We start from the raw sequence: 53,821 nt of genomic DNA on the forward strand, positions 1-53,821 counted from the left end.
GCCGATACGATGGAAGCGCTCGGCATTCCCCGCGGCTCCTATGTGGTGAAGGTGAATAACCGCAAGGTGCTTGATGGTGTGCGCGATGCGCTAGGCATTGCCGATGACGGACAATGGCTGACGGTGATGCGCGCGATCGACAAGCTCGATCGTCTCGGCATTTCCGGCGTGCAGCAGTTGTTGGGCGAGGGCCGCAAGGATGAGTCGGGAGACTTTACCAAAGGCGCCGGCCTGAAGCCTGATGACATTGCATTGGTCGTTGGTGCGATCGAGCAGGGCGCACAGATCGATGCGCGGCTGCGCGACAGCAAGGTCGGACAGGAAGGTCGCGACGAACTCGATGCGATCAGCAAGCTGGTGACGGCGTCGGGCTATGGGGAGGACCGTATCGTGATCGATCCATCTGTCGTTCGCGGTCTCGAATATTACACCGGTCCGGTCTACGAGGTCGAACTCACCCTCGAAACCAAGGACGAGAAAGGCCGACCAGTGCGCTTCGGCTCGGTCGGCGGCGGTGGCCGCTATGACGGTCTCGTCTCGCGCTTCCGCGGCGAGCCGGTGCCGGCAACGGGCTTTTCGATCGGGGTGTCGCGCTTGCAGGCGGCGCTGACCATGCTCGGCAAGCTCGACACGCGGCCCGACTTCGGCCCCGTCGTGGTCACCGTGTTCGATCGCGATCGTGTCGCCGACTACCAGAAAATGGTCGCCGAGCTTCGCAACGCCAATATCCGCGCCGAGCTCTATCTCGGTAACCCGAAGAACATGGGCAACCAGCTCAAATATGCCGACCGCCGCAACTCGCCTTGCGTGATCATCCAGGGTTCGGACGAAAAGGCGCGCGGCGAAATTCAGATCAAGGATCTGATCGAAGGCGCCAAGGCGGCAGCCGCGATCGCCTCCAACCAGGAATGGCGTGAGACTCGCCCCGCTCAGTTTTCCTGCGCCGAAAGCGAGATCGTCACACGCGTGCGCGAGGTGCTCGCGCGCCATGACGTGAAGTGGGGCAACTGATTTTGTCATGCGCGGGCTTGACCCGCGTATCCATCTTCAAAATGATGGATTGCCGGGTAAGCAAAACAAAGGGAGCACTACCGATGCCTGAGATCACCATCAGCATGGCCGCCGGCCGGACCGAAGAACAGAAAGTCGGCATGATGCGCGACATCACCCAGGCGCTGGTGAAGAACCTCGGCGTCGATGCGGAAGCCGTCGTGATCCAGATCAACGAGGCGCCGCTCACCCACAAGATGAAGGGCGGCAAGACGTTCGTGGAACGCGCTGCAGCGGCGAAGAAGTAACTCCCGTCGTCCCTGCGAACGCAGGGACCCATAACCACCGGCGTTGTTGTTGGAGCAAGCTGGAGCCCCAGCTCGGCCGGGCCACGTAGATTTGTGGTTGTGGGTCCCGGCGTTCGCCGGGACGACAGCGGGAGTTGTTTGCAGCAGGAATCCCCATGGACGCACGCGACTTCATCAAGATCGGCATGAGCGCGGAACGGACGCTGGTCGTGCCGCCCGAGCGCACGGTCGGGCATTTCGTGCCTGATATGCCGATGGTCTATGCGACGCCGATGATGATTCTGGAAATGGAGATGGCCTCGAGCGACGCCATCAGAGGCCATCTTCAGCCGGGTTGGATCACGGTTGGCACCGAGGTCGATATCCGCCATCTCGGCGCCTCGCTGGTCGGCGCGACGGTACGCGTCACGGGAAAGGTCGTAACCGTCGAGCGCCGCGTGATCCGCTTCGAAGTCGAAGCCTTCGAAGGCGAGCGCAGAATAGGCGACGGCCGCCACGCCCGCGGTCTCGTCAATGTCGAGACGTTCACGAAGAGGCTTGCAGGGAAGTAGCGGCGACCGCCGAACCGTAGGGTGGGCAAAGGCGCGCTTGCGCCGTGCCCACCATCCGGCACCGTGCTCGCAATGGTGGGCACGCTTGCGCTTTGCCCACCCTACGATTCCGTCTACTTCGCCAATTCCTTCGAGCGCTTCGTTGCCGCCGCGATCGCGCGGATCATCAACGGCTGCAGGCCGTCGTTGGCCATCAGCACTTCCAGCGCGGCCGCGGTGGTGCCGCCGGGCGAGGTGACGTTCTGGCGCAGCGTGGCCGAGGCAAGTTCCGAGCGGTGCAGCAGTTCGCCGGAGCCGGCGACGGTTTCGCGCGCGAGCTTCGTTGCAAGCTCGGCCGGCAGGCCGGCCTCGACGCCGGCGCGCGCGAGCTCTTCGGCGAGCAGGAACACGTAGGCCGGGCCGGAGCCGGACACGGCGGTCACCGCATCCATCAGGCTTTCGTCCTCGACCCATTCGACCGAGCCGGTGGCGCGCAGCAGCGCATCGGCCGTGGCGCGTTGCGCGGCGCTGACATTTTTCGCCGCGACCGCAACCGTGATGCCGCGGCCGATCGCGGCCGGCGTGTTCGGCATCGCGCGAACCACCATGCCGCCGCAGACTTCTTCAAGTGCCGCAATGGTCGTGCCCGCCATGATCGAGACGACGAGCGTGTTCGCTCCGACGAATGACTTCAGCGCCGGCCCCGCTTCGCGGAACGTCTGCGGCTTCACCGCCATCACCAGCGTATCGACTGTACCCGCGTCCTTCGGATTGAGGCGGACGCCTTGCGCCGCCAGCGCGCCGATCTCAGCGGATGGCTGCGGCTCGATCACGATCACGCGGCTTGCGTCGAGCCCGCCGGCCAGCCAGCCGCTCAGCATCGCGCCGCCCATCTTGCCCGCGCCGGCCAGCGCAATGGTGCCGCGGAGATTTTGGAGTGTGTTGGTTTTCACGGTGTCACCATGAATTCTGCCGTCGTCCATGCGAACGCAGGGACCCATAACCACCGGCGGTTTTAGTAATGCTCAGAAGGGGCCACAAGCAGTTTGCTTGAGCCTGGCGGTCACGGAGTATGGGTCCCTGCTTTTCGCAGGGACGACACCGTGCGTGTGGAAGCGGCGGGGCCTACGCCTCGCCCTCGGTATCGAACATGGCCGCGCTCATGGCTTCCACGGCGCTCTTTCCCGCCCAGACCACGAACTGGAACGCGGGGTAGTAGCGCTCGCAGGCGTGGATGGCGCCGGCCAGCATGACCTCGCATTGCGCGGTCGAGGCGGTCAGCCCGCCCGGCAGCAGCAGCGCTTGCCGGTACATGATCATGCCGGTGTGGTTCCAGATGTCGAAGTGGCCGACCCATAATTGTTCGTTGATCGCCGCGATCAGCCGCTGCACTTCCGCGCGGCGTGCGGGGGGAATCTTCATGTCGAACGCGGAGGCCAGGTGCAGCGCCTCGATCTCCGCCATCCAGGTGAAGGAGAGCTGGTAGTCGGTCCAGTTCCCCTTGGAGACGATCGTGACTTCGTCTTCGCCGGAGCGCTCGAACGCCCAGTTGTTTTCGGCGGCGATGTCCTCGACGGCCGCGAGCGGGTTGTTCCGGGAATCAATAATGCCTTCGAGGAGGGACATGCCGTCTCGACCTTGTTTTTGAATTCTTCTGATACGCACCCAAGGGGACGGCACGCGTTGAACTGATGCGGTGCCGCCGACTGCAATCCCCCGTTCGCGGATCATCCCGGGGCCTGCCGAGATCAAGTGATGTGATTTGCGGAATCCGCGCAACTGACCCCTGAGTCCGTCCACAGGCCAAAGCGGCGTCGTCCACAGTTGAACGCGGTCATACCTATTAATTTGAGAACAAACCGGAATCGGATTCGAGCGCTACGGAGTCTAAGACGCCGGAGGAAATTGGGCAGGTCCGCCACAATGGTTAATTTGTGGTTAATTTTCCCGGCATCGTCTCGCTTTCTCGGCCTGGCGCGGAGACGGCACATACTGAAGCCGTGCAATTGACAGCCGCGCGGGCCGGGGCGCATATTTTCGTTCGGGTGGATACGACCCGCTGCTTGCGCCCTGTTGAGGGTACGGTGAATGTATCGAGCCGCTTCAGGCACCCTTTGCCCAAGCGAACGAGTCAGTAACGCAAGCGCCTGACATTTTCTCGTTCGCCAATGCAGAGGATCCCATGCGTGATTTCCGCGATGCAAAGGCTATGGCGCACACCCTGCGCGAGGCCCTGAAGGCCAAATCTGTTTCCTTAACCCACAGCGAGAGCCTCGAACTGGTCGCGAGGACGCTCGGCTTTCCGGACTGGAATTTTCTGGCTGCGAAGATTCAAGCGAGCCAGCCGGCTTCATCGGAGACGCCGCGGCCGGCCACGGGCTTGAAGGCGACGCCGGCGCGGCCGGTGGTTCCGATCGTGCCGATGCGGGACCTCGTTCTGTTTCCGCAAATGTTTGCGCCGATCTTTGTCGGGCGCGACAAGACGAAGCGCGCGATCGAGCGCGCTCTAGCGACCGATCGCCGAGTTCTCGTGCTTACGCAGCAGCGCTCCGGCGACGACGATCCGGCGCTGGATGCGCTTTACTCGGTGGGTACAACCGCAGACGTGATCCATTGCGTTGCGCTGCCGGACGGCACTCTCAAGGCCCTTGTATCCGGCCTCGAACGCGCTTTGGTCGTCAGGCGCAAGGAGGAAGAATTTTTGGCAGCGGAGATTGCGCCATGCGTGGAGAGCCGCGGCCGGACGGCGGATGCCACTGCGCTGTGCGGAGCCGTCATCGAAGCCTACAGGGTCTATGCGAATCTCGATCATACATCGCTGCCAAAGCCGCTTCAGGCGCGTCTGCGGCTGCCCAGCATCGAAGAGCCCGGGATGTTGGCCGATTCAGTTGCACCATTGCTGTCGGTCGGACTAGACCAGCGGCAGCAACTCCTGGAAACCAGCGATGTGGTTACGCGGCTTGAGAAGATTCTCGAGTTGCTGAAAGCCGGTCAACAGGCGGCTTGAAGAACCGGCGGGACCGCTTTCGGATTCGTGAATGTTTCGCCGTGCATCGGTATCTCCCGGACCGTTCGCAAATCGCCGCTTCACTCCGGCTTTAGCCCACCTGCGCGAACCACCTTGCCCCATTTCTCGGTCTCGTCTGCGATCAGTTTGCCGAAATCGGCAGGCGAGCCCGGCATCGGCGCGCCGCCGATGGCGGCAAGCCGGGCCTTCATGCCGGGATCGGCGATCGCCGCGTTGATCTCCTTGTTGAGTTTGTCGACGACCTCGGCCGGCGTGTTCTTCGGTGCCGCAAAGCCGTACCACTGGCTGGCTTCATAGCCTGCCACGACATCGCCTACGGTCGGAACCTCCGGCAGCTCCGCCATGCGCGTGGCCGTCGTCACCGCGAGCGCGCGCAGCTTGCCGGTCTTGATGTGATCGGCGGTGCCGGGCGCGGCGGCAAACAGGATCTGCACTTGGCCGCTGATCAAGTCCGTCATTGCCGGCCCCTGGCCGCGATAGGGGACGTGGATCATGTCGACGCCGGTCATCATCTTGAACAACTCGCCCGCCATGTGTGGCGCGCTGCCGCTGCCGGCGGAGGCCATGTTGACCTTTCCCGGGTTGGCTTTGGCGTAAGCGATGAATTCGGCCAAGGTCTGCGCCGGCACCGCGGGGTGCACCAGCACCACCATCGGCACACGAATGACGCCGGCCACCGGCGCAACGTCGCGGACGAAATTGAAATTGAGCTTTTCGTAGAGCGAGGCGTTGACCGCGTTTGGTACCGTCGCCAGCAACAGCGTGTAGCCATCGGGCGCCGCATTCACGACGGCCTCGGTGCCGATATTGCCGCCGGCGCCGGTGCGGTTCTCGACGACGAAGGGTTGCTTGAGATGGTCGGCCAGCCACTGGCCGATCAGCCGCGCCGTGATATCGACACCGCCTCCTGCAGCGAAGCCTGCGATGATCTTCGTCGGCCGCGTCGGATAGTCGAGCGCGGATGCCAGTCGCGGCAAGGCAGGCGCAGCGATCAGTGCGCCGGCGAGCTTGAGGAAATTCCGACGAAGAATTTTCATGTTGAGCGTCCCCCTGTTCTTGGCAAGCCTATCTCAATTGCCGCGGTTTGAGTAAAGGCAGCGATCCGGCAGGCCACATGCCCTGTTCCGGCGGCATGGGGACATGCCGATTCCCCATGCCAAAGAAGCTTGCTGACGGCCCGGCCTTGGTCATATCCTTCGACAGGTCGTCCATTCCGGGCGGCCGATGTTCTCAGGGCGGGGCGAAAATCCCCACCGGCGGTAAGGGTGACGTAGCCCAAGCCCGCGAGCGCCTTCTTCTCGCCTGAGCAGAAGGGTCAGCAGATTCGGTGTGATTCCGAAGCCGACGGTTACAGTCCGGATGAAAGAGAACGGTTTGCGGCGGCTCGCACCTTTGCGCGTGGGCTGGCGTCGTTCCGTATGCCCTGATTCTGGTCCTGAAAGAGGAAAGCCATGAATCAGATGTTGCAAGAGCCTGAAGTCCAATCCCAAGCAGCCGAAGCCCATCACGTTCCTGACGTGCCCGAGCGTCCGCCGGCGCCGGTGCATCCGCGTTTCGTCAAGCCGCAGCGCATCGCCTTCGTGCAGTCGTCGTGGCACCGCGACGTGGTCGAGGAATGCCGCATTGCCTTTCTTGAAGAGATCGAAGCGCGCCATATCACGCGCGCGCAGGTCGATCTGTTCGAGGTGCCGGGCTCGTTCGAAATACCGCTGCATGCGCAACTGCTCGCCAAGACGCGGCGCTACACCGCGATCGTGGCAGCAGGCCTCGTCGTCGACGGCGGCATCTATCGCCACGAATTCGTCGCCGACACCGTGATCAAGGCGCTGATGGACGTGCAGCTCAGGACCGAGGTGCCGGTATTCTCGGCGGTGCTGACGCCGCAGCAATTCCATGAAAGCGCCGTGCACCACGAATTCTTCCGCAAGCATTTCGTCATCAAGGGCATCGAGGTAGCCGAAGCCTGCGCCAACACGCTACACAGCCTGGAGCGGCTGCGCGGTCAGGTCGCGGCGGGGATTGGGGGGTAGCAAGTCCCCGTCATTGCGAGCGAAGCGAAGCAATCCATCTTGCCGCGAAAGAAGAATGGATTGCTTCGGTCGCTACGTTCCTCGCAATGACGAACGGAGCGCTTGATTGGAGGCCTCAATGATTGCAACTGAGCAAACATCTTCCGATTGGCTCGGCCTGTCAGGCCGCGTCTGCGTGGTGACGGGCGGGGGAGGTGGGATCGGCCGCGCCGTTGCTCTCAGTCTTGCCCAGGCCGGCGCCCGCGTGGCCGCGATCGATCTCGATGAACGTGGCCTTGAGATAACGCGCGCCGAGCTCGGCAAGCTCGGCGCCGATCATGTGATCGCGCGCTGCGATACGACGGATGTCGAGAGCGTCACCGCCGCGGCCGCGACGATCGAGAAATCGCTGGGGCCATGCAACGTGCTGGTCAACACCGCGGCGGTGCTGCGTCCGGGTGCGCTCGACGTCTTGACGCTTGCCGAATGGAACGCCGTTCTCTCCGTCAACCTGACCGGCTATTTTCTTTGCGCGCAGGTGTTCGGCCGGCAGATGCGCGCGCTTGGCCACGGCAGTCTGGTTCACGTCGCGTCGATCGCGGGCAGCAACGCGCAGGGGCAGAGCGGCGCCTACAGCGTCAGCAAGGCCGGCGTGATCATGCTGTCGCGGCAGCTCGCCAATGAATGGGGGCCGCACGGCATCCGCAGCAATGTCGTCAGTCCAGGCATGGTGATCACGCCGATGAGCCAGGCGTTCTACGATACGCCCGGCGTCACCGAGCGTCGCGCCGCAGTCGTGCCGTTGCGGCGGGTCGGCATGCCGCAGGACATGGCCGATGCGATCCTGTTTCTCGCCAGCGATCGCGCGTCCTACGTCAATGGCGAGGAGATCATGGTCGATGGCGGCTATGCCAATATGCTGATGAATTTGGTGCCGCGACCGGGATTTTGAGGAAAGGTTCGACTCCCTATCGTCGTCCCTGCGAAAGCAGGGACCCATAACCACAGGCGTGAGTTGTTAGGGGATTGCCGTCCCAGCGCAGCGCAAAACGATCATCGTGATTATGGGTCCCGGCTCAAGGCCGGGACGACGAAGAGTTTGCGATCAGTCGAACAGGCTCGATACCGATTCTTCCGAAGCGGTGCGGCTGATCGCCTCGGCGATCAGGGGCGCGATCGACAGCGTGCGGATGTTGGTAGCCTTGTTGACCGCCTCCGTCGGCAGAATCGAGTCGGTGATCACGAGCTCTTTCAGCCTCGAGGAGGCGATGCGCGCGGCGGCGCCGCCGGAGAGCACGCCGTGGCTGATATAGGCGTAGACTTCCTTGGCGCCGTTGGCGATCAGGGCGTCGGCCGCGTTCACCAGCGTGCCGCCGGAATCGACGATGTCGTCGATCAGAATGCAGGTGTAACCGGCGCAATCGCCGATCACGTTCATGACTTCGGATTCACCGGCGCGCTCGCGCCGCTTGTCGATGATGGCGAGCGGGGTGTTGATGCGCTTGGCCAGTCCGCGGGCGCGCACGACGCCACCGACGTCCGGCGACACCACCATGAGGTTGCTAAGATCAAAGCGCTCCTTGATGTCGCGCACCATAACCGGCGAGGCGAAGAGGTTGTCGGTCGGGATGTCGAAGAAGCCCTGGATCTGGCCGGCGTGCAGGTCGAGTGTCATGACCCGGTCGATGCCGGCCTGGGTGATCATGTTGGCGACCAGCTTGGCCGAGATCGGCGCGCGCGAGCCGACCTTGCGGTCCTGCCTAGCATAGCCGAAATACGGGATCACCGCCGTGATGCGGCGCGCGGACGACCGGCGCAGCGCATCGGTGATGATCAACAGTTCCATCAGATGGTCGTTGGCCGGATACGAGGTCGATTGGATGATGAACGCGTCGGAGCCGCGGACGTTTTCCTGAATTTCGACGAAGATTTCCATGTCCGCAAACCGGCGGACCGTCGCCTTCGTCAGCGGCAGGTGCAGCCAGTTCGCGATTTCCTGGGCCAGCGCGGGGTTGGAATTGCCGGCGACCAGTTTGATCGAGCCGTTCTTGGCCGCCATCAACGCTTCTCCTCGCGCCTTGCTGGATACGACGTTCAGCATATCGAGAAAGTCCTCGGGAACCGGCGCTTTTTACGAGCGAGGAGATATCAGGCGGGTGGCTCGGCTGGCAACCCATTGATGTCGTTTTCCCGGTCAAAAATCGGCCGATACCGGACTTTACAGGGCTGTTTATTGGGCGCTGAAGCTGAGCGCCCTGACGCCGGCCGCATCCTGGGCGCGTACCGTTTCTTCGGCACTCGCGACCGCGGGACCGCGGCGCTCCGGGGCCGGCGCAGGCGCTGCATCCGGGCTTCCGCTGACCATGCCGGACAGACCGCTGAGGCCGGCCTGCGCGATTTTCCGCAACACGAGATCATCGGCCGCCGCCCAGGCGTCGCGGCCAGCCTTGCCGGCGGGTTCTTCGCCGGAAAGCCGCAGCGCACGCTGCTGGTTGTTGTCATAGACGTCCCAGACCCAGGCGATCACGGTCTTGCCGCGAACCACCTGCGCCGACAGATAGCTGCGCACGCGGTAGGATGCTCCGCCTTCGCGCGAGACGATCGACAGGTTTCGGAGCTTCGATTCGCTGTCGAGCACGCTGACCATCCGGTCGAACACCTGCGGCGGCGGACCGTCGATCGATTCGAACGCCACGGTGGGACCGCCGCCCGCGCTCGGTGCCATCGCATACGAGCCGCTGGCCGCGCCGCCGCCGGCACAGCCACCGAGCGCGCAAGAAGCGACAAGCAGCGCCGCGGCCATCAAGGCGCGCGGAGTTTGCAGGCACGAAGCAATCAAGGTGTTCCTCATTGCCCCTGCGATATCGTTAAAATGTGTTAAGGTCTAGGGCAGCGCGTGGATAAGCTCGCCAAAAAGATTGCGTCCGGCTCGCCCCGTCTCTCCTTCTTGTTGCCAGAATTCGTCAACTCCGCAGGATCATCCATGCGAGCCTTTGTCCTCGATCGCGAATTTGCCTTCGCGCAATTGCCGGCGGCGCTCACCTACCTGGAAGCCGGCCGGGTGCGGGGAAAGGTGGTGCTGCGGGTGAAGTAGGAATTACTGGCTCGCCAGCGCGATCGCGTGCACGTGGCGGCCGTAGTCCGGCTCCTTCCGGTGCACCGAGCGGCGGTAGCTGTAGAAGCGCTCGTCGGAATAGGTGTCGACGCCGAGGTCGTCGATCATCAGGATGCCGGCGTTTTCCAGCCGCATGCGGATGAAGCCGGCGAGGTCGAACATCGAATGTCCTGATCGAACCGAGGGAATGAAGAACATTGCATTCTCCGCGTCGGCATCCAGGAAACGTTCGACGAATTCGCTGCCGACCTCGTAGGAGTGCTGGCGGATCAACGGGCCGATGGCGGCAACGATACGGGTGCGGTCGGCGCCGAGTTTTTCCATTGCGTCGATGGTGGATTCCAGAACACCGGTCAGCGCGCCCTTCCAGCCGGCGTGTGCAGCGCCGATCACGCGGGCGGCCGGATCGGCGAACAGGATCGGCCCGCAATCCGCGGCAGTGACGCTGATGGCGATGCCTTCGGTGCGGGTGACGAGCGCGTCGGCGCGCGGCTTGTCGCCCTGCCATGGTCCGGTCGCGACCACGGCGTCGGGCGAGTGGATCTGGTGCACGCTGAGCAAGTGCTCGGGCATAACACCCATCTGCTCGGCCATCCGGCGGCGATTTTCCGCCACATTGGCCGGATCGTCATTGGAGCCGAGGCCGCCATTGAGTCCTTCGTAAATTCCACCTGATACTCCGCCCTCGCGGGTGAAGAACGCGTGGCGCAGCCCGGGAATGGCTGCGAGCAGCGACGATCCGAACGTCATGCTTTTTCGTCTCCTGCCGGCGGTTCGTCGCTGAGGCCTGCGACCGAGGTGAGATTTGGTTCGGTCACCGCAAGCACCTTGAACATCGATCCCATGCCGCCGCGGCCGCTGTCGGTCAGACGCTTGAGCGCGGCGGAAATATCGGCGGAAACTTCCGCCGTGGCTTTTCCCATCAGCGTGACCGCCCGGGTCTCGATGCCGAGCCGCTTGAGGAATTCGCCCTGCGTCACCGGGCCGTGAACGCGCGCGCCGACGTCTTCCGCGGCGCGCGCCAGCGCCTGGAAATCGACATGGGCGGTGACGTCGGTCTGGCCGGGATTTTTCAGGGGATCGGCAAAACTGTGCCGGGCGATAGCCTGGAAAGTGTCGCCGGCGTCGCTGCGCAGATGGCCGTAATCGATGATCAGCGCCGCGCCGTCCTGGTCGCGCACCCGCGCCGCGATCTTCATCATCTCGGTATCCGGCCGCCATTCGAACACGGCGCCGATCGGGGCCGCGCGCACCAGCCACGGCAGCAACACCTCGAAGCGCGGGATCGGGTCATCCGCGGCGGCGAACACCAGCTTGCCGTTGGCATCGAGCTCGACGACGCGCTCGTGCCAGCCGGTTTCGCGCTTGACCACCTGATGGATCGGCAGCACGTCGAAATATTCGTTGGCGAGGATGACCGCGGGGCCCTCGGGCACGTCGTCGATATTGTCATGCCAGGTGATGTTGCGCGCGCCGGATAGCGTTGCCTGCTGCTTCTCGCGCAGCACCGGATTGATCTCGACGAGATGGATCTGGATCGATTGATAGAGCGGCGGCAGCACGCGAACCGCGCGGAGCGCGTCCGCCATCATGGTGCCGCGGCCGGGGCCGAGCTCGACCAGCCGCAGCGTCGGCGGCGAGCCGATCGCCTTCCAGACCGACGCCGTCCATAGCCCGAGCAGTTCGCCGAACATCTGGCTGACCTCGGGCGCGGTGGTGAAATCGCCCTCGCGGCCCAATGGATCGCGCGACACGTAGTAGCCGTGCTCCGGATGCATCAGGCACAGCTCCATGTACCGCCAGACCGGCATCGGGCCTGACGATCTGATCAGCTTGTGGATCTCCGACTGTAGCGGCGAAAATTCGGTCACGGCCTGCCTTAAGTCGACTTCTCTATATGCTGCGGCGTCTCGCGGCGCCATGCCATCATGATCAGGATGGCTCCGGCAATGATCATCGGTACCGACAGCAGCATACCCATGGTCAGCCCGAGCTGGGGATCCCACAAAAATCCGAGCTGGGGATCGGGCTCGCGGAAGAATTCGCTGGTAATGCGCGCAAGACCATAGATCGCAATGAAGCTGCCGAGGATCAGGCCCGGCCGTTTCAACGCGCCCATCCGGATCATCGCCGCCAGGATGACGAACAGCAGGATGCCCTCCAATCCGGCTTCATAGAGCTGGCTCGGATGCCGCGGCAGCGGCCCGCCGTCGGGGAACACCATGGCCCAGGGCACGCTGGAATCCGCCGGCCGTCCCCACAATTCGCCCTTGATGAAATTGGCAAGGCGCCCGAGGAATATTCCGATCGGGGCGACGGCGGTCGTGATGTCGCCAAGCGACAGGATGGAGATATTGTTCGTGCGCGCAAACAGCATCACCGCGGCGACGCAGCCGAGAAAGCCGCCATGGAAGGACATGCCACCTTCCCAGAGTTTGAAAATGGCGATGGGGTTCTGGATGAAGATGGCCGGGTTGTAGAACAGCACGTAGCCGGTGCGGCCGCCGACGATGATGCCGATCGTAACCCAGAGAATGAAGTCGTCGAGCTGCACGGGTGCGATCGGCGCCGGCCCGCCCCATAATTTCTCTTTCCTGATCAGCGCGCGCGCATAGATCCATCCGAGCACGATGCCGCAGATATAGGCCAGCGCATACCATCGGATCGCGAACGGTCCGATCGAGATGGCGACGGGATCGATTGCCGGGAAGGTTATGGTGAGAAAGGGCATCGGGCGGGAGGTCTATTGCGCGAGGTTGCGGCGATAGAGCGCCAGCAGACGCTCCCAGTGCCGCTCGGCAGCATCGCGGTGATAGACCGGCCGCTTCGGGAAAGCGAAGCCGTGATGAGTCCCGGGATAGATCTCGACCTCGTTGTTCGTGCCTTCCATTGCCTGCTTCACTTTGTCGATGATCTCCTGCGGCGCGTAGATGTCGGTCTCGGCGCAGGCGAAATAGAGTTCGGCCTTGGTCTTCGATGCCGCCAGATGCGGGCTGTCGGGCTGGTCGGTCGCAAGATGGGTGCCGTAGATCGAAGCCGCCGCCTTCACCCGATCCGGAAAATGCGTTGCCGCATTGACCGCGTAGCGGCCGCTCATGCAGTAGCCGACGGTGCCGACGATCTTCGTATTTGCGGCAGGTTGCGTCTCTGCGTAGGCGAGCAGAGCCTTGGTGTCCTCCATCACCATCGCGATGTTGATGGAGTTCATGAAGCCGGACATCCGCTTGCGCTCGGGCGCTTCCGGATCAGGCGGTATCGGCCCCAGCTCCATGACGCCGGAGCGGTAATACAGGTTGGGCAGCATCACGTAATAGCCCGACGTGCCGAGCCGCCGCGCCATGTCGCGCAGTTCCTCGCGGATCGCCGGTGCGTCCATGTAGAAGATGATGACCGGGAAGGGGCCGCCGCGCTCAGGATGGGTGATGAAGGTCGTGGTCTTGCCGTCCTTGGTTGCAATATCGATCTGCTGGTCGATCATGGGCGTTGCTTTTGCGTTGTGATTCTGGTGTCTGGCTGGCTGTTCGATACGATTGCAAGGAAACTGCAGCATGACAAGGCAAACGGCCGTCACGTTGGCGTTGAACCGCGCTCTTGAACGTTTCCCTTGGGATTGCCATTGTCTTGTCGTGACGATCAATTTGCAGCGACCGGAGCGTTTCAGATGACCCAGACCAGCAATCGGTTTTTCGACGAGATCGGCCGTTTGATGAATGACGCCGCCGGCGCCGCCCAGGGGGTCAAGCGCGAGGTCGATACGGTCATGCGCAACCAAGCCGAGCGCATCCTGCGCGATCTTGATGTCGTCAAGCGCGAGGAGTTCGACGTGGTCAAGGACATGGCCCGCCTGGCGCGCGAGGAGAACGAGGCGCTGAAGAGCCGGATTGCTGTTCTGGAAGCCAAGCTCGGCATTGCGCCGGCCACGCCGGATGCCGGCAGCATGGCGGACGGGTAGGGTTGTTACCCTCCCCCCTCCGGGCCCCTCCAGGGGAGGGTGCCAGCCGCAGAAAAATCCCTTCATTTCCTTGTCATTTCGCCCCTTTGGGGCTAAAAGCCCGCCACGTCCGCAGCCCCCGCACCCCTGGAGGCTTGCTGTGGGACGCCAACGGGCCGCAATGCGGCCTTTAACTTTTTAGAAAACAAGGACTTAACACGATGGCGACCGTCAAGGAATTGAAGGCGACCGCGCGTCCGCAGAGCGGCAAGGGGGCCGCCCGGGCAGAGCGTCGCGCCGGGAGAGTGCCCGGAGTGATCTACGGCAACAACCAGCCCCCCGTGACCATCTCGGTCGACGACAAGGAACTGCGCCAGCGCATCCTGGCCGGCCGCTTCCTGACCACGCTGTTCGACATAGACCTCGAAGGTAAGAAGCACCGTGTGATTCCGCGCGACTTCCACCTCGATCCGGTGAAGGACTTCCCGCTCCATGTCGACTTCCTGCGTCTCGGCGAAGGCGCAACCATCCGCGTCAGCGTGCCCCTGCATGTCGTGAACGGCGAAACTTCGCCCGGCGTCAAGCGCGGCGGCACCATCAACGTCGTCACCCACACCATCGAGCTCGAATGCTCGGTCGACAACATCCCGCAGTATATCGAGGCCGATGCCGGCGCGCTGGAAATCAGCTACTCGCTGCATCTGTCCGACATCAAGCTCCCGACGGGCGTGAAGTCGCTGTCGCGCGAAGACGCAACGCTCGTGACCATCGTGCCGCCGTCCGGTTACGCCGAAGAGCAGAAGGCTGCAGCGGCTGCCGCGGCGGCAGGCACGGCTGCTCCGGCGGCGGGTGCCGCTCCGGCTGCTGCTGCCGCGCCTGCGGCGGGAGCTGCCGCTCCGGCGGCTGGCGCGAAGGCGCCGGCTGGTGGCGACAAGAAGAAGTAAGCAGCGGCAGGATGCCGCGTCATGCGCCTGTTTGTTGGCCTAGGTAACCCCGGTTCGAAATACGCGAACAACCGGCACAACATCGGGTTCATGGCCGTCGATGAAATTGCGCGGCGTCACGGTTTCGCACCGTGGCGCCGCCGCTTTCAGGGCGAGACATCCGAAGGCACGCTGGATCGCGAGAAGGTCGTTCTGCTTCGGCCGACCACCTACATGAACGAGTCCGGGCGCGCGGTTCAGGAAGCCGCGAACTTTTTCAAGCTCGGCGCCTCCGACATCACCGTGTTTCAGGACGAACTCGAACTGCCGCCGGCGAAAGTCCGCGTCAAGGTCGGCGGCGGTATCGCCGGCCACAACGGGCTGCGCTCGATCTCCTCGCATATCGGCAACGAATATCGCCGGGTGCGGCTAGGGATCGGCCATCCCGGCATCAAGGAGCTGGTGCACGGCCACGTGCTCTCGGATTTCGCCAAGAGCGACCGCGCCTGGGTGGAAGCCCTGTGCGCGGCGGTGGCCGAGAATGCCGGCTTGCTGGCGGCAGGGCACGACTCCTCGTTCCAGAACAAGGTGCATCTGGCGCTGCAAGCCAAGGGAATTTTCGACAAGGGTGATGATGGCGCGGCGTGACGCGTCGTCGACCGTCAGCAACGAACTTCAGGACAAGTTATGGGATTCAAATGCGGTATCGTTGGCCTGCCCAATGTCGGCAAGTCGACGCTGTTCAACGCGCTGACCGAGACGGCAGCGGCGCAGGCGGCGAATTATCCGTTCTGCACCATCGAGCCGAATGTCGGCGAAGTCGCCGTGCCTGATCCCAGGCTCGACAAGCTGTCGGCGATCGCAGGCTCGGCGCAAATCATCCCGACGCGGCTGACCTTCGTCGATATCGCAGGGCTCGTGCGCGGCGCCTCGAAGGGCGAGGGCCTCGGCAACCAGTTCCTCGCCACCATCCGCGAGGTCGACGCGGTCGCGCATGTGGTGCGGTGTTTTGAGGATTCCGACATCACCCATGTCGAAGGCAAGATCGCGCCGTTGGCCGACATCGAGACCATCGAGACCGAACTGATGCTCGCCGACCTCGACAGCCTGGAGAAGCGGGTCGACAATCTGACGAAAAAGGCCAAGGGCAACGACAAGGACGCCAAGGAAGCGCTCGACCTCGTTAACCGCGCCCTGGTGCTGCTGCGCGAGGGCAAACCGGCTCGGGCACTGGAGCGCAAGCCGGAGGAAGAGCGCGCCTTCGGCATGCTCGGCCTCTTGACGTCGAAGCCGGTGCTCTATGTCTGCAACGTCGAGGAAGGTTCGGCCAAGGAAGGCAACAGCTTCTCAAAACAGGTGTTCGAGCACGCCAAGAAGGAAGGCGCGGTCGCCGTAGTGATTTCGGCCAAGATCGAATCCGAGATCGCGACCCTGTCACGCGAGGAGCGCGCCGATTTCCTCGAGACGCTCGGCCTGGAAGAGGCCGGCCTCGACCGCCTGATCCGCGCCGGCTACCAGTTGCTCGATCTCATCACCTATTTCACCGTCGGTCCGAAGGAAGCCCGCGCCTGGACCATCCACCGCGGCACCAAGGCGCCGGCGGCGGCCGGCGTGATCCATACCGATTTCGAAAAGGGCTTTATCCGGGCCGAGACCATCGCCTATGCCGATTACGTCGCGCTGAACGGCGAAGCCGGTGCCCGCGACGCCGGCAAGCTCAGGCTGGAAGGCAAGGAATATGTCGTCGCCGACGGCGACGTGATGCATTTCAGGTTTAATACGTGAGAGGTGGGCGTGCCCCGGACGCAGCGCAGCGCCATAAGCGCGTTACGCGCGTCTTCGACACGCTATGGCGGTGCGCTGCTGAGCCGGGGCCTATGCCGGCGTGGGTCCCGGCTCTGCGGAGCAGCGTTACACGCTGCACCGCGTCCGGGACACGAACTTACCGCATCCCGCCCTGGTCGCGGATCGCGCCGAGATGCTCGTTGATGCGGAAGACGATCAGGATGAATTCCGCGGCGATGCGCGAAAACACCACGCCGACCACGACGCCGGCGATCGAGGACAACAGCAGGATGAATCCGCCGAACGGGCTGACCGCCATCGCGGCGAGTGCCGAAAAAATTCCGGATAGGCCGAACAGCACGATCAAGCCGATGACCAGCCAGTAGAAAGTCTTGATAATCGTGGGCGTTATGAACCTATCCCACTGGAAGAGGTCTTGAAAATCGAACATAGATGGTTCTCCGGCGAGTCATAAGCCTGATTCCAGACGGCACACCGCTAGCCCCGAAAATTGCTTCGGGCAAGTCAGGGGCGAGCGCCGCGGACGGTACTCGCCGCCGGCGAACGAGCCATGCGGGTGGGCGGGTTGAGATTGCCGTAAATAACGGCCACAATCGGGCTTCCCCACCACAATCCTCAATCCAAATCCTCAATCGATGACAACGCTGACCTTCGAAGACTTCACGCCCGGCCATTTCGGCACGTTCGGACCGCGCCACGTCACGCGCGAGGAGATTTTGGCGTTCGCCGCCGAATTCGACCCGCAGCCGATGCATCTGGACGAGGTCGCCGCCAACGCGTCGATGCTCAAGGGGCTGTCCGGTTCGGGCTGGCATCTCGGCTCTCTCGTGATGCGGATGCTGTTCGACGGGTTTATCGGCCGCACTGCCTCGCTCGGCTCGCCCGGTGTCAACGAAATGCGCTGGCTGTCGCCGCTGCGCCCGGGCGATGACCTGACGCTGGATGTCAGCGTCGCGGAGGCCAGGATTTCGAAAAGCCGACCCGAGACCGGTATCGTGACCCTCAACAGTACGATCCGCAACGCGGCCGGGGTCGTACTGTGCGAGATGGAGTCCCCGATGATCGTGCGCCGGCGCCTTGAAGCAGGAGCGGAGTAGCGATGCGTTTCTTCGAGGACATCGAGATCGGCGCGCGGCGCGAGTTTGGCTCGTTCACCTTCACGGCCGACGACATCAAGCGGTTTGCCGCGCAGTTCGATCCGCAGCGCTTTCACCTCGATGAGGAAGAGGGGCGCAAATCCTTGTTCGGGGGGCTGGCCGCATCGGGCTGGCACGTTGCGGCGGTGTGCATGAAGCTCTTGGTCGCCGACGGCAAGCGATTGACGGCCGAAGCCGCCGCACGCGGTGAGAAGGTCGCGATATGGGGGCCGTCGCCGGGATTTCGCGAACTGCGCTGGGTCAGGCCAGTGTTGGCGGGCGATACTGTCAGCTTTTCCAACCAGGTTGAAACCAAGCGGACCTCGGAGAAGCGTCCCGAATGGGGCATCCTGCAGGCCCGCAATACCGGCACCAACCAGCGCGACGAAGTCGTGTTCTCGTTCCTCGCCACCGCGTTCGTGCCGCGACGGAGTAGGGACTAATCGTAGCCCGTTGGCTCCATCCGGCTACGCGCGCCCGTCCGGCGAAACATGGTTAGCCGATTGTTTCGTTAGTGCTTCGTAATCCACGACTCCACGAAACCGTTTTTTTGCTAACGCATTTTGAACTTTCTGCCTGCCAAATGCGTCTCAGGGGAAGTACCGAGGGGATGAAAATGGCAGATCGCAACGGCCTGAAATTCGTCGGCTTTGTCTTCGCAACCGTCACGATGGCGGTGATGCTCACCGCCACGATGGTGGTGAAATCCTATGCCGACGGCGTTTACACGATCGAGGACACCGCGTTCGTCCGCCAGTAGTTGCGGATTGGGCAAGCATAGACGCCGAATCTCAAAAAAGATTCAGCGGCTCCAGATCAACGTCATTGCCACGACCGCAAGCGTCAGCAGTCCGACGAAGCGGATCACGAGCGTGCCCATGCTATGCGACGATTGCCGCAACGGCATGGAATCCATGTTGTCTGGCTGAACGTTTTGCATCGCCGGTGTGTCCCCAAAAAGGTGCCTGCCGCCAAGTGACGACATCCGTCCTTGGACGCGACCGTGCTTATAAAGTTCAGATCGAACACAGCCAAACAAAACCGCCGCGCTCCGGTACGGAACGCGGCGGAGTGTCAGATTTTTGCAACGATCAGATTAGGCGTTGCGCAGGCCGTCGGCGGCGCGCTTCCACTGCGTGACGTTGTCGGCAATCATGCGCGTCGACTTCATCGCCGCCTGGCTGAGCTGCGCATAGCCGGAGATCTCGCGCTGGACGCGCTGGCCTTCGGCATGGAGCAGGTCGCGGAGGCTTTCGAGTTCGGAAATCAGCTTCTCGATTTCCGCCAGCGAAGTGCCGGCGACGCGCTGGATCAGCGAGTTGACGTTGTTGACGGTCGCTTCGGCATTGGCGTCGATCGGCATGGTGTCCGGGCCCACCGCGGGTCGGCGCAGATAGGCGATATCGTTGCGAACGAAATCGCGGATGCCGGCCTCGACTTCGGATACGGCGGCGAGATCGCCGTCGACTTCCGGGTTCGGATCAGCTTGTTCGGAACGAATAGTGGCGTTCATCGGCTATTCCTCTGTTTCGCTTTCAGGCGAGCGCGGACGTCCCCCGCACGACGAAGTGGAGCGGGTCCCATCTGTCCCGCCGATTTTGTCCGCATCTTGGCCAATCTGCGGCAATGATGGTTCATTCTCTGGGGTGATGCCCTTGAGGCCGGAAAGCGCGTCAAACTGGGACGATTTCGGCCCTCACCAGCTACGCCTGAAGCCCGCGCTGAGGCTCTTGTTGGCGGCACCCGAGGGCGTTTCGCCGATGGAGCCGGAGATGGTGACGCCGTCGAACAGCTTCTGCTCGGCGCCGACCTTGCGCAGCCACTTGTCGTCGGATGTCGATAGCGTCTGGCCGGCGATCAGGCTGGTGCCGGTGTCGGCAATGCTGAGCTTTGCCGATTGGTCGGTCTCGTAGCTGCTGGCCGGATGGCCGACGATGCCGGGCACCGGCACGATGCCTTGCTGGATCAGGTTGTAGTCGTTCTTCAGGGTCAGCGAATATTGCTCGCTGATCGGCAGCGATTTGCGCAAGGAAGTGCCGAGCTTGCTCTGCTCGGATCCGGGATCGACCCGGGCCTCGACCGCGGTCGTGTCCCAAATCGAGCCAACGCCTGGGGCGGTAATCGCAGCCCACGCGGTGCCGGACGATTGCGGCAGGCTGCCGCCATTGGCAAGTTTTTCCGAGAGCAGTTCGGACGTCGTCACCGTGCCTTGCCGCGCGACCGTCATGTCGGCGCCGATCCGCGCATCCCAGAACGGCGAGATGGATTGCTTGACCGATACCGCGGAGGTGCCGTTCGGTCTTTCATTGGCGGACCATGAGGCATCCGCGCTGGCAGCGCCTTTCGACGAATTGCTTCCCTTCGGCGTCTGAAAGCTCAGGGTCGATGCATCGACGTTGAGCTGGCTCCAGTCGAGCTTTTCGACGTCGATGTCCTTCATGATGTCGGCATCGTTGACGCTGGGAGCGGCCTCGGCTTCTTCAGCCTGCTGCATCTCCGCCTCGTCGGTCGGCGGCGTTTGTGCCGCCACAGCCAATATCGAAGCCAAACTTACGCCGGCCACCAGCATTGGCAGCCGCGCCCAGCCAAATCGCATTTTCGGAATCATTGCCCGCCCGCATTCCAAGTCGCGCCAACAATGCGTTTGTTTTAGTGCGAAATTATGACCGCGCTTCGTCATTGCGAGCGAAGCGAAGCAATCCATAGCGCCGCAAGCCGAGGCATGGATTGCTTCGTCGCTTGCGCTCCTCGCAAGGACGGCATCTGTGAGTTACACCGCCATCCGCGGCAGGTGAATCGGGTAGCCCACGGTCTGCTCGACCAGATCGAAGGTGTCGACCAGCACGCGCAAGCTGGTCAGGCGGCCGGCCCTGAACTGGGCGAAATGGGCGATGCGCAGGCTGATCGGCTTGTTCGAATCCAGCGCGGTCAGCGAATAGCGCATCATCGAGGCGGCCGTATCCACTCCCAGCATGATCGATTCGCGGTCGAAGCGGTGGACGCGGAAATTGTCCGCAATCTGCCTGATCACCTCCATCACGGCTGGTTTGCCGCGGCGCTGGCCGAAGAACGGAAACATATCGATCGGTCCATAGATCGCCCAGTCGACCTCCTCGTCGAGCAGGGTTTCGAGATCGGCGGGCTGGCGTTCATTGATCGCACGATGCAACGCGCGCGAAAAACGCCAGAGACTATGCTCTGTCATTTTGATTTGGTCCTAAAAACTGGATTTCAAAACGGCAATCGCGCCCAACCGGGCGTCTTCATCGACGCCGGGGCCGAAATGCCGGACTTTCACTGTTGCAGCCAGAAATAGAGCAGTTTCGCCAGAACACAATTGCCGTTTTTGCAATGCACAAATGCGACTGTTTTGGCCGCATTATCGGTCGTGGCGGCGCACCGGCTCGCGCTGAATAATGACGAAGGCGCTAAATCAGCTCCGGCTTTCTACCGGTCAGGATCGCGGCGACGTCGCGTTCGAGCAGTTGCTGGACCAGATCGAAGGTGTCGATGATTTCCCTGATCTGGCTGATCTTGCCGTCGCGCAGTGTGTAGAAGCCGGCGATGTCGAACTGCACCATGCGCTGGTTGATGCTCTTGCGGAAGAACACGCGGATGAACGCGGCCGCCTTGTCGCCCTCGACCACCAGGATGGGCACCTCGCAGCGCAGTTCGGAATAGCGGGCGCGGACGGCGTTCCACATCTCGCGCATTTCGGCCTTGCCGCGGCGATGGCCCATATGCGGCAGGATGTCGATCGGGGCGTTCGCGAGCGACTCGATGTCGTCTGTGCAGCGCGCCAGCGCGCCTTCGACGTCACCGGAATACAGGACCTTGAGGAAATCCAGTACGCGCTGACGATGAGATTCCTCGGTCATTCGTCCACCCCGTCTGGGTTCGATCGGCTCTGCGGCCCAGTCCAAGGGAAGGGCGGAGGGATCAATCAGCAAAGCAACCTACAGTATGTGACGTGGTGGTTTCCAAAAGGTTCACTGCCGCGATGCGACGACGCAGCGAAGACGCGCGGCGCCTGTCATCGGGCCGCGCTGCGTGCGGACCCGTTGGCGCTCCTCACCATTGAGGGCTTATGACACGATAAGATTAGCGCCAGGCCAGGATACTGCTGCAGCTTCTGTCCTGCCGGCTAAGCGGCGTCTTTGGTTGCGATCATCGTCCGGATGTCGTCGGCCAGTTCGCGGTAATGCAAGCCGAGGCGCAGGTATAGCTCGCGCTTCGCCCCATCCGACGTCAACTTGCCGATCAAATCGCATTCGGCAGCGAGAGTCTCGAACCGCTCCAATTTGGCTTCAAGGTCGGTCATGACGCGTCTCCCCTAACGCCCACCAAGGGGATCAGCTTACGCCTTCATTTTACGTCACGGCTAACATCGTTATCGGATAGAACTAATTTTACAGCCTCGGCGATTGCGCGGACGCTTCGGCAATCGTTGCCCGGCAATTTGCCTCGGGAAACGTCATCATTCCCAAGGGGAGGCAAAGCCTCCTGGCCGGTTATCCGGATGAGTGGGCGTCGGAGAATGCCCAGCTCACGACCGATCGGTGGACGCTTTGAGTGCACCCGCGGACGGAGACGTTGGGCCACGCTTTCTGGTGGCGCGAGCAGACATTGGCCACCGGAAGAAACGCCGATGTGCTATCATGCAGGCGCCAACGTCGCACATGAGACGCGGTGCTCAGATGATCACAATCCCGGAACTGGTGGCGCAAGCCTTGGGGTCGTTTCTGGCGTCGGATACCAGGAGCAGGTTTGGCTCCTCCCAGGCCCGGCTGGCTGAATTTCTCCCTTATGCAGCCAGGCTCACATTGGAATGCATCGGAAACAGCGACGCCCTGTATCACAACATCGAACACACCATGCTCGTGACCCTGGCCGGCCACGACATCCTGATGGGTCGGGGGATGCTGCGGCCGACGACGCCAGACGACTACGCCAATTTCATCGTGGCGTGCCTCACCCACGACATCGGATTCGTTCGTGGAATTGTCCAGGGAGATGACGGAGATTCCTATGTCGCGGATCTCAGCGGCCGTACCGTTCGCCTGGCGCGAGGTTCATCCGATGCCGCGCTGGGAGCCTACCATGTGGACCGCTCGAAGCTGTTCGTCTTCGAGCGGCTCGACACCGCCGACGAGGTCGATGCGAGCCGGATCGCCAGGGCAATCGAGTATACGCGATTTCCCTATGTTGATTCATCGTCGAACGACGAGCTGATCGAAGAAGAGGGCCTGTTGCTGCGCGCGGCCGACCTCATCGGGCAGCTCGGCGATCCCAACTACCTGAAAAAAGCCAATGCCCTGTTCTACGAATTTGAAGAAGTCGGCATGAACAAGACGCTCGGCTACCAGACGCCGGCAGACGTCGTTTACAAATATCCGCAGTTCTATTGGAACAACGTCGCGCCGCAAATCCAGACGGCGATACGCTATCTCAATGTCACATCGAGTGGACGGCAATGGATAGCAAACCTGCACAGCAACGTTTTCCGGGCCGAGCGCGAAATGAACCTGTCCGGCCCGCAGCCGTGATCTTGGCCTGCTCGCTCCGCGTGGATCGAGCGCCGTCCGCCAGCGTTAGCCGTGATAGCTCGGCGATTTGCGCGCTAACCCATCGAACGCGTCGAGCAGCCGCTCGCGCCAGGCATGGACCGGATCGTCCTCCATCAGCAGCTTGAACGGGCTGACCACGCGCGCCCACTGGAACGCGCCGAACACGATATAGTCCGCATAGTTCGCTGCCGTGCCGCCGAGGTACGGCTGCGTCCGCAATGTCAGCCGCAGCGGATCGAGGCTTTTGCGAAAACCTTCGACCGCCTTGTCGCGGTCGGCCATGATGTCTTCCAGCTTCTTGCCAAAGCGCGCCTCGCGCGACGCGCGGAAAAAGGCGGCATCCTCCGGCTTCAGGTTGAGCGGGACGTCGGCGATGATGAGCGGAAATATACCGCCGATCACGCCATCGCCCCACCAGTTCAGCATCCGTCCCATGGCGCGGCCGCCCTCGCCACCGAACAGCGACGGCCGGTCCGGATACTTGTCTTCGAGATAGTTGGCGATGGTCCAGGAATCGACGACCGCGCTGTCGCCGTCGAGCAGCACCGGCACCTTCTCCGAGCCATGCGGCGCGATCGCGCTTTTCTCGGTGAAGCGCCAGGGAATCGTCTCCGCCGACAGCCCCTTATGCGCTAGCGCCATCCGCGTCCGCCAGCAGAATGGGCTGAACGGACGGGATGGATCGGTACCGACGAGTTCGTAGAGTTTGAGAGGCATGCGATATTGTGCGCGAAGTCAGCGTTTGAAACAACAACCGTCATTGCAATGACGACGGAGTGCGGTCTGCCCGTTCCCGTCATGCCCCGCCACCGGGTCGGCCGAACGGCCGCCCGATGACAGGCTCCGGCGGGGCATCCAGTACGCCGAGACGCTAGTGGAGTCACGGCCGCCCGTGGTTACTGGATCATCCGCCTTCGCCTTCGCGGATGATGACAGCGGGGTGCGGTGAGAACAACGGAACCCTACCGCACCACAGCCGCGGTCTGCCCGAACAGGATTCGGCGCTCCTCCTCGGTGCGGCTGACGGGCTGGCCAAAGTTCGGATTGACCTCTTTCGCCTTGGCATAGGCGCGCTCGGTCGCGGGGCGGGCGCGGATGGTCTCCAGCCAGCGCTTCAGATGCGGGAAGTCGTCAATGTTTTGGCTCTGGTTCTTGTAAGGCACGATCCAGGGATAGCTCGCCATGTCGGCGATCGAATAGTCGCCCGCGATGAACTCGCGATCGGTCAGACGCTTGTTGAGCACGCCGTAGAGCCGGTTGGTCTCGTTCACGTAGCGGTCGATCGCGTATTTGATCTTGTCCTGGGCGTAGTTGGAGAAGTGATGGTTCTGCCCGGCCATCGGCCCGAGATTGCCCATCTGCCAGAACGTCCACTGGATCGCGTCATAGCGGCCGTAGAGATCGGACGGCAGAAACTTTCCGGTCTTCTCGGCGAGATACAGCAGCATCGCGCCGGACTCGAAGATCGAAATCGGTTTTCCTCCGCCCTTGGGTTCATGATCGACCATCGCGGGGATGCGGTTATTCGGCGCGATCGCCAGAAACTCCGGCTTGAACTGGTCGCCTTTGCCGATGTTGACCGGAAATATTTTGTACTTCAGCCCGGTCTCTTCGAGGAACATCGTGATCTTGTGGCCGTTCGGCGTGGTCCAGTAGTGAAGGTCGATCATGGGGCGATCCTGCTGGTTGAAATCCGTGCATCGCAAGAAAGATGCGGATGCATGAAATTGATCGGACCGATGTCCCAAGTCAATGCGGGCTAAGGGCGTCGCGCGGAAATGTGATGACGGCCGGCGACGCGGGATTAGCGTTGCGGCACGTCGATGCGGCCGTGCTCGCGCAGCAGCTTTTCGCCTGATGCGGTGACGGTCACCATCAGTCCGGTTCCGGCGATGGTTTCGCGAGTGACGTAGCCGCGATCGGACGCGTCTTCCCAGATCGTCAGGCGCGGACAGGAGGTCCGCCAGGTCGCGACCACTTCTGCGTAATTCCGCGGCTCGCGGGCGACCCATTCGACGAAGTCGAGCACCAGTGGATCTGCAGCATCCGACATCAGCCCTCTCCCTTCAGAAGGAAGCAACCGAGCCGTGAACCAGCAACAGCCAGCTTCCATAGAGAATGTAATAGCCGGCCACCGTCGTGATCAGCCGGTTGGCCCAGGTACGAAACTGCGCGTCGCTCATCGCCTCAAGAATCCGCCGCGCCAGTGTGGTGCCGAGCATCGAGGCCACGATCGCAACCGCGGCCAGCACGGGATCGAGCGTCGCGGCCTGGTCGATGATGCCGCCGAAATAGATCAGTTTGGTGAGATGGCTGACGACCTGGCAGGTTGCCTTGGTGGCGACCACCTCGCGGCGGCCGAAATTGCCGCCGAGAAAGAACGTGTCCATCAGCGGGCCGGAGACGCCGGTCATCAGCATCAGGCCCATGCAGATGAAGCCGTAGAACGAGCCCTGCCAGATGCTGTCCGGGTTCGGCTTGAGGTTCTTCGGCATCAGCCGCGCCATGAACGGCGTGGCCCCGAGCAACAGCAAGGCAATGGGCTTGTCCGGCACGTAGCGGGTCAGCGACCAGACGCCGAGCGCCAGCGCGCAGCCGATCAGATAGACGAACACCGGCCGCCAGCGGATATGCGCCCGCCATAGAAATGCGCGCCAGCCATTCGACGCCATCTGCGTGATCGCGTGCAGCACCATGGCGGTGGGCAGCGGCATCAGCATCAACAGCACGCCGATCAGGATCATCCCGCCGGCCATGCCGAACAGGCCGGACAGGAAGGCGGTGGCCACCATCAGCACACCCAGGGCTGCGATCATCAGGGCCGTCATCGGCAATCTCCACAATGATATTTCTGCCGTGCTTGTCGCAGCTACGCAAACCGAGTTATCTTGCCCTGGCATCAGTTTTCCTGAGGGTCATGTGCGGCGGCTGCTCTTTCTCAACGGCATCAAGGCGTTCGAAGCGGCAGCGCGCACCGGCAGCTTCGCCGCCGCCGGGACCGAGCTCAACGTTTCCGCCGCCGCCGTCAGCCGGATGGTGCATCTGTTGGAAGAGCGGCTGGGCGTGGCGCTGTTCGAGCGCAGGGCCAACCGACTCGTGACCACCGCCGCCGGCCGCGCCTATCAGAACGGGCTGACGCCGATCTTCGACGCGCTGGCGAGCCTGACCGCGCAGGTGACGGCGCCCGCAAGCGTGCGCGTGCTGACCATCGGCGTCGGGCCGACCTTTGCGATGAAATGGCTGATCCCGCGGCTGGCGGATTTCCGCAAGGAAGAACCCGAAATCGACGTCCGTATCACCACCGGCGGCGCTGCGGTGCCGTTCGGCGAGGACTGGAGCTGCGGCATCAAGCTCGGCGACGGCGAATGGCCCGGCCTGATCGCCGAGCCGTTGTTTGCGGCCGATCTGCTCCCGGTCTGCGCGCCGCGCCTTGCGGGCGCGCTCAAACGTCCCGGCGACCTGAAGGGGCCGACGCTGCTGCGGGTGGCGCATTCGCCCGACGACTGGCCGTCATGGCTCGAGGCCGCCGGCACCGCTCGCATCAGCGCCCGCGGACCGGAGTTCGAGTTTTACGGCCAGGCGCTGCAGGCCGCCGTCGACGGCCTCGGCATCGCCATGGGCATCCGCCCCTATATCGACGATGACCTTGCGGCCGGCCGGCTGGTCGCGCCGTTTGCGTTAAGTGTGCCGAAAGGCATGCGCTGGTATCTGGTGTATCGCGGCTTCAGCACCGGGCAGCGCGATTTCGCCGCGTTCCGGCGCTGGATCGTTCGCGCGGCAGCGGAGCCCGCCACGCGCCGCAGGGGCCACAGACATGCCGGATGAGAAGATCGAAACGCTGGTGATTGGCGGCGGCCAGGCCGGCCTCGTGATGAGCCACCGCCTCAAGCAGCGCGGACTGTCGCATCTGGTGCTCGAGCGCCACCGGATCGCCGAACGCTGGCGCAGCGAACGCTGGGACGGATTGATATTCCAGTTTCCGAACTGGTCGGTGCGGCTGCCGGACTTTCCGTTTCCGCACAGCGATCCCGATGGGTTCTCGGATACGGCCACCATCATCAAATTTATCGAGGCCTATGCGGATTTCGTCGCGCCGCCGATCCGCTGCGGCGTCGCGGTGACGCGGCTGTCGCAGCGCGACGGCGGGCGCTTTATCGCCGAGACCACGGATGGCACGATCGAAGCTGACAATGTCGTCGTCGCCACCGGACCCTATCAGCGCAGCGTCATCCCGGACCTGTTGCGCGATCATCCGGTGTTTCAGGTGCGTGCCGCCGACTACAGGAATCCCGAACAGCTTCCGCCGGGCGCGGTGCTGGTGGCCGGCGCCGGTGCGTCCGGCGCGCAGATCGCCGAGGAATTGTTGCAGGCCGGGCGGCGCGTCTATCTCTCGGTCGGACGGCATCGCCGCCTGCCGCGCCGCTATCGCAGCCGCGATCTGATCTGGTGGCTCGCCGAAATGCAGTTCGACCAGATCACCCCGGAGGAGCGCGGGCAAGCGCGCCTCGGCCCGGTGATTTCGGGCGCCTATGGCGGACGCAGCATCGATTTCCGCGACTTCGCTGCCCGCGGCATGATCTTGCTCGGACGTCTCGACGCCGCCGATGGCGGCGTGCTCGACATCGCACCTGGCCTCGATAAAAGCCTTGGCGACGGCGACATCGCCTTCACCACCTTCCTCGACACCGTCGATGAATATGTGAAACGGCGCCGCCTGGAGCTGCCGGAAGAACCCGGTGCCCGCGCGACGCTTCCCGACCCGCCTTGTGTCACCGCGCCGCTCACGCGCCTCGACCTCGCTGCGGAGGGCATCTCTTCGATCGTCTGGGCCACCGGCTACGGCGTCGATTTCGGCTGGATCGATATCCCGGTGCTCGACGCCCGCGGCGAAGCGGTTCACCGCAATGGCATCTCAGCCGTATCCGGCCTGTACTTCCTCGGCCTGCAATGGCTGTCGAAGATGAACTCCTCGTTCCTGTCAGGCGTCGGCGACGATGCCGTGGTGCTCGCGGATCATATTTTGGCGCGGCGCTAGGCCAATCTCTTGTCCCGGACGCGGCGCGGCACGCAGTGACGCGACGCAGAGCCGGGACCCACGACTCTCGCCCGAACCGATGGACCCCGGAACAGCAGCGCATCACGCCGCAAGGGCGGCGCGCTGCGCAGCATCCGGGGAACGCCGGCCCGGGCGGTGCCACCCGAAAAACTCCGCGACATGTGAACCGCTTCACATCTGCCTCCGCCGCGCCGTGCTCTGCTTGCGCCATGCGCAATTCCGGGGGACGCGCCATGATCTATGGCGGCTTTGAAATCCAGTCGTTCGAAGCAGGGAGAGGGCTATGGCACGCCAGGATTCAACGGGCCGACCAGGAGCCGGTGGTGATCGACGGCCTGGCGTTTCCGACCCTCGAAGTCGGCTTCGCCTGGTCGGATCCGGAAGCGGCGATCACGGATGCGAAAGCCCATATCGATCGTTTCATGCCGCGGTTCGCGAATCCGTAAGCACGACCGGCGGAACTGCCGGCCGCATCTCTTTGCCCCTGCCCGAACAGACCCTGCAAGCGACGCCGGTGCTTTCGAGCTGCCCGGATTGCAGCGCATCGCTCGCGGTGCTGCGCATCATTCCCGGCCGTGCCGGCGCCGAATACTGGACCATGCGATGCACGCGCTGCGGCGGGATCCATCTGGAGATCGTCAATGCCTCGACGGCCCCGATGACGGCGTAAGGCGCGGCGGTTCCGAATCGCCATTGCTGACATCTGCTGACATGACGAAGCGCAGTATCGCGCGCAAGGCCGTTTGCCCTTTTCTCGCTGGCTGACTCGTCCCATATTCGCCGGATGGCGAAGAAACCTGACACCCCAAAAAAGCCCGGCAAATCCCCCAAATCGAAGGCGCATCGGCCAGACGTGCAGCCGATCGGGCCGGCACTGGCCGAGCTGCTCAATCCCGCGCTCAACCGCGGCGATGCCGGCATGGGCTCGGGCACTGGCCTGCAGCCGCCGCCGGACAATTCCTGGGATCGCCGCGCCGGCGGCGAGGCCGCGGCGCATCGCGCGCGCGCCTCGACGCGCGGAACCAGCGCGGACGTCGGCAAACGCGATGCATCCCCACAAGGCCTCGAAGAATCCCCCCAAGCCAACTACGGCACCGCGGCCACCATCCCGACCCTCGATCCCGAGCTCGCGCGCCAACTCGGCCTGCCGACCGCGGAAGATGACGAGGAAGCGCTCGCTCGCCCGCCGCGCAACAAGATGGAAGCGCTCGGCGTCAAAGCCACCGCCGATGCGCTGGAAAGCCTGATCCGCGATGGCCGTCCCGAATTTCGCGGCGATAACGGCCAGCTCAAGGTCTGGACGCCGCACCGGCCGCCGCGCCCGGAAAAATCCGAAGGCGGTGTGCGCTTCGAGATCAAATCCGAATACCAGCCGAAGGGCGACCAGCCGACCGCGATCGCCGAACTGGTCGAAGGCATCAACCGCAACGACCGCACCCAGGTGCTGCTCGGCGTCACCGGCTCCGGAAAAACCTACACCATGGCCAAGGTGATCGAGGCGACGCAGCGCCCGGCCCTGATTCTCGCGCCGAACAAGACGCTGGCCGCGCAGCTCTATGGCGAGTTCAAGAATTTTTTTCCCGACAACGCGGTCGAGTATTTCGTCTCCTACTACGACTACTACCAGCCCGAGGCTTACGTCCCGCGCACCGACACCTACATCGAAAAGGATTCGTCCATCAACGAGCAGATCGACCGCATGCGCCATTCGGCGACGCGCGCGCTGCTCGAGCGCGACGACGTCATCATCGTGGCGTCCGTGTCGTGCATCTACGGTATCGGCTCGGTCGAGACCTACACCGCGATGACCTTTGCGCTGAAGAAGGGCGAGCGCATCGACCAGCGGCAGTTGATCGCCGACCTCGTCGCGCTGCAGTACAAGCGCACGCAGGCCGATTTCACCCGCGGCACGTTCCGCGTCCGCGGCGACGTCATCGACATCTTCCCGGCGCACTATGAGGACCGCGCCTGGCGCGTGAACCTGTTCGGCGACACCGTCGAAAATATCGAGGAGTTCGATCCGCTCACCGGCCACAAGCAGGACGATCTCGAATTCATCAAGATCTACGCCAACTCGCACTATGTGACGCCGCGGCCGACGCTGGTGCAGGCGATCAAGTCGATCAAGAGTGAACTGAAGCTGCGGCTCGACGAGCTCAACAACCAGGGGCGCCTCTTGGAAGCGCAGCGGCTGGAGCAGCGCACCAGCTTCGACCTGGAAATGATGGAAGCGACCGGAAGCTGCGCCGGCATCGAGAACTATTCGCGCTACCTCACCGGGCGCCGCCCCGGCGAGCCGCCGCCGACGCTGTTCGAATACGTGCCCGACAATGCGCTGGTGTTCGCCGACGAAAGCCACGTCACCGTGCCGCAGATCGGCGGCATGTTCCGCGGCGATTTCCGCCGCAAGGCGACGCTCGCCGAATACGGTTTCAGGCTGCCCTCCTGCATGGACAACCGCCCGCTGCGGTTCGAGGAATGGGACATGATGCGCCCGCAATCGGTCGCGGTGTCGGCGACACCCGGCGGCTGGGAGCTGAACGAAAGCGGCGGCGTGTTCGTCGAGCAGGTGATCCGTCCCACGGGCTTGATCGATCCGCCGGTCGACATTCGTCCGGCGCGCACGCAGGTCGACGATCTCGTCGGCGAAGTGCGCGCGACCGCTGCCGCGGGTTATCGCTCGCTGATTACGGTGCTCACGAAGCGCATGGCGGAAGACCTCACCGAATATTTGCACGAGCAGGGCATTCGCGTGCGCTACATGCACTCTGATATCGACACCATCGAGCGCATCGAGATCATCCGGGACTTGCGCCTCGGCGCGTTCGACGCGCTGGTCGGCATCAATTTGTTGCGCGAGGGCCTCGACATTCCCGAATGCGCGCTGGTCGCGATCCTCGACGCCGACAAGGAAGGCTTTCTGCGCAGCGAGACCTCGCTGATCCAGACCATCGGCCGCGCCGCGCGCAACGTCGACGGCAAGGTGATCCTCTACGCCGACCAGATGACCGGCTCGATGGAGCGCGCCATCGCCGAAACCAACCGGCGCCGCGAAAAGCAGGTCGAATACAACACGGCCAACGGCATCACGCCGGAAAGCGTGAAGAAGTCGATCGGCGACATCCTCAACTCCGTCTACGAGCGCGATCACGTGCTGGTCGAGATCGGCGACGGCGGCATGGCAGACGACGTCATCTCAATCGGCCACAATTTCGAGGCCGTGTTGAACGACCTGGAAACCCGCATGCGCGAAGCCGCCGCCGATTTGAACTTCGAGGAAGCCGCCAGACTCCGCGACGAAGTCAAACGCCTGCGCGCGACGGAAATGGCCGTGGTCGACGACCCCACCGCAAAACAGCGCGCCGTGCAGGGCAAAGCCGGCGCCTATGCCGGAACGAAGAAGTACGGCGAGGCCGCGAACCTGCCGACATCGGCGATGAAGAAGCGCAGCGCCTCTTCACCCTCCGCTGGAGGGGGAGGGTCGACCGCTGCAGGCGGTCGGGGCGGGGTGAGCCGCAGCGGCGGTTCTTCCACCTCCAAAGTCCACAAACCCCATCTCGACGAAATGCACGGCCCGGAATCCTTGCCCTACCGCCCCAGCGGCGCCAAACCGCGCAAGCTCGAGATCGGCAGCGGCAGCAAGATCTTCCAGCCCACGGATTCGCGGCAGTCAGGCCCGGAGTTCGGGCCAGCCCCGCGATCGAGCGGCGGCGCACCGGGGCACCGGGGCGGGTGGAAGAAGAGGTAGGGTTTGGCCACGCATGAATGTGATGAGCGGCGGCGGGTCAGCCGTCATTGCGAGCGTAGCGAAGCAATCCAGCTTCTTTCCTTGACGCTGGATTGCTTCGTCGCTGCGCTCCTCGCAATGACGCAATGGTCGTCGGTGCAGTTAGTTGTATTGTGATCCTCTGGCAATTCAAAATAATTGCGATACGCTGAGTTCATGAAACTCGGCTTTGAAGAGTCCCAATTGTCCTACACAAGCGGCTCGCAAAGCGCCCGCGCCTGGACAGAAGCTTGGGTGAAGGCTTGGGCCTACTGCCCGCACTGCGGCAACGCCAAGATTTCGTCCTTTCCCAACAACTCCCCTCTCGCCGATTTCTTTTGCCAATCCTGCAAAGAGGAATTCGAACTCAAAAGTCAGAAAGGCAGATTCGGAACGCGAGTCGTCGATGGCGCGTTCAAGACCAAGTGCGAACGCCTTGCCGCCAGCAACAATCCGAATCTGCTTCTGATGAACTACGACCTCAAATCGCTTGCGGTCGTGAACCTGTTCATCGTGCCGAAGCACTTCTTCGTCCGGGAGATCATTGAGGAGCGAAAGCCGCTGGCACCCACTGCGCGACGGGCCGGCTGGATCGGCTCCAACATCCTGCTTAGTCGAATTCCAGACTCCGGCAAGATACATATCATCCAGAACAGCGTTGTTCGCGCGAAAGAACTCGTCCTCGCCGATTGGCAGAAGACACTCTTCCTCAGAAACGAATCCCCGGAAACGCGCGGCTGGTTGCTGGATGTGATGAAGTGCGTGGAGTCGCTTGGCAAGCGGGACTTCGCCCTTGACGAGGTCTATGCTTTCGAACGGCACCTCGGAGATCTCTATCCCGGCAACCAGAACGTCAGGCCAAAGATACGGCAGCAGCTTCAATATTTGCGGGATCGCGGGTTTATTGAATTCGTTTCGCGCGGGAATTATCGTTTGCGACACTAGGGAGCCCGGCGATGGCATGGTTTCTGAATCGCTACAAGTGCGACCGCTGCAGGCGCCGATGGGCCGATGAATGGTCCTGCATGTGCGACGACACATGCCCGCATTGTGGCGCGCGGGATATGACACCGTATGAAAGCGAGGAACTGACCACGCTTATTGAGCAAGAGGGCAAGGTGTTCGTCGTCCTGTGGTCGCCAGAAACGGCGGAACACGATCCGGACTATCGCGAACTCGGTCGCTTTCCGACCCGAGAGAAGGCGTTGGAGTTTCTGGCGGCGGACCAATGACGCATTGTCATTCCGGGATGGTCCGAAGGACCATACCCGGGATCTCGAGATTCCGGGTCCGAGCTTTGATCGCCCCGCAATGACGGGCGGAGAAAGCTACCGCCCGACCGCCACCGCCAGCATCATCACATTCGTTACCAATTGCAGCGGCACCATCGGCTGTACGCGGCACTAATCGACGAACCGAAGCGACGCTTACAGGAGACTACTACTACCGATTGCGCTGCTGGCCGGGCAAATCAGGCACGGCTTGGTCCAGTCTTGCCAGCAAAAATAAACCGCTTCGCGATTACCCCAAATCACTCCTACAACTCCCGCCATCCCGCACCCGCTAGAGGGGCGTATCGCGATCGTCACGGACGTTGGGCGCGGGATGCGATGGACGCGGCAGCGTCGGGCGCGCAAGTTGATCGCGGGGCGGGCTTTGGCCTGTGAGCGAAAAGAACGGCGCGCAGACGACCGGCGCTTAAACGCTTCGACTAGAACTTCGGTCTGGCAGCATACGGGCCGATCGAAACATTCTGGTCGAGGAAGCCGCGGACGGCAAAGCCGTGTGGTCCTGGCACCCGTTGCTGGTGTCAAGCTGGCGGAGATTGATCTGACACAACCGGGTCTAGATCGATCGTCAATCCGTCAGTGACGGAGGCCAGAGGAACTCGGCTCCGAGGAGAGCGCGGTATAAGCCGTAAAACCATTGCGCAGGGAAGGCCGGGTGTTCCGGCGCACCTGCAGTCCGCCGTGTGCATTTTTGCGCACGACTGCGGGTGTTTGGGCACCCGGCTTTCCCTGCGCCCTCTTCGATTTCGAGGGCATCGTCGATCGCATGACTTCGGGCGCTTCGTGCCGCGAGAGTGTGCGAAGGCGTGTCTTGTAGGATGGGTAGAGCGAAGCGAAACCCATCCTACGGTTCTGGGTCGCCCTTCTCGGGTGGCGGCTGTTTGAAAATCGAGTTCGAGCGCGCGGCACACTCATTGTCGTCCCTGCTTTCGCACTAGGGCATCTACACGTCTTGGGGACGCGACAGATTGACTCGGGGCGGCATGATGTGCGTTCGCCGCAGCGTTTTGTATGATTCTCTCTCTGGCGCTTTGATTCGAAGGAGCGCCAGAGATGCAGCAGGAACCGGATTTGTCCCTGGGTAAGTTTGGAGACGTTCGCCTCGATAAAAGGGGGCGGCGCTTCTCCGGGCTATGCTTTGCACGCGCAGTGTCTGTTTGCGCCAGATGGCGCAGGGCAACTGGGCCGCGAACATGGCGTTCTGGCGGTTTGTGAACAATCCGCAAGTCACGATCGACAAGCTGATTGAAGGCTGGAGCCTGCAGACGTCGATGGCGGTCAGCGGGCGTCATGTGCTGTCGATCCAGGACACCAGCGAGATCAACTTCCACACTCGTCCGGGACATCGGCGCGACTTGGGCAAGGTCGGCAAAGGCAATGCTCGCGGCGTGCTGCTGCATGCCATGATGGCGGTCGATGCCGATAGCGGGGTCTGTCTCGGGCTCACCGGCGGTGAGGTGTGGACGCGCAAGCGCAAGGCCAGGATCGCTCACGAGAAGCGCGCCTTGGCCGACAAGGAATCGGCGCGCTGGGTGACGACGGCTAAGCAAGGCTGCGAGGTTCTGGTCGCTGCTCGTATGATCACCGTCGTCAACGACCGCGAGGGGGATTTCTTTGCTCACTGGTCGCTGACACCCGCTGACAATGTCCACCTCCTGTCGCGCGCCATGCACGACCATGCGCTGGTCGATGGCGGCACGCTTTATCAGGCGGTCGCGCGGGCCCGCTTCTGCGACAAGGCGGTGATCGATCTACCAAAGCGAATGGATCGCCACGGTCGCCAGGCCCACCTCTCCATGCGCCTCGGAACCGTTGTGCTCAAACGACCGCAGCGCCCCGGCGTGAAAGACCTGCCACGGGGCGTCAAAGTCAGCTTCGTGGAGGTCGTCGAGTTGCACCCCCCGAAGAGCGCCAAGCCCATTCATTGGTTGCTCCTGACCACTCATCCGGTCGTCACCGCCGCCGATGCCTGGCGGATCGTCTCCTGGTACAAGCAGCGCTGGATCATCGAACAGCTCTTTCGCTCGCTGAAGAGCCAGGGTCTGCGCATCGAGGATAGTCAGCTCGACAGCGCTGAAGGCCTGATCAAACTCGTGGCGATCGCCACCAGAGTAGCATGTATCGTCATCCAGCTCGTTCAAGCCCGCAATGGCGGCGAACAATTGCAGGTCGAATTTGTGTTCACGCCGGACGAGATCGAAGCGCTCAAGGCCATCAACAAAACCCTGAAAGGCCGCACCGAGCTCCAGAAGAACCACCATCGCCCCAACACTGTCGCCTGGGCGGCATGGATCATCGCAAAGCTCGGCGGATGGACCGGTTACGCCTCTCATCGCCCACCTGGACCAATCACCTTCCACATGGGAATGGCTCGCTTCCAACTCCTCGTATATGGCCCGGCAAGCGTGTAGATGCCCTAGTGCGAACGCAGGGACCCATACCGCGTGATCTCTCGATAGGGCTGCTTGGCAGACGCCATTCGTAAAACTTCTGCCGGTGGTTATGGGTCCCTGCGTTCGCAGGGACGACATCGAGAATGCAGCAGGGATTGGCGGCCCTTACCCCGATCGCCGGTGGCTGGTGTTCTGCGTCAGATTGCCGTGCGCGCCCTGTTCGCGAATGTTGTTCTTCTCGTCGTCGCGATGGCCTTTGGTGGTGTCGAGGGGCACGTCGGGCGCGCTGCCCGGGCCCTTGGGGCTCCGATTGTCCGGGGGAATCGGAGGCGCGGTCTTTGTCATCATGGTCTCCGTTATCAACGGAAAGACACAACGCTGGCCTTGGCGAAATCGTTCCGCAGGCGAACGGCAGCGCAATCCATGCCGCTTGCGGTGCTATGGCTAGCGGCTCCGCGTTAACGCGCCACGCTCGCGCAGCATTGCCAGCACCGCATTCAGATCCGGCACCACCGCCGCGCATCGCGCCCGCGACTCATCCGTCGGCGTCACCATGTCGGGCACCATGATGGTAATGGCGCCCGCGGCATGCGCGGCGGTCACGCCGTGGTTGGAATCCTCCACGGCCACGCAAGCCTCCGGCTTCAGGCCGAACCGCGATGCCGCGAGCAGATAGAGATCGGGATTGGGCTTGCCGCGGGCGACGTCGTCGCGGGTCAGCAGCGTTTCGAAACGGTGGCGGATACCCGCGAGCTTAAGATGCGCATTCGCCGTGCGCAGCGACGAGGAGGTGACGATCGCCATCGGACATTCGGCCGCCCGCAGCGCATCCAGGAGTTCGATCGCGCCGCTCTTCAGCGGCAAGCCTGCGCCGAGAATTTCATTGCGGTTGCTGACGAAGGCGCGGGAGACCTCCGCAAGCGGAAAGCCATCCCCGTAGCGCGCGAGCAGCATGGCCTCGCATTCCGGCCCGGGCAGGCCGACCATCGCCTGGCACAGCGTTACGGCGTCGTCAGTGAACCCATGCGCGGTGAGTGCCGCGACCAGGCTGTCGAAATAGACCCGTTCGGTGTCGAGCAGCGTGCCGTCCATGTCGAGCAGGACAGCGCTGACGTTCCATTTCCCGATCACGCCGCACCCGCGCCGGCGCGCTGGCTAGGGAGTTTGCGCAGGCACTCCGGACAGAGACAATCGCTACCGTCCAACGGCATCGGCAGGCGAAACGTCTCGTCGTTGCACCAGCAGGGGCCGGACAGGTTGCAGCCGAATTCGTTGCCGCAGCCGGTGCAGGCGAGGCGGCGCGCTGGCGCATTTTCCAAACGATCTGTCATCAACGAGGCTGAATCCTGACGTGGAATTAATCCCGGGTTCACACTGAGGCGCGTTATACTTCGCCACTATACGCTTGGGAAATTCTAAGGGAAATCCGATGGCCCGCGATTCGCAAGCAGCCCTCGTTGCGCTCAATCGCTTCGGCTTCGGCGCGCGCGGCGGGGCATCTGGCGATGTTCTCGACGCCGCATCCGATCCGCGCGGTTTCGTCAAGGCGGAACTCGGCCGTCCCAATCGCGTGCTGCTCGAAGTGCCGGGGCTGCAGTCGACGCCCGCGCTCGGCAAGGCGGTGTTCGACTATCAGTTCGAAATCCAGCAGGCCCGCGAGGCTGCCAAATCGGCCGCGCCGCCGGCTGCAGGCGAAGGCGCGTCGTCGCCACCAGATGCGAAGGCGCAGCGGCGAAACCTGTCCCTCAACGGCATCGCCATGGAGATGGCGCCCAAGGAGTCACCCAGGGAGTCACAGGCCAAGCCGGCGGAGAATCCCGGCGCGATGGCACCGGCGGAAACGATGCAGCCCAATGCGCCAAAGCCGCCGCCACAACCGCTCAACATCATCCAGAAAACCTTTCGCGCCGAGGCGCTGGCGCGGCTGCAGCGCGCCGTCATCGCCGATGGCGGATTTGCCGAGCGGCTTGTCGTGTTCTGGTCGAATCATTTCTGCATTTCCGCCAACAAGGGCGGGCCGGCGCGGATGTGGGCCGGCTCGTTCGAGCGCGAGGCGATCCGCCCGCACGTGCTCGGACGCTTCGCCGATATGCTGAAGGCGGTCGAGCAGCATCCGGCGATGCTGTTTTTCCTCGATAACCAGCAATCGCTGGGCCCGGATTCGCGCGCCGGGAAAAACCGCAACCGCGGACTGAATGAAAATCTCGCCCGCGAGATACTTGAGTTGCATACGCTCGGCGTCGGCGGCGGCTATTCGCAGGACGATGTGACGTCGCTGGCGAACATCATCACGGGCTGGACCTATGCGGGAAGGCTGGGCCAGCTCGGCGCGCCCGGCACCTTCGTGTTCAATGCCAATGCGCATCAGCCGGGCGCGCAGCGGGTGATGGGCAAGGTCTACGATGCCGAAGGCGTAGCGCAGGGCGAGGCGGTGCTGGCGGATATCGCGCGGCATCCTTCGACCGCGAAATTCATCGCGACCAAATTTGCGCGCCATTTCGTGGCGGACGATCCGCCACAGGCATTGGTGGCGCGGCTCGCCGATGTCTTCACGAAAACCGACGGCGATCTCAAGGCGCTGGCGCTGGCGCTGGTCGATTCCGACGAGGCCTGGAGTGCGCCGCTCACCAAGATCCGCTCGCCTTACGAATTTCTCGTCGCGGCCGGCCGGCTGCTGGCGCAGATTCCGAACAATCCCAACCTCTATCTCGCCGGCCTGAGGGCGCTCGGTCAGCCATTATGGTCGCCGGCCGGGCCGAACGGCTTTCCCGACACCAACGCCGCATGGCTGGCGCCGGAGGGCATGAAACTGCGCCTCGATATCTCTACCCAGATTGCATCGAGGCTCGCCGACGGCGTCGATCCGCGCGACCTGCTCGAGCTCGCGGCTGCTGACACGGCGTCGGTGGAGACACGGCGGACCGTCGAGCGCGCGGAATCGCGGCAGCAGGCGCTGGCGCTGTTGTTGATGTCGCCGGAATTCCAGAGGAGATGACGTCCATGGAAACGACAATGGGTTGCTGCGAGGACCTGCGATCGTCGCCGACGACGCGGCGGGCCGTGCTGCTCGGCGGCGCGTCCTTTGCGGCCTGGGCCTACCTGCCGAAGTTCGCGCGCGCGGCCGACGGCCGCGATCCGCGTCTGGTGCTCGTGATCCTGCGCGGCGCACTCGACGGGCTCGCCACCGTCGCACCAATCGGCGACCCCGACTATGCCGGCCTGCACGGCGCGATCGCGTTGTCGTCGAGCGGATCGAACGCGGCGCTGCCGCTCGACAATTTCTTCTCACTGCATCCGGCGATGCCGGAATTTTCGCGGATGTATCGCGAGAAGAAGGCCGCGGTGATCCACGCGGTGGCGACGCCCTACCGCGACCGTTCGCATTTCGATGGGCAGGACGTGCTCGAAAGCGGCTTTGCGGGCCCCGGCCGGGTACAGTCCGGCTGGCTCAACCGCGCGCTGGAAGGTCTGCCGAAGGGCGAGCGGGTGACGAGTGGGCTCGCAGTCGGCCCGATCACGCCGCTGGTGCTGCGCGGCGCGGCGCCGACCGTCGGCTGGGCGCCGCTCGCGTTGCCGCAGGCCAGCGAGGACACCGCGATGCGGCTGCTCGACCTCTATTCTCACCGCGATGCCGCGCTGGGCTCGGCGCTGAAGCAGGGCCTCGCGCTCGACAAGGCCGCGCAGGGCGACGACATGAAACCAAAGCCCGGCACCGGCGGCGTGGCCGCGATGCGGCTGGCGGCGCGCGGCGCGGCCCAATTGATGGCGGCCGACAATGGTCCGCGGATCGGCGCACTCGCCTTCGACGGCTGGGACACGCATGCCAATGAAGGCGGCCCGGTCGGCCGTCTGGCGCAACTGCTCGGCGGCCTCGACGGCGCACTCGCCGAATTCGAAGCCGCGCTGGGACCGCGCTGGCGCGACACGGTGATCGTGGTCGCGACCGAGTTCGGTCGCACCGCGCGCATCAACGGCACGCAAGGCACGGATCACGGCACCGGCACCGTCGCGCTACTCGCCGGCGGCGCGGTGAACGGCGGGCGGGTGATCGCGGACTGGCCGGGGCTGAAGCCGGCGAGCCTCCATCAGGGCCGCGACCTCGCGCCGACCACCGATCTGCGCGCTGTGATGAAAGGCGTGCTGAAGGATCAGTTCGGGCTGGCTGAGAAGGTGTTGGCGGACAGCGTGTTCCCGGAGAGCGCCAAGGTGAAGCCGATGCAGGGGCTGGTGGGGTAGGAGGCTAGCCCCACCCACGGTGTCGTCCCGGCCTTGAGCCGGGACCCATAACCACCGCTGGCATTGTTGGAGCACGCTGGGGAGCCAGCACGGCATAACCACGTACACTTGTGGTTATGGGTCCCTGCGTTCGCAGGGACGACACCGAACCAGACCTAATTCGTAATCCGATCGACCTCCGCCATCTCCGCCGCGCTCAGCGTCCAGCCGATCGCCTTCACGTTCTGCTCGACCTGTTCGACGCGGGTGGCGCCGGCGATGACGCTTGCGACTTGCGGGCGCTGGGCCAGCCAGGAGAAGGCGAGTTCGAGCATGGTGTGGCCGCGCTCCATCGCGAACGTCTGGAGCTTTTCGACGATATCCTCGTTGCGCGCGGTGACGTAGCGGTCCTTCAGCGCCGGCGCCTTGGCGAAGCGCGTGTCGGCGGGGGCATCAGTGCCGCGCTTGTACTTGCCGGTGAGAAGGCCGCTCGCCAGCGGGAAGAACGGCAGCAGGCCGAGCTTGTATTCCTGCGCCGCCGGCAGCAAATCGTTCTCGATGCCGCGCACCACGAGGCTGTATTCATCCTGGCAGGAGACGAAGCGGTTGACGTTCATCTGCCGCGCCATCATTTCGGCCTCCGCGATGCGCCAGGCCGGAAAGTTCGAATTGCCGATGTAGCGGACCTTGCCTTGGCGCACGAGATCGTCGAGCGCGCGCAGCGTCTCTTCCATCGGCGTCAGGGGATCGTATTCATGCTGCTGATAGAGATCGATGTAATCGGTCTTCAGCCGATTCAGGCTGGCCTCGACCGCGGACATGATGTAGCGGCGCGAGGCGCCCTGCTTGGTGCCGTCGGTCGCCATCGGTTTCGCGTACTTCGTCGCCAGCACGATATCCTTGCGGCGGTCGCCGAGCACGGTGCCGAGCACGGTCTCGGAGCCGCCCATGCCTGCATAGATGTCGGCGGTGTCGAATAGGGTGATGCCGAGGTCGATCGCCTTGTGGATGACCTTGCGCGAGGTCTCCAGATCGGTGCGCTGGCCGAAATTGTTGCAGCCGAGGCCGACGGCGGAAACACGCAGGCCGGAGCCGCCGAGGTTGCGAATTTGCATGGATCGATCCTGTGGGAAGAGCGGGAGGAGGGCGCATTGTGGCGCGCGTGGCTTCGGCCCGCAAGAAAAGCGGGCCAGCGCCCGCGCTTGGCAGCCATGCGGCACAAAAAGATGCGGCCCCGGTCAGACGCGGCGACTGACGGGGACCGCTGGGGCGCGTGATCTGAGACGGGGGGCCTGATCAGACGCAGGGGCAGGCTAGCTGCGCTTTGTTACGCGCGCGTGACGGCAGAACTTATCCACAGGCCGGCCGAAAGCCGTGCCTCAGAGCATCTTCCGGTACACGACGAAGCCGGAGCGGTCCGCCACCTTGTCGTAGAGCTGCATCGCAGTGTGGTTGGTCTCGTGCGTTTGCCAATAGACGCGGGAACATCCTGCGCGTCTGGCCTGATCGTATACGCCATCGATGAGCGCACGGCCGACGCCCTTGCCGCGCACTGTTGCGCTGGTGAAGAGGTCCTGCAGGTAGCAGTTCGGCTCGATCATGGTCGTAGAACGGTGAAACAGATAATGCGTCAGCCCGAGCAGTTCGCCGCCGCTCTCGGCCACCAGCGCATGCACCGGCTCATAAGCATCGAAAAAGCGCGCCCATGTCATCGCCGTGATCTCGGACGCCAGCGCGGTCGCGTTCGAACGGCCATAGAAGGCGTTGTAGCCGTCCCATAGCGGTAGCCATTGCGCGTAGTCCTGGCGGGTGACGAAGCGGATGGTGAGGTCGCCGGGCATGCGCGATTCCGTTTTGGTTAAGAGATGGCGCGTCAGGGACACGGGAAGGAGGGATGTCTGTTGATTAATACAGATGTGGCAGCAGACGATCAACTTATCGCTTCGCTACTCCGCGGCGCCGAGGTGCTTCGCGAGACTGCGATGGCTGCCGCGCAGCGCGCGATAATACTCCGCGCTGCCGGGATCGTCGGTGTGGCGAACGAGGTCGGTGACCGGCGTGTAGCTCAGCATGCGTCCGCCGTCGGGAAGCGCCGTGCAGGTGAAGCGCAGCACCTGTCCATCCGCGAGATCGAGGTTGATCGGCGTGGAATCGCCTGTTCGTATCATCTCGGTGCGCTTGGCAATGAAGGCGCTCAACTCGTCCTCCGGCAGTTGCCAGGCGCCGGTGTCGCGGCCGTGATACATCAGCGCAATGAAGGGCGGCTTGCTGTCGGCCTGCTCGTCGGACAGCTTGAAATAATCGCGGAACGCGCGGTTGATGAATTCGGCGCGGGTGGCGGAATCGAGCAGCACGATGCCGATATCGACCTGATCGAGCGCGGCCGACAGGCGCTCCGCGGTAGCGTGATGCTTCTTCTCCCACGCGAACGCATCGACCCATGTTTTCCGCAACAAGCCGGTGATCAACGCGGTGCCGCCGGCAGTCGCCGCCAGCAGCAGCATGCGCGCCAGGTCGGACATGTCGTAACCGGGCGTAGCGCGGTGGTTGAGGAAGAACAGCGCTGATGACGCCACCGCTATGATGGCGCTGGCTATGCCGGAGACGATGCCGCTGATGGAAGCGGCAAAGGCGACGATGCAGACGAACAGCGGCGCGGGATTGGGGACTGCAACGAAGTGTCGGTCGACAACGAAGGCGATCATCGCCGTCGCTGTCGTGAGAGCCGGACCGGAGATTGCGCGCCAGTCTAACTGCATGCCCGTTCTCGCTACTTGCCGGGAATAAGACGCGAGCATGCCTGATTGTTGCGATTGTGCACGCCTTTCTGCCGCCAGTCCTAAGAGAGCGTTGCTCGCATGCGCAAGACTTTCGCATTTTTGAAATCAAATGATATCGAGTTAAGGAACGTGGTACCGCACCCGACCATTGAGCTGCTCGACATTTTTGCAAGAGGACATCGATGCCCACTGTTTCGCCGACGCTGCTGCCGATCCTGATGCTGTTTGCTTCCAACATCTTCATGACCTTTGCCTGGTACGGCCATCTGAAATTCAAGGAAAGCCCATTGCCAATGGTGGTGCTGGCGAGCTGGGGGATCGCCTTCATCGAGTACTGGCTGGCGGTGCCGGCCAACCGCTGGGGCAGCGCGGTGTACTCGGCGGCGCAGCTCAAGACCATGCAGGAAGTGATCACGCTGGTGGTGTTCGCCTGCTTCTCGGTGCTCTATCTGAAGGAGCCGCTGGGGTGGAATCACGCACTCGGCTTTCTCTTCATCGCGATCGGCGCGTTTTTGATCTTTCACAAATGGTGAGCGCTTTTGTTCAGATCGTCGTCATTTCACCGCCGGCGCCACCCGCAATACCCGTCCGTTCGAGCTATCTGTGAGCAGCCACAGCGCGCCGTCCGGCCCCTGACGGACGTCCCTGATACGCTCGTGCAGGTTCTGCAGCAGGCGTTCCTCCGACGTCACCGCGTTGCCGTTTAGCGTCAGCCGCACCAACATTGCGCCGCGCAGCGCGCCGGTAAACAGGCTGCCGTTCCATTTCGGAAACAGCTTTCCGGTGTAGAAGGCCATGCCTGACGGCGCGATAGAAGGCACCCAATATTTGAGCGGCTGCTCCATGCCGTCCTTGGCCGTGCTCTCGTGGATTTTCGCGCCGGAATAATCGATGCCGTAGCCGATCACCGGCCAGCCGTAATTCTTGCCCTTGCCGACGACATTGACCTCGTCGCCGCCGCGCGGTCCGTGCTCGATTTCCCAGGGCTCGCCGCTCGCCGGATTGATTGCGAGCGCCTGCACGTTGCGGTGCCCGTAACTCCAGATTTCCGGCTTGGCATCAGTGCGGCCGGCGAACGGATTGCCTGGGGGTACCGATCCGTCGGGCGCGATGCGGATCAGCTTGCCGAGATGATTGCCGAGATTCTGCGCCTGGTCGCGATAGGTGAAGTGATCGCCGAGCGCCACGAACAGATTGCCGTCGTCGGCCTGCGCGATGCGGCAGCCATAATGATTGCCTGACGATAGCGGGCCCTGCTGGCGGAAGATGATCTTGACCTCGTCGAGACGGCCATTGTCGTCGCTCAGTTTCGCGCGCGCAGCCGTGGTGCGGCCGCCACCCGCGGTCCGTTCGGCGTAACAGAAATAGATGGTCCGGTTCTGCGCAAAGGATTTGTCGGTGACGACATCGTGCAGGCCGCCCTGGCCTGAGGCCCACACGTCAGGCACGCCCTTGAGCGGCGGCGAAACCTGGCCCTCCGCGCTGACGAGGCGCATGCGGCCGGGACGCTCGGTCACCAGCATCGTTCCATTGGGCAGGAATGCCAGCGCCCACGGATTGACGAGGCCCCTCGCAATGGTGCGCACCTCGAGTTCGCCCGCCGACGAGTCAAACGCCGGCTCTTCGCCGCGAGTGCCGGTGGCGATCAGGAAGGAGACGGCGAGCAGGATCGCTACCGTCAAGGCGACGGTCACAAGGCCGACGGGTGTCTTCATTTTGGTCTACATCGCGATGCTGATCATCGCGCTTCGCTAGTCCAATGATGCAAACAAAAGGCTGGACCTGTCACGGAATGGGCATCGCGACGGTGGCCTTGATCGATAGCACCGTCAGGGTGACCACGAGGCAAAGCGATAGCGTGCCGATCGCAAGCGAGGTGGCGATGGCACCAAGCAACCGGGAAGAAGCGACGGGCGCGCGGCTGCTCTCGAAGCCGACCGCACCGGGTGACCGCATCATAGGCTAAATCCTTGTAACGCGGGACGAATCACCCGCGACTCACGACGTCGGGAAAATCTTGCAGCGATCACCGGCAACATTGCGGCGACCAATCGCTTAAAATGGCAGAATCACGGCAAAGGTTAACATTATGCCCGCTATTGTTAACTTTTGGCGGGGTGCTCGCGCGAAAGTGAGAAGAGCGAGGGTGGCTATGCGCCGGCGGCGACGTCGGCCTGGTCATCGACCGGCTGCCAGTCCATCGTTACGAAGCCGGGCGTCTGTTCGACCCGCCGCAGCCAGGCGCGGATGGCGGGGAAGGTCGCGAGGTCGTAGTCGCAGCGGTCGGCGACATGGGTGTAGCCGTACAGTGCGATATCGGCGACCGTGAGTTGACCGGCCGCGAAATAGGCGCGGGTCTTGAGATGGTTTTCCATCACCTGAAGCGCGGCATAGCCGCGCTCCATCCAGTCCTCCAGCGCATGGGTCTGCAGGTCGCGGCCGCCCTTGACCAGCGACAGCCAGAAATAAGCGGCGCCGATATTGGGCTCCAGCGCGTGCTGTTCGAAGAACATCCATTGCAGCGCTTCGGCGCGCTCGACGCGCGACTCGGGGGCCAGTGACGTGCCGCCGCAAACATACCAGAGAATGGCGTTGGACTCGGCGAGGTAGCGTCCTTCGGCGACTTCCAACAGCGGCACCTGCCCGCTCGGGTTCTTCTCCAGAAATTCCGGCGTGCGGCTTTCGCCGCGGAGAATGTCGACTTCGATTGCCTCATAGGGCGCGTTGAGCAGCGCCAGCGCAAGGCGGACCTTGTAGCTGTTGCCGGAGCGCTGCATCGAATAGAGCTTGTACATTGTCGTTGGGTTCACAGACGTCGAGGGGCGCGCGCGGGGAGCGAACTGCGGTAAGCCTTCGCGCCGCAACACGGCTAAACAATGATGCCGATACGAATGCGTCGCAAGACCCGCGGAATGGAAAAAGTCGAAAACCTCTACCGCACTGCACGCGCGCAGCATGCCATGCCACGACTCTGTCAGGCAACGCATCACATGGTCGGGAGCGGACGAGCGGATCGATTCAATCCTGCGCGACGAAGCTGGCTACGTCCCGCCGCGGGGTGATGACTGTGGATCCGGCGCGTGGGCCCGGCTCTGCAGCGCACCGCTGCGCCCGGGGAACGGAGATCAGTCGTTGACCCAAAAGCTTTCGTGTTCCGGACGCGACGCGGCAGGCGGTGACGCGGCGCAGAGCCGGGACTGAAGGATCGGGCACCGTGGCCATCATACCTACGAAAGTGACTTCGCGGGCCATCATCGAGAGCGGATGCAGATCGCGGAGACACAGCTTGGCGTTGAACCTTGCGGCTTCGCTTTGGCCCTCGAGGGACGGTGGCGCTCGGCTGTCAGCCGCTCCGGGAGTTGTGCTCTCTGCCCGATCCGCGGCTTGTCAGATATGAGTCAATTCGGCCCGCGGAACTTTGCGAATATTGCGTTCGGATTGCTCCGATCGTACCGAGCCCGCGCAACGTTCCCCAAAGTTTGGCCTGTGTCCGGCCAAGCTTCTTGCGATGCAGCGCGCAGCGCCTTAGGGTGCGGCGTTCCCATCAAAAAGAGTCGTGAATTTCGGAAGTCACGACGTTTGCCAGGAGATCATGATGCCCTTCCTGTCCGCCGCCCTCGCCCGTGTGAAGCCGTCCGCGACCATCGCGGTCACGGACAAGGCGCGCGCGCTGAAAGCGGCGGGCCGCAACGTCATCGGCCTCGGCGCCGGCGAGCCGGATTTCGACACGCCGGCCAACATCAAGCTGGCGGCGATCCGCGCCATCGAGGCCGGCAAGACCAAGTACACCGATGTCGGCGGCATTCCGGAGCTGAAGGAAGCCATCATCAACAAGTTCCGGCGCGAGAACGGCCTGACCTACAAGCCGAACCAGATCATCGTCGGCACCGGCGGCAAGCAGGTGCTCTACAATGCGCTGATGGCAACCCTCAATCCCGGCGACGAGGTGATCATCCCGGCGCCGTACTGGGTGAGCTACCCGGAAATGGTGGCGCTGGCCGGCGGCGAGTCGGTCCCCGTCGTGTGCCCGGCGTCGAGCGGCTTCAAGCTGCGGCCCGAGGATCTGGAAAAGGCAATCACGCCGAAGACCAAATGGATCATCCTGTGCTCGCCGTCGAACCCGACCGGTGCCGCGTACACGCGCGCCGAACTCAAGGCGATCACCGACGTACTGGTGAAGCATCCGCATGTCTGGGTGATGACCGACGACATGTACGAGCATCTGGTCTATGACGACTTCCAGTTCGCGACGCCTGCGCAGGTCGAGCCGAAACTCTACGAGCGCACCCTGACAGTGAACGGCGTGTCGAAGGCCTATTGCATGACCGGCTGGCGCATCGGTTACGCCGGCGGCCCGGCCGACCTGATCAAGGCGATGGCGACCATCCAGTCGCAATCGACATCGAACCCGTCGTCGATCGCGCAGTGGGCGTCCGTCGAAGCGTTGAACGGTCCGCAGGATTTCATCCCGGTGCATAACAAGATGTTCAAGGAGCGCCGCGACCTCGTGGTTTCGATGCTGAACCAGGCCAAGGGCATCGAATGTCCGCGACCGGAAGGCGCGTTCTACGTCTATCCGTCCTGCGCCGGCACCATCGGCAAGACCTCGCCGTCAGGCAAGGTGATTGGCAATGACGAGGATTTTGTCACGGAATTGCTGGAGAGCGAAGGCGTCGCCGTCGTGCAGGGATCCGCGTTCGGTCTCGGCCCGGCGTTCCGCATCTCCTACGCGACCAAGACCTCCGACCTCGAAGATGCCTGCAAGCGCATCCAACGCTTCTGCGGCAACTTGAGATAAGCGTTTCGCCGCGCAAGCCCGCTCCGCAGTTGATGCGGGGACGGGCCGCGGTTCGCGACCAGCAATCGCGTCAAAGGGACGGCCGTCAAATCACATCGCGGGTGAACAAACACGCAATGTTTTGACGGCTTCTTGATGAAGCGCCATGTTTTCGACACGGCACTTCCATCCTGTCCGCTCCGCTAAATTTGTTCATCAACATGCGGAGACTGGGATACATGCGACTCCTGACATTGACACTCGCCGCGGCGGCACTGATCGCGCCGATCGCAAGCGCCGACGCGGCGCCGCCGGTTCGCGCCGGCATCCTGCAATGTCAGGGCGGCCAGAATGTGGGCTTCGTGGTCGGTTCGGTGACGAGCCTCGAATGCGTGTTCCGCAGCGAAGGCCGCCGGCCTGAACCCTACATCGCCAAGGTGCAGCGCATCGGTCTCGATCTCGGCGTCACCGAGCAGACCCAGTTGTCGTGGGCGGTCAGTGCGCCGAACAGCCGGCTCGGGCGCGGCGAACTCGCCGGCAGCTATGGTGGCGTCGGCGCCAATGCATCGATCGGCGTCGGCGGCGGCGGCAACTTCCTGGTGGGTGGTCCGGCGAATGCCTATGCGCTGCAGCCGATCAGCCTGCAAGGCCAGACCGGATTGAACGTCGCCGCCGGCATCGCCGGCCTCGAGCTGCAACCGGTGCAGTTCGGCCCGCGCCGGCACCATCGCCGACATCACCGCCGCGGTTGAGGATGACGTTAAGGAAAAGGCCCGCGTAAGCGGGCCTTTTTTGTTGATGTCATTCCGGGCCGATGCGCAGCATCGAACCCGGAATCTCGAGATTCTCAGGTGCGTAATTTGCGCACCATAGTTCGTCGCTTCGCGCTTCCGCCATTCTGGTACTACCTGTGATGTTGTGGCATAGAACGGCAAGCGCCGCGGGCACGGCGCTCCGATTTGCATTCTTTGCTCGCATCGCTTTCTTTCCGGAGCTTACTTCATGCGTCGTTCCTTCATCCTCGCCGCTGCCGTTCTCGCTACGCTGGCTTCATCCATCGGCGCCAATGCGCAGCAGGGGCAGCGCGTGCAGGTCGGCGTGCTGGAGTGTCGCGGCGGCGCCAGTGTCGGTTTCGTCGTCGGTTCCGTCACTCACCTCGGTTGCGTGCTGCGCGCAGAAGGGATGCCGGAAGATCGCTATGTCGCCACCATCCGCAAAGTCGGACTCGATCTCGGCATCACCCAGGAATCGGCGCTGGCCTGGGCCGTGTTCGCACCTGTCGCGCGGCTCGGGCCGGGCGGCCTTTCCGGCGATTATGTCGGCGCGCAAGGCAGCGCGACGCTGGGCGTCGGTGTCGGCGGCAACGTACTGGTCGGTGGCTCCGCGAATTCGATCGCACTGCAGCCGCTCAGCCTGCAAGGCCAGGTAGGGGTCAGCATCGCCGCCGGATTGGAAAGTCTGGAACTCCGGCCGGGGCGCTGATCGGGGCGGCTTATCTCCATCATTGCGAGCCAACGGGGCCGGCATCAGTCATGATTTCGAATCATCAGATTGCGTCCGGCCAAGCCAGGTTGGCCGCAACAGTCGTCGGCCGCGGCGACCCAGTCGTCTTTCTGCATGCCGCGGTCTGCGATAGTCGCATGTGGCGCGCGCAACTGGATGCACTCGGCGCAAGCAACAAGGCGATCGCGTACGATCGGCCGGGGCTTTGGCGAGACTCGCGCGGAAAAGGAGGACTTTTCTGCAGTCGCGGATTTGCTGGCGGTGATTGACGCCGTCGGGAACGGCGCGCCGACGATCCTTGTTGGATGCTCTCAGGGTGGACGGATCGCGCTCGACACTGCTCTTCTGCATCCATCCTATGTCCGCGCGCTCGTTCTCATTGCGCCCGCCGTGAGCGGCGCGCCTGAGCCGATCTATCCGCCTGAGATCGAGGGCTTGATGGCCCAGCTCAAGGACGCCGAGCAAGCCGGCGATTTGGATCGCGTGAACGCAATCAAGGCTCATCTTTGGCTGGACGGTCCACTGCAGCCAGAGGAGCGTGTCACAGGTGAGGCGCGCCGGCTGTTCCTCGACATGAACGCCATTGCGCTACGGTCGCCGCCGGCCGGGTCGAACCTCGATGTCGTGCCCACCTTCCATCGTTTGCGCGAGATATCAGCACCATCGCTTGTGATCTGGGGTGACCTCGATTTTCCGCACATTCAGGAACGAAGCCGCCACATTGCAACGATGATGTTGAAGGGGTCAGGCCATATGTTGACCGGCACTGCCCATCTACCGAGCCTGGAGCGGCCAACTGGGCCTCGTTGCGGAGTTCATCGATTGCGGCTCCGGCCCATCGAACGTAGCCGGATGAGCATCGCGACATCCGGGGCTCCTTGGTTGGTTCTTGTCCCGCATTTCGCTGCGCTCCTGCGGGTGCTGAGCGCCGTGGCAACGTCGGCGGCTCCGCCAATTCGATCGCGCTGTAGCCCTTGAGCGTGCAGGGTCAGGTAGGCGTCAGCATTGCTGCCGGATTGGAAAGTTTGGAACTCAGGCCGGGGCGTTAATTGTTAATCACGCCTTTCTCCCCGTCATTGCGAAGCAATTTCCCGAGTGGGAAGGTGGATTTGCTTCGCTTCACTCGCAATGACGGCGGCTGGCGCCCCGAACACCCCGCCTCGCACCGCAGCGATGTTTTCCCGCTTGCCAAATCGTTGCGACAGGCGGAGCATCAGAGGTCGCCGACCCAATCACGGGCCGAGCTCCAAAACAGGGAGGCGGCAATGGGACAAGACGTCAGAAGTCCCCAAGGTCCACGGTGCATTGCACTGGTGGGCCCTTTCCAGAGCGGTAAAACCACACTTCTAGAAGCAATACTGGCGCGAACGGGCGCCATTAAAAGTGCCGGCAGCGTCGATGCCGGAACTTCCGTCGGCGATGCCAGCCCCGAAGCGCGCCATCACAAGATGGGCGTGGCCTTGAGCGCCGCCACCACCACCTTCATGGGCGACAGTTACACCTTTATCGATTGTCCCGGCTCGGTCGAGTTCGCGCATGACATGCGCGCCGCGTTGCCCGCGGTCGATGCCGCGGTCGTGGTCTGCGAGGCGGACGAGAAGAAGCTGCCGCAACTGCAGATCATCCTGCGCGAGCTGGAAGATCTCGGCATTCCGCGTTTTCTGTTTTTGAACAAGATCGACCGCGCCAACAAGCGCATCCGCGAAACGCTGGCAACCCTGCAGCCGGCCTCGCGCGTGCCGCTGGTGCTGCGGCAGATTCCGATCTGGAACGGCGACTTGATCGAAGGCTTTGTCGACCTCGCACTGGAGCGCGCCTTTGTTTATCGCGAGCACAAGCCTTCCGAGGTGATCGCGCTGCAAGGCGGCGATCTCGACCGAGAGAAGGAAGCGCGCTTCTCGATGCTTGAAAAGCTCGCCGATCATGACGACGCGTTGATGGAGCAGTTGCTGGAAGACATCCAGCCGCCGCGCGACGCGGTGTTCGACGATCTCGCCCGCGAATTGCGCGAAGGGCTGATCTGTCCGGTTCTGCTGGGCGCCGCGAGCCGCGAGAACGGCGTGCTGCGGCTGATGAAGGCGCTGCGGCATGAATCGCCCGGCGTTGTTGAAACGGCGAAACGCCTCGGCGCATCGTCGCAAAAGGAGGCGCTGGTCTATGTGTTCAAGACGCTGCATCTGCAGCACGGCGGCAAGCTGTCGCTGACGCGGCTGCTCGCCGGCCACCTCGATGACGGCGCGACGCTGCAATCGTCCTCCGGCGAAGCCGGACGGGTGTCCGGCATTCTCGCGGTCAACGGCGCGCACGATACCAAGCGCTCTGCGGCGGAAGCCGGCGAGACGATCGCGCTCGGCAAGCTCGACGCGATCAAGACCGGCGATACGCTGTCCAGCGGCAAGGCCGCGCCGGCGGCACTGGTGCAGATCGCGCCGACACCGCCGGTGCTTGCCATGTCGCTATCGGCGGCCGATCGCAAGGACGACGTCAAGCTGGGCCAGGCGCTGCTGCGGCTGAACGAGGAAGATCCGTCGCTGACGATGATCCAGAACCAGCGCACCCACGATATCGTGCTGTGGGGGCAGGGCGAGATGCATCTGCGCGTCGCGCTCGAGCGTCTGCGCGACCGCTTCGGCGTCAACGTCAAATCGCAGCCGCCGGCGATCGGCTATCAGGAGACCATCCGCAAACCGATCACCCAGCGCGGCCGCCACAAGAAGCAATCCGGCGGCCACGGCCAGTTCGGCGACGTGGTGCTGGAAATCAAACCGATGCCGCGCGGCTCGGGCTTCGAGTTCCACGAAAAGGTGGTCGGCGGCGCGGTGCCGAAAAATTATATCGGCGCGGTGGAAGAGGGCGTGGTCGACGGCCTCGCCAAGGGTCCGCTCGGTTTTCCCGTCATCGATGTCGAGGTCACGCTCATCGATGGCTCCTATCACAGCGTCGATTCGTCCGATCTCGCGTTCCGCACCGCGGCCCGTGTCGGCATGACCGAGGCGCTGCCGCAGTGTCAACCGGTGCTGCTGGAGCCGATCCACATGGTGGAGATCGTCTGCCCGACGGAGGCGACGGCGAAGATCAACGCGATCCTGTCGGCGCGACGCGGCCAGATTCTCGGCTTCGACACCCGCGAGGGCTGGCCGGCATGGGACTGCGTCCGCGCCACCATGCCGGAGGCGGAGATCGGCGATCTGATCGTGGAGTTGCGCTCGGCCACCGCCGGCGCCGGCGGTTTCACCCGCCAGTTCGACCGCATGGCCGAGGTCACCGGCCGCGCCGCCGACCAGATCATCGCCGCGCATCGCGTCGCGGCGTAGCTGTGCGTCTCCCTCCCCCCGTGAAGGACGGGGAGAGGGAGAGGGAGAGCACCGGCCCGCGTGCTTGACACGGCTGGCGGGACACGAAATGGATCGCCTTCCAAGAATTTTGCAAGAATTTTGGAAGGAAACCATGCCTGTCCGCGCCGCCGAGAACGATCGTGCCTAAATCCCCCGCCGCGTGCCTGATCGGATGGCCGGCCGCGCATTCGCGCTCGCCGCTGATCCATCATTACTGGCTGCGCACGCTCGGCATCGAGGGCGGCTACGTCATCGAGGCGGTGCCGCCCGACGAGTTCAAGGATTTCATCTTCCGCCTGTCGCACCGCGGCTTCGTCGGCGCCAACGTCACCATTCCGCACAAGGAGCGCGCGCTTGCGCTGTCGAAGCCGGACGAGCGCGCCCGCGCAGTCGGCGCCGCCAACACGCTGTGGTTCGCAGACGGCGAATTGTGCTCGACCAATACCGACGTCGAAGGCTTTATCAACAATCTCGACGCCTGCGCCGGCGGCTGGGACCAGGCAGAGGATGCACTGGTGCTGGGCGCCGGCGGTTCGTCACGCGCTGTCGTGTTTGGCCTGCGCGAACGCGGCATCAAGCGCATTCATCTCGTCAATCGCACCATGGCGCGCGCGAGCGCGTTGGCGGATCAGTTCGGCGCGAACGTGTTGCCCGTGGCGTGGGATGCGCTCGGCGATCTCCTGCCGCGCGCCGGACTTCTGGTGAATACGACCTCGCTCGGCATGAAGGGGCAGCCGCCGCTCGAACTCGATGTCGGCCGGCTGCCGTCACGCGCCGTCGTTGCCGATCTCGTTTATGTGCCGCTCGACACGCCGCTGCTGACCGCTGCACGCGCGCGCGGGCTGAAGACCGCCGATGGGCTCGGCATGCTCTTGCATCAGGCGGTGCGGGGATTCGAACTGTGGTTCGGACGGCGCCCCGAGGTGACGCCGGAGCTTCGTGCGCTCGTCGAAGCCGATCTCACGAATACATGATCGGCTGATCGCGGAATCTTGAGCCGGAATTTTTTTGAAAGGCCGGGGTCAATGGCTACGTCAGTGCCACTATTGGAGACCCTAGCATGCCCGTCCGTCATTTTCAGCTCGTTCGCCCGCTTGTCGCCGTCGCGATGGTGGCGGGCTCCACGCTTTACGCGATCGCCCAGCAGCCACCGACGCCGACGCGCGTCCGCGGCACCATCGAAGCCGTCGATGGTGACGTGCTCGCGGTGAAGTCCCGCGGCGGCGACGACGTCAGGCTGCACATGACCGGCGATGTCAACGTCATCGGGATCAGTAAGATCTCGCTGTCCGACATCAAGGTCGGATCCTTCATTGGCACCACCACAGTGCCGGGACCAGACGGCAGCCAGAACGCGGTGGAAG

The 53,821-nt window shown here is 63.4% G+C and carries 61 protein-coding genes, 2 pseudogenes and 1 riboswitch (2 of these 64 only partly in view); of the genes and pseudogenes, 34 read left to right on the forward strand and 29 right to left on the reverse strand.

Annotated elements, in window-relative coordinates:
• From hisS to V1290_RS24705, 3 genes are all read left to right on the forward strand, one after another.
• Positions 1-1,011 carry the 3' portion of a histidine--tRNA ligase gene (hisS, locus tag V1290_RS24695; RefSeq protein WP_442895073.1) on the forward strand. 369 nt of this gene lie to the left of the window's left edge, so only the last 1,011 of its 1,380 coding nucleotides appear in the window; the start codon falls outside the window, past its left edge; it ends in the stop codon at positions 1,009-1,011.
• 83 nt (positions 1,012-1,094) lie between these two features.
• Positions 1,095-1,298 (forward strand): tautomerase family protein, encoded by a 204-nt coding sequence (locus tag V1290_RS24700; RefSeq protein ID WP_171710092.1) that lies wholly within the window; start codon positions 1,095-1,097, stop codon positions 1,296-1,298.
• Positions 1,299-1,453: 155 nt separating this feature from the next.
• A complete protein-coding gene (locus tag V1290_RS24705) occupies positions 1,454-1,849 on the forward strand; it encodes a thioesterase family protein (RefSeq protein ID WP_334366780.1) in 396 nt (131 codons plus the stop codon).
• A gap of 113 nt (positions 1,850-1,962) precedes the next feature.
• On the opposite strand, the gene proC is transcribed toward V1290_RS24705, so the two are convergent.
• The gene (gene proC / locus V1290_RS24710; RefSeq protein WP_334366781.1) at positions 1,963-2,829 is read right to left on the reverse strand and encodes a pyrroline-5-carboxylate reductase; all 867 of its coding nucleotides are present in this window, start codon (positions 2,827-2,829) and stop codon (positions 1,963-1,965) included.
• A 124-nt stretch (positions 2,830-2,953) separates the two neighbouring features.
• On the reverse strand, positions 2,954-3,454 hold the full coding sequence (locus V1290_RS24715) for a YbjN domain-containing protein (protein ID WP_334366782.1): 501 nt from the start codon (positions 3,452-3,454) through the stop codon (positions 2,954-2,956).
• 556 nt (positions 3,455-4,010) lie between these two features.
• Between V1290_RS24715 and V1290_RS24720 the strand changes: the two genes are divergently transcribed.
• Entirely contained in the window at positions 4,011-4,835 is an 825-nt protein-coding gene (locus V1290_RS24720; RefSeq protein WP_334366784.1) for an LON peptidase substrate-binding domain-containing protein, read from the forward strand.
• Positions 4,836-4,915: 80 nt separating this feature from the next.
• Here V1290_RS24720 and V1290_RS24725 read toward each other — a convergent pair whose 3' ends face one another.
• Complete coding sequence (locus V1290_RS24725; RefSeq protein ID WP_334366785.1) at positions 4,916-5,893, reverse strand: Bug family tripartite tricarboxylate transporter substrate binding protein; 978 nt, start codon at positions 5,891-5,893, stop codon at positions 4,916-4,918.
• 185 nt (positions 5,894-6,078) lie between these two features.
• Positions 6,079-6,231, forward strand: a riboswitch (FMN riboswitch).
• A gap of 76 nt (positions 6,232-6,307) precedes the next feature.
• On the opposite strand from V1290_RS24725, the gene V1290_RS24730 reads away from it, so the two are divergent.
• Together V1290_RS24730 and V1290_RS24735 are read left to right on the forward strand one after the other, a co-directional pair.
• Positions 6,308-6,886 (forward strand): 6,7-dimethyl-8-ribityllumazine synthase, encoded by a 579-nt coding sequence (locus tag V1290_RS24730; protein ID WP_247511783.1) that lies wholly within the window; start codon positions 6,308-6,310, stop codon positions 6,884-6,886.
• Positions 6,887-7,004: 118 nt separating this feature from the next.
• Positions 7,005-7,817 carry an SDR family NAD(P)-dependent oxidoreductase gene (locus tag V1290_RS24735; RefSeq protein ID WP_334366787.1) on the forward strand — a complete coding sequence of 271 codons (813 nt, stop codon included), beginning with the start codon at positions 7,005-7,007 and terminating at the stop codon, positions 7,815-7,817.
• Between the two features lie 153 nt (positions 7,818-7,970).
• On the opposite strand, the gene V1290_RS24740 is transcribed toward V1290_RS24735, so the two are convergent.
• Positions 7,971-8,924, reverse strand: coding sequence for a ribose-phosphate pyrophosphokinase (locus V1290_RS24740; protein ID WP_334366788.1), 954 nt, complete (start codon positions 8,922-8,924; stop codon positions 7,971-7,973).
• 171 nt (positions 8,925-9,095) lie between these two features.
• On the reverse strand, positions 9,096-9,668 hold the full coding sequence (locus V1290_RS24745) for a hypothetical protein (protein ID WP_442895074.1): 573 nt from the start codon (positions 9,666-9,668) through the stop codon (positions 9,096-9,098).
• A 180-nt stretch (positions 9,669-9,848) separates the two neighbouring features.
• On the opposite strand from V1290_RS24745, the gene V1290_RS24750 reads away from it, so the two are divergent.
• Complete coding sequence (locus tag V1290_RS24750; protein ID WP_334366790.1) at positions 9,849-9,959, forward strand: zinc-binding dehydrogenase; 111 nt, start codon at positions 9,849-9,851, stop codon at positions 9,957-9,959.
• A gap of 3 nt (positions 9,960-9,962) precedes the next feature.
• On the opposite strand, the gene pgeF is transcribed toward V1290_RS24750, so the two are convergent.
• Genes pgeF through V1290_RS24770 form a run of 4 tightly spaced genes read right to left on the reverse strand, consistent with a single transcriptional unit; the run spans position 9,963 to position 13,458 of the window.
• Positions 9,963-10,730: a peptidoglycan editing factor PgeF gene (gene pgeF / locus V1290_RS24755; RefSeq protein ID WP_334366791.1), complete on the reverse strand. Its 768-nt coding sequence runs from the start codon at positions 10,728-10,730 to the stop codon at positions 9,963-9,965.
• Positions 10,727-11,851 (reverse strand): class I SAM-dependent methyltransferase, encoded by a 1,125-nt coding sequence (locus V1290_RS24760; RefSeq protein ID WP_334366792.1) that lies wholly within the window; start codon positions 11,849-11,851, stop codon positions 10,727-10,729. Before V1290_RS24760 ends, pgeF begins: the two co-directional genes overlap by 4 nt.
• An 8-nt stretch (positions 11,852-11,859) precedes the next feature.
• On the reverse strand, positions 11,860-12,711 hold the full coding sequence (gene lgt, locus V1290_RS24765) for a prolipoprotein diacylglyceryl transferase (protein ID WP_334366793.1): 852 nt from the start codon (positions 12,709-12,711) through the stop codon (positions 11,860-11,862).
• A 12-nt stretch (positions 12,712-12,723) separates the two neighbouring features.
• Entirely contained in the window at positions 12,724-13,458 is a 735-nt protein-coding gene (locus tag V1290_RS24770; protein WP_334366794.1) for a dienelactone hydrolase family protein, read from the reverse strand.
• A gap of 183 nt (positions 13,459-13,641) precedes the next feature.
• Between V1290_RS24770 and V1290_RS24775 the strand changes: the two genes are divergently transcribed.
• From V1290_RS24775 to ychF, 4 genes are all read left to right on the forward strand, one after another.
• Complete coding sequence (locus V1290_RS24775) at positions 13,642-13,932, forward strand: accessory factor UbiK family protein (RefSeq protein WP_065743541.1); 291 nt, start codon at positions 13,642-13,644, stop codon at positions 13,930-13,932.
• A 200-nt stretch (positions 13,933-14,132) separates the two neighbouring features.
• Entirely contained in the window at positions 14,133-14,855 is a 723-nt protein-coding gene (locus V1290_RS24780) for a 50S ribosomal protein L25/general stress protein Ctc (protein WP_334366795.1), read from the forward strand.
• 21 nt (positions 14,856-14,876) lie between these two features.
• Entirely contained in the window at positions 14,877-15,482 is a 606-nt protein-coding gene (gene pth / locus V1290_RS24785) for an aminoacyl-tRNA hydrolase (protein WP_334366796.1), read from the forward strand.
• A 39-nt stretch (positions 15,483-15,521) separates the two neighbouring features.
• Positions 15,522-16,619, forward strand: coding sequence for a redox-regulated ATPase YchF (gene ychF, locus V1290_RS24790; RefSeq protein WP_334366797.1), 1,098 nt, complete (start codon positions 15,522-15,524; stop codon positions 16,617-16,619).
• Positions 16,620-16,776: 157 nt separating this feature from the next.
• Here ychF and V1290_RS24795 read toward each other — a convergent pair whose 3' ends face one another.
• Positions 16,777-17,070 carry a DUF4282 domain-containing protein gene (locus V1290_RS24795; protein ID WP_028350758.1) on the reverse strand — a complete coding sequence of 98 codons (294 nt, stop codon included), beginning with the start codon at positions 17,068-17,070 and terminating at the stop codon, positions 16,777-16,779.
• Positions 17,071-17,275: 205 nt separating this feature from the next.
• Here V1290_RS24795 and V1290_RS24800 point away from each other — a divergent pair, with 205 nt between their 5' ends.
• The 3 genes from V1290_RS24800 to V1290_RS24810 all read left to right on the forward strand — a co-directional run bounded on the left by V1290_RS24800 (position 17,276) and on the right by V1290_RS24810 (position 18,536).
• A complete protein-coding gene (locus V1290_RS24800) occupies positions 17,276-17,737 on the forward strand; it encodes a MaoC family dehydratase (protein WP_334366798.1) in 462 nt (153 codons plus the stop codon).
• Positions 17,738-17,739: 2 nt separating this feature from the next.
• Entirely contained in the window at positions 17,740-18,219 is a 480-nt protein-coding gene (locus V1290_RS24805; protein ID WP_334366799.1) for a MaoC family dehydratase, read from the forward strand.
• 173 nt (positions 18,220-18,392) lie between these two features.
• Entirely contained in the window at positions 18,393-18,536 is a 144-nt protein-coding gene (locus V1290_RS24810) for a hypothetical protein (protein WP_028350761.1), read from the forward strand.
• A 42-nt stretch (positions 18,537-18,578) separates the two neighbouring features.
• Here V1290_RS24810 and V1290_RS24815 read toward each other — a convergent pair whose 3' ends face one another.
• The 6 genes from V1290_RS24815 to V1290_RS24840 all read right to left on the reverse strand — a co-directional run bounded on the left by V1290_RS24815 (position 18,579) and on the right by V1290_RS24840 (position 22,097).
• Positions 18,579-18,716, reverse strand: coding sequence for a hypothetical protein (locus V1290_RS24815; RefSeq protein ID WP_156908851.1), 138 nt, complete (start codon positions 18,714-18,716; stop codon positions 18,579-18,581).
• Positions 18,717-18,872: 156 nt separating this feature from the next.
• On the reverse strand, positions 18,873-19,289 hold the full coding sequence (locus tag V1290_RS24820) for a hypothetical protein (protein WP_334366800.1): 417 nt from the start codon (positions 19,287-19,289) through the stop codon (positions 18,873-18,875).
• 183 nt (positions 19,290-19,472) lie between these two features.
• Complete coding sequence (locus tag V1290_RS24825; protein WP_334366801.1) at positions 19,473-20,372, reverse strand: hypothetical protein; 900 nt, start codon at positions 20,370-20,372, stop codon at positions 19,473-19,475.
• Positions 20,373-20,546: 174 nt separating this feature from the next.
• The gene (locus V1290_RS24830; protein WP_334366802.1) at positions 20,547-20,981 is read right to left on the reverse strand and encodes a nuclear transport factor 2 family protein; all 435 of its coding nucleotides are present in this window, start codon (positions 20,979-20,981) and stop codon (positions 20,547-20,549) included.
• Between the two features lie 223 nt (positions 20,982-21,204).
• Complete coding sequence (locus V1290_RS24835; RefSeq protein ID WP_334366803.1) at positions 21,205-21,654, reverse strand: nuclear transport factor 2 family protein; 450 nt, start codon at positions 21,652-21,654, stop codon at positions 21,205-21,207.
• A gap of 266 nt (positions 21,655-21,920) precedes the next feature.
• Entirely contained in the window at positions 21,921-22,097 is a 177-nt protein-coding gene (locus V1290_RS24840; RefSeq protein ID WP_334366804.1) for a hypothetical protein, read from the reverse strand.
• A 376-nt stretch (positions 22,098-22,473) separates the two neighbouring features.
• On the opposite strand from V1290_RS24840, the gene V1290_RS24845 reads away from it, so the two are divergent.
• The gene (locus V1290_RS24845; protein ID WP_334369167.1) at positions 22,474-23,322 is read left to right on the forward strand and encodes a metal-dependent phosphohydrolase; all 849 of its coding nucleotides are present in this window, start codon (positions 22,474-22,476) and stop codon (positions 23,320-23,322) included.
• Between the two features lie 45 nt (positions 23,323-23,367).
• Here the strand turns inward: V1290_RS24845 and V1290_RS24850 are convergent, their stop codons facing one another.
• From V1290_RS24850 to V1290_RS24865, 4 genes are all read right to left on the reverse strand, one after another.
• Positions 23,368-24,060 (reverse strand): glutathione S-transferase family protein, encoded by a 693-nt coding sequence (locus tag V1290_RS24850; RefSeq protein ID WP_334366805.1) that lies wholly within the window; start codon positions 24,058-24,060, stop codon positions 23,368-23,370.
• A gap of 245 nt (positions 24,061-24,305) precedes the next feature.
• Positions 24,306-25,013, reverse strand: a complete 708-nt coding sequence (locus V1290_RS24855) for a glutathione binding-like protein (protein ID WP_334366806.1) — start codon at positions 25,011-25,013, stop codon at positions 24,306-24,308.
• 134 nt (positions 25,014-25,147) lie between these two features.
• Positions 25,148-25,396 (reverse strand): hypothetical protein, encoded by a 249-nt coding sequence (locus V1290_RS24860; protein WP_334366807.1) that lies wholly within the window; start codon positions 25,394-25,396, stop codon positions 25,148-25,150.
• A gap of 13 nt (positions 25,397-25,409) precedes the next feature.
• A complete protein-coding gene (locus V1290_RS24865; protein WP_334366808.1) occupies positions 25,410-26,171 on the reverse strand; it encodes a sulfite exporter TauE/SafE family protein in 762 nt (253 codons plus the stop codon).
• A gap of 91 nt (positions 26,172-26,262) precedes the next feature.
• Here V1290_RS24865 and V1290_RS24870 point away from each other — a divergent pair, with 91 nt between their 5' ends.
• The 8 genes from V1290_RS24870 (at position 26,263) to V1290_RS24905 (ending at position 35,865) form a co-directional block, all read left to right on the forward strand.
• The gene (locus V1290_RS24870) at positions 26,263-27,168 is read left to right on the forward strand and encodes a LysR substrate-binding domain-containing protein (RefSeq protein WP_334366810.1); all 906 of its coding nucleotides are present in this window, start codon (positions 26,263-26,265) and stop codon (positions 27,166-27,168) included.
• On the forward strand, positions 27,158-28,378 hold the full coding sequence (locus V1290_RS24875; protein ID WP_028350776.1) for an NAD(P)-binding domain-containing protein: 1,221 nt from the start codon (positions 27,158-27,160) through the stop codon (positions 28,376-28,378). Before V1290_RS24870 ends, V1290_RS24875 begins: the two co-directional genes overlap by 11 nt.
• A gap of 254 nt (positions 28,379-28,632) precedes the next feature.
• Positions 28,633-28,845, forward strand: a complete 213-nt coding sequence (locus tag V1290_RS24880; protein ID WP_334366811.1) for a hypothetical protein — start codon at positions 28,633-28,635, stop codon at positions 28,843-28,845.
• 32 nt (positions 28,846-28,877) lie between these two features.
• Positions 28,878-29,069 carry a hypothetical protein gene (locus tag V1290_RS24885; protein ID WP_334366812.1) on the forward strand — a complete coding sequence of 64 codons (192 nt, stop codon included), beginning with the start codon at positions 28,878-28,880 and terminating at the stop codon, positions 29,067-29,069.
• A 114-nt stretch (positions 29,070-29,183) separates the two neighbouring features.
• Positions 29,184-32,147, forward strand: a complete 2,964-nt coding sequence (gene uvrB / locus V1290_RS24890) for an excinuclease ABC subunit UvrB (RefSeq protein ID WP_334366813.1) — start codon at positions 29,184-29,186, stop codon at positions 32,145-32,147.
• 195 nt (positions 32,148-32,342) lie between these two features.
• Positions 32,343-33,110, forward strand: coding sequence for a DpnI domain-containing protein (locus tag V1290_RS24895; protein ID WP_334366814.1), 768 nt, complete (start codon positions 32,343-32,345; stop codon positions 33,108-33,110).
• Positions 33,111-33,229: 119 nt separating this feature from the next.
• Positions 33,230-33,397, forward strand: coding sequence for a hypothetical protein (locus V1290_RS24900; protein ID WP_334366815.1), 168 nt, complete (start codon positions 33,230-33,232; stop codon positions 33,395-33,397).
• A 1,223-nt stretch (positions 33,398-34,620) separates the two neighbouring features.
• Complete coding sequence (locus tag V1290_RS24905; protein WP_334369041.1) at positions 34,621-35,865, forward strand: IS4 family transposase; 1,245 nt, start codon at positions 34,621-34,623, stop codon at positions 35,863-35,865.
• A gap of 147 nt (positions 35,866-36,012) precedes the next feature.
• On the opposite strand, the gene V1290_RS24910 is transcribed toward V1290_RS24905, so the two are convergent.
• The 3 genes from V1290_RS24910 to V1290_RS24920 form a co-directional block, all read right to left on the reverse strand.
• Positions 36,013-36,192, reverse strand: a complete 180-nt coding sequence (locus V1290_RS24910) for a hypothetical protein (RefSeq protein WP_334366816.1) — start codon at positions 36,190-36,192, stop codon at positions 36,013-36,015.
• A gap of 99 nt (positions 36,193-36,291) precedes the next feature.
• Positions 36,292-36,978 carry an HAD family hydrolase gene (locus V1290_RS24915; RefSeq protein WP_334366817.1) on the reverse strand — a complete coding sequence of 229 codons (687 nt, stop codon included), beginning with the start codon at positions 36,976-36,978 and terminating at the stop codon, positions 36,292-36,294.
• Complete coding sequence (locus V1290_RS24920; protein WP_334366818.1) at positions 36,975-37,178, reverse strand: cysteine-rich CWC family protein; 204 nt, start codon at positions 37,176-37,178, stop codon at positions 36,975-36,977. Before V1290_RS24920 ends, V1290_RS24915 begins: the two co-directional genes overlap by 4 nt.
• Positions 37,179-37,276: 98 nt before the next feature.
• Between V1290_RS24920 and V1290_RS24925 the strand changes: the two genes are divergently transcribed.
• Positions 37,277-38,842, forward strand: coding sequence for a DUF1800 domain-containing protein (locus tag V1290_RS24925; RefSeq protein ID WP_334366819.1), 1,566 nt, complete (start codon positions 37,277-37,279; stop codon positions 38,840-38,842).
• Positions 38,839-40,083: a DUF1501 domain-containing protein gene (locus V1290_RS24930; RefSeq protein ID WP_334366820.1), complete on the forward strand. Its 1,245-nt coding sequence runs from the start codon at positions 38,839-38,841 to the stop codon at positions 40,081-40,083. Before V1290_RS24925 ends, V1290_RS24930 begins: the two co-directional genes overlap by 4 nt.
• 155 nt (positions 40,084-40,238) lie before the next feature.
• Here the strand turns inward: V1290_RS24930 and V1290_RS24935 are convergent, their stop codons facing one another.
• The 3 genes from V1290_RS24935 to V1290_RS24945 all read right to left on the reverse strand — a co-directional run bounded on the left by V1290_RS24935 (position 40,239) and on the right by V1290_RS24945 (position 42,821).
• Positions 40,239-41,177, reverse strand: a complete 939-nt coding sequence (locus tag V1290_RS24935) for an aldo/keto reductase (protein ID WP_334366821.1) — start codon at positions 41,175-41,177, stop codon at positions 40,239-40,241.
• 264 nt (positions 41,178-41,441) lie between these two features.
• Positions 41,442-41,903, reverse strand: a complete 462-nt coding sequence (locus tag V1290_RS24940) for a GNAT family N-acetyltransferase (RefSeq protein ID WP_334366822.1) — start codon at positions 41,901-41,903, stop codon at positions 41,442-41,444.
• 105 nt (positions 41,904-42,008) lie between these two features.
• Entirely contained in the window at positions 42,009-42,821 is an 813-nt protein-coding gene (locus tag V1290_RS24945) for a PAS-domain containing protein (RefSeq protein WP_334366823.1), read from the reverse strand.
• A 203-nt stretch (positions 42,822-43,024) separates the two neighbouring features.
• On the opposite strand from V1290_RS24945, the gene V1290_RS24950 reads away from it, so the two are divergent.
• Complete coding sequence (locus V1290_RS24950) at positions 43,025-43,375, forward strand: DMT family protein (protein ID WP_334366824.1); 351 nt, start codon at positions 43,025-43,027, stop codon at positions 43,373-43,375.
• A 21-nt stretch (positions 43,376-43,396) separates the two neighbouring features.
• Here the strand turns inward: V1290_RS24950 and V1290_RS24955 are convergent, their stop codons facing one another.
• From V1290_RS24955 to V1290_RS24965, 3 genes are all read right to left on the reverse strand, one after another.
• Entirely contained in the window at positions 43,397-44,557 is a 1,161-nt protein-coding gene (locus V1290_RS24955; RefSeq protein ID WP_334366825.1) for a PQQ-dependent sugar dehydrogenase, read from the reverse strand.
• A 70-nt stretch (positions 44,558-44,627) separates the two neighbouring features.
• Positions 44,628-44,801 carry a hypothetical protein gene (locus tag V1290_RS24960; protein WP_176721808.1) on the reverse strand — a complete coding sequence of 58 codons (174 nt, stop codon included), beginning with the start codon at positions 44,799-44,801 and terminating at the stop codon, positions 44,628-44,630.
• Positions 44,802-44,992: 191 nt separating this feature from the next.
• Entirely contained in the window at positions 44,993-45,637 is a 645-nt protein-coding gene (locus V1290_RS24965) for a glutathione S-transferase family protein (protein ID WP_334366826.1), read from the reverse strand.
• An 800-nt stretch (positions 45,638-46,437) separates the two neighbouring features.
• Here V1290_RS24965 and V1290_RS24970 point away from each other — a divergent pair.
• The 8 genes and pseudogenes from V1290_RS24970 to V1290_RS25005 form a co-directional block, all read left to right on the forward strand.
• A complete protein-coding gene (locus V1290_RS24970) occupies positions 46,438-47,640 on the forward strand; it encodes a pyridoxal phosphate-dependent aminotransferase (protein ID WP_334366827.1) in 1,203 nt (400 codons plus the stop codon).
• Between the two features lie 218 nt (positions 47,641-47,858).
• Entirely contained in the window at positions 47,859-48,371 is a 513-nt protein-coding gene (locus V1290_RS24975) for a DUF992 domain-containing protein (protein ID WP_334366828.1), read from the forward strand.
• Positions 48,372-48,621: 250 nt separating this feature from the next.
• Entirely contained in the window at positions 48,622-49,101 is a 480-nt protein-coding gene (locus V1290_RS24980) for a DUF992 domain-containing protein (protein ID WP_334366829.1), read from the forward strand.
• Positions 49,102-49,278: 177 nt separating this feature from the next.
• Positions 49,279-49,857: pseudogene (locus tag V1290_RS24985) on the forward strand (alpha/beta fold hydrolase); the annotation flags it as partial.
• Between the two features lie 128 nt (positions 49,858-49,985).
• Positions 49,986-50,171: pseudogene (locus V1290_RS36565) on the forward strand (DUF992 domain-containing protein); the annotation flags it as partial.
• A 216-nt stretch (positions 50,172-50,387) separates the two neighbouring features.
• On the forward strand, positions 50,388-52,436 hold the full coding sequence (locus V1290_RS24995; RefSeq protein ID WP_334366830.1) for an elongation factor G: 2,049 nt from the start codon (positions 50,388-50,390) through the stop codon (positions 52,434-52,436).
• 161 nt (positions 52,437-52,597) lie between these two features.
• Positions 52,598-53,431, forward strand: coding sequence for a shikimate dehydrogenase (locus V1290_RS25000; protein ID WP_334366831.1), 834 nt, complete (start codon positions 52,598-52,600; stop codon positions 53,429-53,431).
• Positions 53,432-53,565: 134 nt separating this feature from the next.
• Positions 53,566-53,821, forward strand: the 5' end (the start) of a protein-coding gene (locus tag V1290_RS25005) for a hypothetical protein (RefSeq protein WP_334369168.1). It continues 323 nt past the right edge of the window; the window shows 256 of its 579 coding nt (coding positions 1-256); it begins with the start codon at positions 53,566-53,568; the stop codon falls past the right edge of the window.

Source organism: Bradyrhizobium sp. AZCC 1578, from assembly GCF_036924675.1.
Classification (GTDB): domain Bacteria; phylum Pseudomonadota; class Alphaproteobacteria; order Rhizobiales; family Xanthobacteraceae; genus Bradyrhizobium.

Bases quoted from the DNA above. Each gene is read 5' to 3' on its own strand.
- V1290_RS24725 (WP_334366785.1), bottom strand. From the start codon at position 5,893: ATGAAAATTCTTCGTCGGAATTTCCTCAAGCTCGCCGGCGCACTGATC.
- uvrB (WP_334366813.1), top strand. From the start codon at position 29,184: ATGGCGAAGAAACCTGACACCCCAAAAAAGCCCGGCAAATCCCCCAAA.
- V1290_RS24795 (WP_028350758.1), bottom strand. From the start codon at position 17,070: ATGTTCGATTTTCAAGACCTCTTCCAGTGGGATAGGTTCATAACGCCC.
- V1290_RS24955 (WP_334366825.1), bottom strand. From the start codon at position 44,557: ATGAAGACACCCGTCGGCCTTGTGACCGTCGCCTTGACGGTAGCGATC.
- V1290_RS24745 (WP_442895074.1), bottom strand. From the start codon at position 9,668: ATGGCCGCGGCGCTGCTTGTCGCTTCTTGCGCGCTCGGTGGCTGTGCC.
- V1290_RS24975 (WP_334366828.1), top strand. From the start codon at position 47,859: ATGCGACTCCTGACATTGACACTCGCCGCGGCGGCACTGATCGCGCCG.
- V1290_RS24950 (WP_334366824.1), top strand. From the start codon at position 43,025: ATGCCCACTGTTTCGCCGACGCTGCTGCCGATCCTGATGCTGTTTGCT.
- V1290_RS24900 (WP_334366815.1), top strand. From the start codon at position 33,230: ATGACACCGTATGAAAGCGAGGAACTGACCACGCTTATTGAGCAAGAG.
- V1290_RS24800 (WP_334366798.1), top strand. From the start codon at position 17,276: ATGACAACGCTGACCTTCGAAGACTTCACGCCCGGCCATTTCGGCACG.
- V1290_RS24845 (WP_334369167.1), top strand. From the start codon at position 22,474: ATGATCACAATCCCGGAACTGGTGGCGCAAGCCTTGGGGTCGTTTCTG.
- V1290_RS24880 (WP_334366811.1), top strand. From the start codon at position 28,633: ATGATCTATGGCGGCTTTGAAATCCAGTCGTTCGAAGCAGGGAGAGGG.
- V1290_RS24980 (WP_334366829.1), top strand. From the start codon at position 48,622: ATGCGTCGTTCCTTCATCCTCGCCGCTGCCGTTCTCGCTACGCTGGCT.
- V1290_RS24910 (WP_334366816.1), bottom strand. From the start codon at position 36,192: ATGACAAAGACCGCGCCTCCGATTCCCCCGGACAATCGGAGCCCCAAG.
- V1290_RS24770 (WP_334366794.1), bottom strand. From the start codon at position 13,458: ATGATCGACCAGCAGATCGATATTGCAACCAAGGACGGCAAGACCACG.
- V1290_RS24855 (WP_334366806.1), bottom strand. From the start codon at position 25,013: ATGATCGACCTTCACTACTGGACCACGCCGAACGGCCACAAGATCACG.
- V1290_RS24720 (WP_334366784.1), top strand. From the start codon at position 4,011: ATGCGTGATTTCCGCGATGCAAAGGCTATGGCGCACACCCTGCGCGAG.
- V1290_RS24970 (WP_334366827.1), top strand. From the start codon at position 46,438: ATGCCCTTCCTGTCCGCCGCCCTCGCCCGTGTGAAGCCGTCCGCGACC.
- lgt (WP_334366793.1), bottom strand. From the start codon at position 12,711: ATGCCCTTTCTCACCATAACCTTCCCGGCAATCGATCCCGTCGCCATC.
- V1290_RS24940 (WP_334366822.1), bottom strand. From the start codon at position 41,903: ATGCCCGGCGACCTCACCATCCGCTTCGTCACCCGCCAGGACTACGCG.
- V1290_RS24865 (WP_334366808.1), bottom strand. From the start codon at position 26,171: ATGACGGCCCTGATGATCGCAGCCCTGGGTGTGCTGATGGTGGCCACC.
- V1290_RS24830 (WP_334366802.1), bottom strand. From the start codon at position 20,981: ATGACAGAGCATAGTCTCTGGCGTTTTTCGCGCGCGTTGCATCGTGCG.
- V1290_RS24960 (WP_176721808.1), bottom strand. From the start codon at position 44,801: ATGATGCGGTCACCCGGTGCGGTCGGCTTCGAGAGCAGCCGCGCGCCC.
- V1290_RS24700 (WP_171710092.1), top strand. From the start codon at position 1,095: ATGCCTGAGATCACCATCAGCATGGCCGCCGGCCGGACCGAAGAACAG.
- V1290_RS24925 (WP_334366819.1), top strand. From the start codon at position 37,277: ATGGCCCGCGATTCGCAAGCAGCCCTCGTTGCGCTCAATCGCTTCGGC.
- V1290_RS24780 (WP_334366795.1), top strand. From the start codon at position 14,133: ATGGCGACCGTCAAGGAATTGAAGGCGACCGCGCGTCCGCAGAGCGGC.
- V1290_RS24905 (WP_334369041.1), top strand. From the start codon at position 34,621: ATGGCGCAGGGCAACTGGGCCGCGAACATGGCGTTCTGGCGGTTTGTG.
- V1290_RS24825 (WP_334366801.1), bottom strand. From the start codon at position 20,372: ATGCGATTTGGCTGGGCGCGGCTGCCAATGCTGGTGGCCGGCGTAAGT.
- pth (WP_334366796.1), top strand. From the start codon at position 14,877: ATGCGCCTGTTTGTTGGCCTAGGTAACCCCGGTTCGAAATACGCGAAC.
- pgeF (WP_334366791.1), bottom strand. From the start codon at position 10,730: ATGACGTTCGGATCGTCGCTGCTCGCAGCCATTCCCGGGCTGCGCCAC.
- V1290_RS24840 (WP_334366804.1), bottom strand. From the start codon at position 22,097: ATGACCGACCTTGAAGCCAAATTGGAGCGGTTCGAGACTCTCGCTGCC.
- V1290_RS24815 (WP_156908851.1), bottom strand. From the start codon at position 18,716: ATGCAAAACGTTCAGCCAGACAACATGGATTCCATGCCGTTGCGGCAA.
- V1290_RS24920 (WP_334366818.1), bottom strand. From the start codon at position 37,178: ATGACAGATCGTTTGGAAAATGCGCCAGCGCGCCGCCTCGCCTGCACC.
- ychF (WP_334366797.1), top strand. From the start codon at position 15,522: ATGGGATTCAAATGCGGTATCGTTGGCCTGCCCAATGTCGGCAAGTCG.
- V1290_RS24735 (WP_334366787.1), top strand. From the start codon at position 7,005: ATGATTGCAACTGAGCAAACATCTTCCGATTGGCTCGGCCTGTCAGGC.
- V1290_RS24820 (WP_334366800.1), bottom strand. From the start codon at position 19,289: ATGAACGCCACTATTCGTTCCGAACAAGCTGATCCGAACCCGGAAGTC.
- V1290_RS24935 (WP_334366821.1), bottom strand. From the start codon at position 41,177: ATGCAAATTCGCAACCTCGGCGGCTCCGGCCTGCGTGTTTCCGCCGTC.
- V1290_RS24850 (WP_334366805.1), bottom strand. From the start codon at position 24,060: ATGCCTCTCAAACTCTACGAACTCGTCGGTACCGATCCATCCCGTCCG.
- V1290_RS24995 (WP_334366830.1), top strand. From the start codon at position 50,388: ATGGGACAAGACGTCAGAAGTCCCCAAGGTCCACGGTGCATTGCACTG.
- V1290_RS24740 (WP_334366788.1), bottom strand. From the start codon at position 8,924: ATGGCGGCCAAGAACGGCTCGATCAAACTGGTCGCCGGCAATTCCAAC.
- proC (WP_334366781.1), bottom strand. From the start codon at position 2,829: ATGGGTCCCTGCGTTCGCATGGACGACGGCAGAATTCATGGTGACACC.
- V1290_RS24860 (WP_334366807.1), bottom strand. From the start codon at position 25,396: ATGTCGGATGCTGCAGATCCACTGGTGCTCGACTTCGTCGAATGGGTC.
- V1290_RS24810 (WP_028350761.1), top strand. From the start codon at position 18,393: ATGGCAGATCGCAACGGCCTGAAATTCGTCGGCTTTGTCTTCGCAACC.
- V1290_RS24775 (WP_065743541.1), top strand. From the start codon at position 13,642: ATGACCCAGACCAGCAATCGGTTTTTCGACGAGATCGGCCGTTTGATG.
- V1290_RS24945 (WP_334366823.1), bottom strand. From the start codon at position 42,821: ATGCAGTTAGACTGGCGCGCAATCTCCGGTCCGGCTCTCACGACAGCG.
- V1290_RS24705 (WP_334366780.1), top strand. From the start codon at position 1,454: ATGGACGCACGCGACTTCATCAAGATCGGCATGAGCGCGGAACGGACG.
- V1290_RS24895 (WP_334366814.1), top strand. From the start codon at position 32,343: ATGAAACTCGGCTTTGAAGAGTCCCAATTGTCCTACACAAGCGGCTCG.
- V1290_RS24965 (WP_334366826.1), bottom strand. From the start codon at position 45,637: ATGTACAAGCTCTATTCGATGCAGCGCTCCGGCAACAGCTACAAGGTC.
- V1290_RS24930 (WP_334366820.1), top strand. From the start codon at position 38,839: ATGACGTCCATGGAAACGACAATGGGTTGCTGCGAGGACCTGCGATCG.
- V1290_RS24715 (WP_334366782.1), bottom strand. From the start codon at position 3,454: ATGTCCCTCCTCGAAGGCATTATTGATTCCCGGAACAACCCGCTCGCG.
- V1290_RS24835 (WP_334366803.1), bottom strand. From the start codon at position 21,654: ATGACCGAGGAATCTCATCGTCAGCGCGTACTGGATTTCCTCAAGGTC.
- V1290_RS24875 (WP_028350776.1), top strand. From the start codon at position 27,158: ATGCCGGATGAGAAGATCGAAACGCTGGTGATTGGCGGCGGCCAGGCC.
- V1290_RS24805 (WP_334366799.1), top strand. From the start codon at position 17,740: ATGCGTTTCTTCGAGGACATCGAGATCGGCGCGCGGCGCGAGTTTGGC.
- V1290_RS24730 (WP_247511783.1), top strand. From the start codon at position 6,308: ATGAATCAGATGTTGCAAGAGCCTGAAGTCCAATCCCAAGCAGCCGAA.
- V1290_RS24750 (WP_334366790.1), top strand. From the start codon at position 9,849: ATGCGAGCCTTTGTCCTCGATCGCGAATTTGCCTTCGCGCAATTGCCG.